At 57.5% G+C, this 57,671-nt stretch carries 48 protein-coding genes (1 of these 48 running past the window's edge); 9 read left to right on the plus strand and 39 right to left on the minus strand.

The window, feature by feature from the left end; translation table 11 throughout:
• The first annotated feature begins 208 nt into the window (after positions 1–208).
• Complete coding sequence (locus D3871_RS10150; RefSeq protein WP_119770007.1) at positions 209–880, plus strand: TetR/AcrR family transcriptional regulator; 672 nt, start codon at positions 209–211, stop codon at positions 878–880.
• Positions 881–1,236: 356 nt separating this feature from the next.
• Positions 1,237–1,830: an LOG family protein gene (locus tag D3871_RS10155; RefSeq protein ID WP_119770008.1), complete on the plus strand. Its 594-nt coding sequence runs from the start codon at positions 1,237–1,239 to the stop codon at positions 1,828–1,830.
• Between the two features lie 38 nt (positions 1,831–1,868).
• Here D3871_RS10155 and D3871_RS10160 read toward each other — a convergent pair whose 3' ends face one another.
• The 18 genes from D3871_RS10160 to D3871_RS10245 all read right to left on the minus strand — a co-directional run bounded on the left by D3871_RS10160 (position 1,869) and on the right by D3871_RS10245 (position 20,828).
• The gene (locus D3871_RS10160) at positions 1,869–3,134 is read right to left on the minus strand and encodes a tetratricopeptide repeat protein (RefSeq protein ID WP_158597903.1); all 1,266 of its coding nucleotides are present in this window, start codon (positions 3,132–3,134) and stop codon (positions 1,869–1,871) included.
• A complete protein-coding gene (locus D3871_RS10165) occupies positions 3,116–4,009 on the minus strand; it encodes an ExeA family protein (protein ID WP_119768783.1) in 894 nt (297 codons plus the stop codon). Before D3871_RS10165 ends, D3871_RS10160 begins: the two co-directional genes overlap by 19 nt.
• 5 nt (positions 4,010–4,014) lie before the next feature.
• Positions 4,015–5,778, minus strand: coding sequence for a pilus (MSHA type) biogenesis protein MshL (gene mshL / locus D3871_RS10170; protein WP_420799637.1), 1,764 nt, complete (start codon positions 5,776–5,778; stop codon positions 4,015–4,017).
• Entirely contained in the window at positions 5,775–6,173 is a 399-nt protein-coding gene (locus D3871_RS10175; protein ID WP_199724751.1) for an MSHA biogenesis protein MshK, read from the minus strand. Before D3871_RS10175 ends, mshL begins: the two co-directional genes overlap by 4 nt.
• Positions 6,158–6,871: a type II secretion system protein M gene (locus D3871_RS10180; protein WP_119768784.1), complete on the minus strand. Its 714-nt coding sequence runs from the start codon at positions 6,869–6,871 to the stop codon at positions 6,158–6,160. The genes D3871_RS10175 and D3871_RS10180 overlap by 16 nt, the downstream gene beginning before the upstream one ends.
• The gene (locus D3871_RS10185) at positions 6,868–7,590 is read right to left on the minus strand and encodes an MSHA biogenesis protein MshI (RefSeq protein ID WP_119768785.1); all 723 of its coding nucleotides are present in this window, start codon (positions 7,588–7,590) and stop codon (positions 6,868–6,870) included. The genes D3871_RS10180 and D3871_RS10185 overlap by 4 nt, the downstream gene beginning before the upstream one ends.
• A complete protein-coding gene (pilM, locus tag D3871_RS10190) occupies positions 7,587–8,453 on the minus strand; it encodes a type IV pilus biogenesis protein PilM (RefSeq protein ID WP_338016836.1) in 867 nt (288 codons plus the stop codon). Before pilM ends, D3871_RS10185 begins: the two co-directional genes overlap by 4 nt.
• Before the next feature lie 205 nt (positions 8,454–8,658).
• Positions 8,659–9,156, minus strand: coding sequence for an MSHA biogenesis protein MshP (locus tag D3871_RS10195; RefSeq protein ID WP_119768787.1), 498 nt, complete (start codon positions 9,154–9,156; stop codon positions 8,659–8,661).
• A complete protein-coding gene (locus D3871_RS10200) occupies positions 9,153–10,091 on the minus strand; it encodes a type II secretion system protein (protein ID WP_119768788.1) in 939 nt (312 codons plus the stop codon). Before D3871_RS10200 ends, D3871_RS10195 begins: the two co-directional genes overlap by 4 nt.
• 2 nt (positions 10,092–10,093) lie before the next feature.
• Positions 10,094–10,600 carry a prepilin-type N-terminal cleavage/methylation domain-containing protein gene (locus tag D3871_RS10205; protein ID WP_119768789.1) on the minus strand — a complete coding sequence of 169 codons (507 nt, stop codon included), beginning with the start codon at positions 10,598–10,600 and terminating at the stop codon, positions 10,094–10,096.
• Positions 10,590–11,105 carry a pilus assembly FimT family protein gene (locus D3871_RS10210; protein WP_233575569.1) on the minus strand — a complete coding sequence of 172 codons (516 nt, stop codon included), beginning with the start codon at positions 11,103–11,105 and terminating at the stop codon, positions 10,590–10,592. Before D3871_RS10210 ends, D3871_RS10205 begins: the two co-directional genes overlap by 11 nt.
• Positions 11,105–14,503, minus strand: coding sequence for a DUF11 domain-containing protein (locus tag D3871_RS10215; protein WP_119768790.1), 3,399 nt, complete (start codon positions 14,501–14,503; stop codon positions 11,105–11,107). Before D3871_RS10215 ends, D3871_RS10210 begins: the two co-directional genes overlap by 1 nt.
• 218 nt (positions 14,504–14,721) lie before the next feature.
• Positions 14,722–15,129 carry a type II secretion system protein gene (locus tag D3871_RS31305; protein WP_119768791.1) on the minus strand — a complete coding sequence of 136 codons (408 nt, stop codon included), beginning with the start codon at positions 15,127–15,129 and terminating at the stop codon, positions 14,722–14,724.
• Positions 15,130–15,275: 146 nt separating this feature from the next.
• Complete coding sequence (locus D3871_RS10225) at positions 15,276–15,893, minus strand: hypothetical protein (RefSeq protein ID WP_119768792.1); 618 nt, start codon at positions 15,891–15,893, stop codon at positions 15,276–15,278.
• 16 nt (positions 15,894–15,909) lie between these two features.
• The gene (locus tag D3871_RS10230; protein WP_119768793.1) at positions 15,910–16,467 is read right to left on the minus strand and encodes a pilus assembly FimT family protein; all 558 of its coding nucleotides are present in this window, start codon (positions 16,465–16,467) and stop codon (positions 15,910–15,912) included.
• Between the two features lie 69 nt (positions 16,468–16,536).
• Positions 16,537–17,766: a type II secretion system F family protein gene (locus D3871_RS10235; RefSeq protein ID WP_119768794.1), complete on the minus strand. Its 1,230-nt coding sequence runs from the start codon at positions 17,764–17,766 to the stop codon at positions 16,537–16,539.
• Position 17,767: 1 nt separating this feature from the next.
• Positions 17,768–19,474: a GspE/PulE family protein gene (locus D3871_RS10240; RefSeq protein WP_119768795.1), complete on the minus strand. Its 1,707-nt coding sequence runs from the start codon at positions 19,472–19,474 to the stop codon at positions 17,768–17,770.
• 112 nt (positions 19,475–19,586) lie between these two features.
• Positions 19,587–20,828 (minus strand): cystathionine gamma-synthase family protein, encoded by a 1,242-nt coding sequence (locus tag D3871_RS10245; RefSeq protein ID WP_119768796.1) that lies wholly within the window; start codon positions 20,826–20,828, stop codon positions 19,587–19,589.
• 480 nt (positions 20,829–21,308) lie between these two features.
• Here D3871_RS10245 and D3871_RS10250 point away from each other — a divergent pair, with 480 nt between their 5' ends.
• Complete coding sequence (locus D3871_RS10250) at positions 21,309–23,054, plus strand: EAL domain-containing protein (RefSeq protein WP_119768797.1); 1,746 nt, start codon at positions 21,309–21,311, stop codon at positions 23,052–23,054.
• An 18-nt stretch (positions 23,055–23,072) separates the two neighbouring features.
• The gene (locus D3871_RS10255) at positions 23,073–24,245 is read left to right on the plus strand and encodes a hypothetical protein (RefSeq protein ID WP_147376771.1); all 1,173 of its coding nucleotides are present in this window, start codon (positions 23,073–23,075) and stop codon (positions 24,243–24,245) included.
• A 266-nt stretch (positions 24,246–24,511) separates the two neighbouring features.
• On the opposite strand, the gene purF is transcribed toward D3871_RS10255, so the two are convergent.
• From purF to aroC, 18 genes are all read right to left on the minus strand, one after another.
• Positions 24,512–26,029 (minus strand): amidophosphoribosyltransferase, encoded by a 1,518-nt coding sequence (purF, locus tag D3871_RS10260; RefSeq protein ID WP_119768799.1) that lies wholly within the window; start codon positions 26,027–26,029, stop codon positions 24,512–24,514.
• A 24-nt stretch (positions 26,030–26,053) separates the two neighbouring features.
• Positions 26,054–26,542: a CvpA family protein gene (locus D3871_RS10265; RefSeq protein WP_119768800.1), complete on the minus strand. Its 489-nt coding sequence runs from the start codon at positions 26,540–26,542 to the stop codon at positions 26,054–26,056.
• Positions 26,543–26,554: 12 nt separating this feature from the next.
• Positions 26,555–27,505 (minus strand): SPOR domain-containing protein, encoded by a 951-nt coding sequence (locus tag D3871_RS10270; RefSeq protein ID WP_119768801.1) that lies wholly within the window; start codon positions 27,503–27,505, stop codon positions 26,555–26,557.
• 59 nt (positions 27,506–27,564) lie between these two features.
• On the minus strand, positions 27,565–28,869 hold the full coding sequence (gene folC / locus D3871_RS10275; RefSeq protein WP_199724752.1) for a bifunctional tetrahydrofolate synthase/dihydrofolate synthase: 1,305 nt from the start codon (positions 28,867–28,869) through the stop codon (positions 27,565–27,567).
• A 77-nt stretch (positions 28,870–28,946) separates the two neighbouring features.
• Complete coding sequence (gene accD / locus D3871_RS10280) at positions 28,947–29,819, minus strand: acetyl-CoA carboxylase, carboxyltransferase subunit beta (protein ID WP_119768803.1); 873 nt, start codon at positions 29,817–29,819, stop codon at positions 28,947–28,949.
• A 100-nt stretch (positions 29,820–29,919) separates the two neighbouring features.
• The gene (gene trpA, locus D3871_RS10285; RefSeq protein ID WP_119768804.1) at positions 29,920–30,723 is read right to left on the minus strand and encodes a tryptophan synthase subunit alpha; all 804 of its coding nucleotides are present in this window, start codon (positions 30,721–30,723) and stop codon (positions 29,920–29,922) included.
• Positions 30,724–30,850: 127 nt separating this feature from the next.
• Positions 30,851–32,119 carry a tryptophan synthase subunit beta gene (gene trpB / locus D3871_RS10290; protein ID WP_119768805.1) on the minus strand — a complete coding sequence of 423 codons (1,269 nt, stop codon included), beginning with the start codon at positions 32,117–32,119 and terminating at the stop codon, positions 30,851–30,853.
• Positions 32,120–32,281: 162 nt separating this feature from the next.
• Positions 32,282–32,998 (minus strand): phosphoribosylanthranilate isomerase, encoded by a 717-nt coding sequence (locus tag D3871_RS10295; RefSeq protein WP_274381720.1) that lies wholly within the window; start codon positions 32,996–32,998, stop codon positions 32,282–32,284.
• 29 nt (positions 32,999–33,027) lie between these two features.
• The gene (gene truA / locus D3871_RS10300; protein WP_119768806.1) at positions 33,028–33,825 is read right to left on the minus strand and encodes a tRNA pseudouridine(38-40) synthase TruA; all 798 of its coding nucleotides are present in this window, start codon (positions 33,823–33,825) and stop codon (positions 33,028–33,030) included.
• Between the two features lie 80 nt (positions 33,826–33,905).
• A complete protein-coding gene (locus D3871_RS10305; protein ID WP_119768807.1) occupies positions 33,906–36,944 on the minus strand; it encodes a motility hub landmark protein FimV in 3,039 nt (1,012 codons plus the stop codon).
• A gap of 466 nt (positions 36,945–37,410) precedes the next feature.
• Positions 37,411–38,547: an aspartate-semialdehyde dehydrogenase gene (gene asd / locus D3871_RS10310; RefSeq protein ID WP_119768808.1), complete on the minus strand. Its 1,137-nt coding sequence runs from the start codon at positions 38,545–38,547 to the stop codon at positions 37,411–37,413.
• Positions 38,548–38,587: 40 nt separating this feature from the next.
• Positions 38,588–39,658, minus strand: coding sequence for a 3-isopropylmalate dehydrogenase (leuB, locus tag D3871_RS10315; RefSeq protein WP_119768809.1), 1,071 nt, complete (start codon positions 39,656–39,658; stop codon positions 38,588–38,590).
• A gap of 32 nt (positions 39,659–39,690) precedes the next feature.
• Positions 39,691–40,338 carry a 3-isopropylmalate dehydratase small subunit gene (gene leuD / locus D3871_RS10320; RefSeq protein WP_119768810.1) on the minus strand — a complete coding sequence of 216 codons (648 nt, stop codon included), beginning with the start codon at positions 40,336–40,338 and terminating at the stop codon, positions 39,691–39,693.
• A gap of 63 nt (positions 40,339–40,401) precedes the next feature.
• Complete coding sequence (locus D3871_RS10325) at positions 40,402–40,533, minus strand: entericidin A/B family lipoprotein (protein ID WP_119768811.1); 132 nt, start codon at positions 40,531–40,533, stop codon at positions 40,402–40,404.
• Positions 40,534–40,582: 49 nt separating this feature from the next.
• The gene (leuC, locus tag D3871_RS10330; RefSeq protein WP_119770012.1) at positions 40,583–41,986 is read right to left on the minus strand and encodes a 3-isopropylmalate dehydratase large subunit; all 1,404 of its coding nucleotides are present in this window, start codon (positions 41,984–41,986) and stop codon (positions 40,583–40,585) included.
• Positions 41,987–42,145: 159 nt separating this feature from the next.
• The gene (locus tag D3871_RS10335) at positions 42,146–42,982 is read right to left on the minus strand and encodes a M48 family metallopeptidase (RefSeq protein WP_119768812.1); all 837 of its coding nucleotides are present in this window, start codon (positions 42,980–42,982) and stop codon (positions 42,146–42,148) included.
• Entirely contained in the window at positions 42,979–44,163 is a 1,185-nt protein-coding gene (locus tag D3871_RS10340; protein ID WP_233575570.1) for an MFS transporter, read from the minus strand. The genes D3871_RS10335 and D3871_RS10340 overlap by 4 nt, the downstream gene beginning before the upstream one ends.
• An 81-nt stretch (positions 44,164–44,244) precedes the next feature.
• Positions 44,245–45,345 (minus strand): chorismate synthase, encoded by a 1,101-nt coding sequence (gene aroC / locus D3871_RS10345; protein WP_119768814.1) that lies wholly within the window; start codon positions 45,343–45,345, stop codon positions 44,245–44,247.
• A 384-nt stretch (positions 45,346–45,729) separates the two neighbouring features.
• On the opposite strand from aroC, the gene D3871_RS10350 reads away from it, so the two are divergent.
• Positions 45,730–47,973 carry a two-component system response regulator gene (locus D3871_RS10350; RefSeq protein ID WP_233575571.1) on the plus strand — a complete coding sequence of 748 codons (2,244 nt, stop codon included), beginning with the start codon at positions 45,730–45,732 and terminating at the stop codon, positions 47,971–47,973.
• 61 nt (positions 47,974–48,034) lie between these two features.
• A complete protein-coding gene (locus D3871_RS10355) occupies positions 48,035–51,322 on the plus strand; it encodes a PAS domain S-box protein (protein WP_158597904.1) in 3,288 nt (1,095 codons plus the stop codon).
• On the opposite strand, the gene D3871_RS10360 is transcribed toward D3871_RS10355, so the two are convergent.
• A complete protein-coding gene (locus D3871_RS10360) occupies positions 51,319–53,205 on the minus strand; it encodes an MFS transporter (protein ID WP_119768816.1) in 1,887 nt (628 codons plus the stop codon). The genes D3871_RS10355 and D3871_RS10360 overlap by 4 nt on opposite strands.
• 133 nt (positions 53,206–53,338) lie before the next feature.
• Positions 53,339–53,785 carry a CBS domain-containing protein gene (locus tag D3871_RS10365; RefSeq protein WP_119770014.1) on the minus strand — a complete coding sequence of 149 codons (447 nt, stop codon included), beginning with the start codon at positions 53,783–53,785 and terminating at the stop codon, positions 53,339–53,341.
• 210 nt (positions 53,786–53,995) lie between these two features.
• Here D3871_RS10365 and D3871_RS10370 point away from each other — a divergent pair, with 210 nt between their 5' ends.
• The 3 genes from D3871_RS10370 to D3871_RS10380 all read left to right on the plus strand — a co-directional run bounded on the left by D3871_RS10370 (position 53,996) and on the right by D3871_RS10380 (position 56,585).
• Positions 53,996–55,306 (plus strand): O-acetylhomoserine aminocarboxypropyltransferase, encoded by a 1,311-nt coding sequence (locus D3871_RS10370; protein ID WP_119768817.1) that lies wholly within the window; start codon positions 53,996–53,998, stop codon positions 55,304–55,306.
• Position 55,307: 1 nt separating this feature from the next.
• Positions 55,308–56,117 (plus strand): alpha/beta fold hydrolase, encoded by an 810-nt coding sequence (locus D3871_RS10375; protein ID WP_119768818.1) that lies wholly within the window; start codon positions 55,308–55,310, stop codon positions 56,115–56,117.
• A 150-nt stretch (positions 56,118–56,267) separates the two neighbouring features.
• Complete coding sequence (locus D3871_RS10380) at positions 56,268–56,585, plus strand: Mpo1-like protein (protein ID WP_119768819.1); 318 nt, start codon at positions 56,268–56,270, stop codon at positions 56,583–56,585.
• Here D3871_RS10380 and D3871_RS10385 read toward each other — a convergent pair.
• Positions 56,582–57,671, minus strand: the 3' portion of a protein-coding gene (locus D3871_RS10385) for a YihY family inner membrane protein (protein WP_119768820.1). Its footprint extends 218 nt past the window's final position; the window shows 1,090 of its 1,308 coding nt (coding positions 219–1,308); the start codon falls outside the window, past its right edge; the stop codon is at positions 56,582–56,584. The two genes, D3871_RS10380 and D3871_RS10385, sit on opposite strands and share 4 nt — an antisense overlap.

The raw sequence follows: 57,671 nt of genomic DNA on the forward strand, positions 1-57,671 counted from the left end.
AGCGATACTCAGCTATTGCCGACACAACCGTGAATCTGCGCCCCGTGACAATCTACGGGGCGTCGTTCCGCTCTGTAAAGCATAAATCCCAAAAAGCTCGCTTGATACCCCAAAAATTGCGTTGCGCTGAGGCGCCGGCACGTATCTGTATCGATTTATCGATGATATGCTTGCCGAAAAACGACAACACCTCTGGGAGGCAGCCAGCATGCAACAAAAAGCCCCTCGGCGCACACGCGAGCGAATACTTGAACTGTCGCTTCGACTGTTTAACGAGTTTGGCGAACCGAACATCACCACGACCGTCATTGCCGAAGAGATGAATATCTCGCCAGGCAATCTGTACTACCATTTTCGCAACAAGGACGATATCGTCAATTCGCTCTTCGCACAGTTCGAAGCGGAGATCGGCCGCATGCTCGCGGTACCGGCCGACCGCCGTCCGAACATCGAAGACGTCTGGCTCTACCTGCACCTGATGTTTGAACTGGTATGGCGTTACCGGTTCTTTTACCGCGACCTGAGCGATCTGCTGTCGCGCAACCGCAAGCTGGAACTCCACTTCAAGCAGATTCTGGCCCACAAGATCAAGGTCGCGCAGCAGTTATGCCAAGGCTTGCGTGCCGACGAGGCGCTGGAGGCGACCGACCTGGAGATCGATGCGCTGGCGACAAACCTGGTAGTCGTGGCCACATATTGGCTGTCGTATGAATACGTGCGCAATCCGCGCAAGTACAGCGAGCAGGAAGCCATGGCTGAAGCGCTGGCGCGCGGCTGTTACCAGGTACTGTCGCAGATCGGCCCCTATCTGCGCGGCGAAACCCGTCTGCGGTTCAACAAGCTGGCCGAAGACTATCTCAAGAAGCTGAAGGCGCCTTAGTACTACTGCGTCACAAAACATCACTGTCCAGTTCCCTCCCCCTTGCAGGGGGAGGGCTAGGGGCGCCCGGCGTAGGGCGGGGGTAGAGTGGTTGCGCTAACGATTGCGCCGATTCGACCTCTCTACCCCTACGCGGGCCGCCCCATCCCAACCGTCCCACCTCGCCGCTGGTAAGCGGCTTGGATTCGTGCGGCGCAAAGCATGCTTTGCGAAACCCCGCACTTATCCCCCTGCAAGGGGGAGCACGTCGTGACGCAGTAGGACTAGAGAGTTTCGGCCTGCCTGCTTACCGCTATACTGGTGGCAATTGTCGCCGTATCGTACGGCGGCCTTTCCAAAGCTTATTCATGTCTGAAATGAAATCACTCTGTGTCTATTGCGGTTCGTCCGCCGGAGCTTCCCCGGTCTATGCCGATGCCGCACGCATGCTGGCAAAAACCATGGTGGATGAAAATATCTCCCTGGTATATGGCGGCGGTAACGTCGGCCTGATGGGCATCATCGCCGATGAAGTATTGCGCCTTGGCGGCGAAGCCACCGGCGTTATCCCCAAAGCCTTGATGGATAAGGAGGTCGGCCATGTAGGCCTGACACACCTGCATATTGTCAAGGACATGCATGAGCGCAAGGCCTTGATGGCGGAATTGTCACATGGCTTTGTTGCCATGCCGGGCGGCATAGGAACGCTGGAAGAATTGTTCGAAGTGTTCACCTGGTCGCAGCTCGGTTTTCACGACAAACCGATCGGGCTGCTGAACGTCAATGGCTTCTATGACGGCCTGATCGGCTTCCTGGAACATGTGATCGAGGAGCGCTTCCTGCGGCGCGAACAAGCCTCGCTGCTGGTGCATGCGGCCGAGCCGCTTGATCTCGTCGAGCTGCTGAAGACTTACCGTCCACAGCGGTATGAAAAGACTTTTGATCGGGTGACAGCAAGCAAAATAATTTAAGCCGGTTGGCGATCCATGCCGGCGCAATCATGCCGGCGTCAGCGCTGGAGCTGACTTAATCTGGAATCGACGAAAGCCTGCAGTTCCGGCGACAAGCCATTGCTGGATTTGGCGCGCCTGAACGCTTCCTGGGCATCGGCAATCTTTTGGTCCGCCTGCAGCGAGATGCCCAGACCCATCCACCATACGCCGTTTTGCGGCGACTTCTGGAGAGCCAGCAGATACTGGTCAGCGGCTTTCCTATGCTGACCATCGCGCTGGAGCAGAGCCGCCAGAAAAGCGAGGTAGTCGGCCCGTTCTCCCGCATGTTGGTGTCCGCGCTCCAGGGTCTCGATGGCCGAACGCAGCTCGCCTTTTTCGAGTTGAAGGCGGGCCAGGATCATGGCCAGGCCAGGCTGGGCCGGATCCACGGCCAGGCCTTCACGGGCAATGCGCATTGCGTCATCGGCACGCCTGTTTTCGATCAGGACGCCGACCAGCATCTGCCGGGCAGCGGCATGCCGGGGATCGAGCTGCAGCGCGAGATCCAGGCCAGCGACCGCTTCTGTCGTTCGGCCTTGCTGAAGTGTCTCAATGGATTTGCGATATTCGTTTTCGGCACGTTGCTGCGCTGTGAATTCCTTGACCTGCTTGCCGGCGCTCGCCTGTGAAGGCGATTCTCCAGGTGTGGCCGACGAATTGGATGCGGCTCTTCCGGCCGATGCCGGTTTTACGCGATCAGGCTCGGACACCGTTACGGTTTTTTCGACCGTACTGCGTACGGCCTCCGAACGCTTTACCTCGTCTGTTTTGGCAGCTACAGTATTAGACGGATTGGCATTGGGCTTTGCCTGAGGGGCTGGATTTTCCTTGGCGGCGCCTGCACCGTCGACCGACGCGGCCGCTGGGGCCGGCGTAGCTGGTTTCGAAGAAACCGTCACGCCTTGCGGTACGGCTTGCGCGCGCACCATGTCCGGATCAGGCGCCAAGGTTTGCATCGCAGACACGTTAATGGCTGGAACTGCCGCTGATGGCGGCATTGCTATGGTTGACCGTGCACCTGCATTCATCGCGATGTCCGACTTGACGGGCAATCTTGCTCCAAACATCTGGTCGACAAGCGGCGAACGCAACAGTACCCATGCAAGCAGGCCGGACAACACGGTTGCCAGCGCTCCGGCAACCCACCAGGCCGGATGTATACCCTTGCGACCCGGCACGGCTCGTATCTGCTGGCCGTAAGAGTCGGTTCCGGTCACTTCGGAGCGCCGAGCGTCCAGATCCTTGAGCATTTGGTTGATCAGGCTCATTGGAAGTACACCCATCCCATTCCTGTTCCTGCCACGACCAGCGCAGCCGCACCGAGCCATCGCCACGGCGATGCGCGCTTTCTGGCCGCCCCGGTATCGCTTGCCGCAGCCTTTACGTGGCGGGCATTTACCTGCTGCTTGCCTTCTCCGTAAGCCAGCATCAAGGCCTTGTGCGCAAGAATATTGACCAGCCGCGGAATACCCCCGCTCGCGGCAAACAAGCCCTTGATGGCACCACGGTCGAACAAGCGGCTTCCGGAATATCCGGCGACGCTGAGTCGATGCGAAACGTAGAACTCCATGTCTTCCTGTGACAATGGGCCAAGGTGGTAATGGAAAGAAATGCGCTGATTGAGCTGGCGTATCGCATCCTGGTCCAGTTTCTTGTCAAGCTCGGGCTGGCCAAACATGACGATCTGAAGAAGCTTGCGCTTTTCTGTCTCCAGATTGGTCAGCAAACGTAGCGCTTCAAAGGTTTCCAGCGGCATGGCCTGTGCCTCGTCCAGACAGAGCACGGTACGCTTGCCATCGCGCGCCAGCACCAGCAGACGATGATTAAGCGACTTAATCAGTTGATGCTGGTCCACATCCTTCTCTTGAGGGATTTCAAGTTCATCCGCCAGCGCCAGCATCAGGGTACGCGGCTCGAGATACGGATTGGGAATGTAGGCAGTCACGAAACCCTTGTCGAGAGCCGTCATGAACTTGCGGCAGATCAGCGTCTTGCCAACGCCTACCTCGCCCGTGATCTTGATGAAGCCCTCGCCATTCTTGACGGCGACCAGCAGCGTATTGAGCGCTTCCTGGTAGTTGGTGCAGGCGAAGAAGAAGCTGGTGTCCGGCGTAATGCCGAACGGTAGCTCGCGAAGGCCAAAATGAGACGTGTACATGCTGATTACTGCGAGACCGGACTTCTTGGAGCCATTCCCTGCACTCGTTGTTGGGTATCCATCACGTCCTGGGCCCAGGTTGCACTTCCCTGAACAATGGTGGGCTTGAGGAGAATGACAAGTTCCCGCTTCTGCGTTGACTGGTTGGTATTGCGGAATAGCGCACCGATGCCCGGGGCATTGCCCGCACCCGGCAGCTGCGAACGGTCGGATGCCGTGGACTGCCGCATCAGTCCGCCAATGGCGACGATTTGCCCGTCCTGGCCGCGCACAACGCTATCCGTTTCGGAGATCGTGCTGGATGCGAGCGGCAGGCTGAAGGAGCCGGCTGCTCCGAGGTTCAACGGTTTATCAACGGTCGTCACGTTGCTGACCGAAGGATGGATATGCAGCGTGATGTTTCCGTTCTCGTCGATCTGCGGTGTCACGTCGAGCGCGACGCCCGAGAAGAACGGTTGAACGGTAACGGTGGGACTGGTCGTGCTGCTGGTGCCGACCGCGGTCGTCGTGGTACTGACGTTGGTAACGAAGAACTCGTCGCGTCCTACCTTGAGGACCGCCTTCTGGTTGTTGAGCGTCGCGATGCGCGGACTCGACAACACATGCACATGGCCCTGGGTCTCGAGAAATGAAATCAATGCTGCGAAATTACTGGTCTGGAACGCAAGCCCGAACAGGGATCCGGCCGCGCCGCTGGGTGCCGCCAAGGTAAATCCGGGAATGCCGATCACCGAGTTAGCGTTTCCGCCCGTGAGCGGTGCTGAGGCGCTGCCGTCGCGCGGCCGCGGCGAAAGCGTCGCGCCGGGCGACACCATGCCCAAAGAAGCACGGCTGTTGCTGGAAGCATTGAGAGACGCGAAGGACGCCCAGTTGATACCCGACTGGAATCCGTCGCTCAGCTCGACCTCCAGAATCTTGGCATCGATAATGACCTGACGGTCGACCGCCAGCTGGGTCGCCTTCAGATAAGCCGACACGTTGCGCAACTCATCCCACATCGCCCGAACCAGCACGACTCCGGACTGGGGGCTGATGACGACGCTACGCCCTTCCTTGTTTCCGACGATGGCTTCAAGCGACTGGCGAAGCTCGCTCCAGAAATCGTTTGTCGATGACGTGCTGATCTTGCTCGAATTGAGCGTCGTGGAGATCACTCCCGGCGGTTGTCCCGGGAGAGATGGCGTTCCGGCGTTATTGCCTGTGCCGGCACCGGGACCACTGGATGAGGTGTCGCTGACCGAGCCAGAGGTAACCCGAATATCTGACGTACCCTTGCGGCTGCCGGTCAGGTAGTTGACCTGGAAGACCTTGGTCTGCAGGGTCAAAGGTTTGACATAGATGCGGTTGCCTTCGATCTTATAGTCGTAGCCGTACAACTCGCGGATCGCATCGAGCGCCTCAAGCACCGTCACATCCTTCAGATTGACCGAGATGTTCCCCGAGACGTCCGGATGAACCAGCATGCTGTACTGCGTACCGGACACAATCCCCATGAAAAACTGCGCGGCCGGTACATTGTTGAACGTCACCCCGAAACGCTCTTCCAGAGGCTGCCGGGGTCTGGGCACCTCGATCTGGATAGGAGGAAGCAAGGCAGCTGCGACCGCGTCAGGCTGCGCAACCTGGGTAGTCGGCCTGGCGGATGCCTTGGACAATTCGGCATTGATCAGATTGAAGGTGTCGTGTCGTGGGGGGGCGGATGTACATCCGGCCAATCCCAGAATCACTATGGCTGATGTAATTTTGTGCACGCTGTACCTTACCATCATTGAGGTCTGCTGCCTGTTCTTGTGCTGTTGCTGCGGCCCTGCTCGGCCTTCCTGTCGACCTGAGGTAACAGCTTCAATGTCTGTACATCCTTTCCATTGCGCAGAACGACTTCATTCTCCGTGATTTTTACTACTTGTGCTTCGCCCACCTTGTCGCCAACATGAACAATCTGCCCGCTGATCGTGGCCACGCGTCGCTTGGGTGATATCAATATCGATTGCAGCTGAAGCGCGGCCGGTGCCTCGTCGGTCTCGGGCGTCTGCTTCTGAAGTGCCGCGGGAGGTCGGGTCGGGTCGGGTAATGCCTGCGCTCCTGCCGTCATAGCCGATATTGCCATCAAATAAATTGTGGCTATTGTGGCTCTTTTAATTGTTTTACTCAAATGTTGAGCCATTTTTTATCCAGGCTGAGCGTGAAGAGAGTCAGCGTCAGACTCGAATCAGGATAGGCTTCGACATTGAACTTGGCTTTGGCCCAGAACAGCCGCCATGGCATGCGCTCGAGCTGATCGAGGTAGTTCGCGATATCGGCATAGTTGCCGACAACGACAATCTCGACGCCATGTTTATATACCGCGCTCTTGGGCTCCGCCTGGTCCGCCTGCTCCTTTTGCGCAGGTTTGGCGGCCTGGGGCCCACCGGCAGGGGGGGCTGCTTCCAAGGGTTCGTTCAACGACGATACCGGCAGCGTCTTCAAGGACTTCAACCGGAGCCGGCCGTCACGCTTGAGCAGATCCTCCAACAACAGGGGCATCTTGTCCGGTGACACGAGGCCATGTTGCATCCCGGTGAACTCGCTCTTCATTTTTGCCGATTGCTGCAGCAACTGCTCCAGGCGAAGCCGGGTTGCCGCATCCGGGTCGACGTCGTGCGACATCACGCGCTGCCGGATTTCGGCCTGCATTGCCGCGATCTGCTGCTGGTTCTGATTGACCTGCTGGGCCAGTTTCTTTTGTTGCGAAAACTGCGGGTCGACCAGAAAGCTGTTGACCATCGATACCAGGATGAGCGCGGCAATGCCGAAAGCCATTGCACGTTCGCGCAAGCTCAATGCATCGATTCTGAGAGCCAGTTTTTGCCAGTATTCTTTCATTGCGCCGCTCCCAAACCGCCTGCCGCGCCCTCGACCGCCGGGCCGGCCTGCCTGCTTGCATCCGATGGCACGCCGGAAGACTTTAATACAAACTCGACATAGCGCGCGGGGATCCGCTTCTGCGCGCTGGCGGCCGACGGGTTCGCAGTGGTATCAGGCGGCGTATCGACCTCGGGATTCACCATCGTCAATTGCGAGAACGACTTGCCCTGCATGACCGTCTCCTTCTTGAGGCGGCTGATATACACAGGCACCAATTCCGGCTGCAGGGCGCGGCCGCGCAACTCGAACTCGTTCGCAATACCGTCGATGCCGAAGCTGGTCAGCCAGAGTCCATCGACAATCTGGTGCGAAAACGCGCGCAGGTAGGCGGCGTAGCCGTTGGTATTCCCTACGCCTCCACGCCGCACGAAATCATATGTCTGGGTTTGAGAACGCAATTCCGATTCGACTTGCTGCAGTTGCGCTTCGAGTTCCTTGCTTTTCTGTCGGGGCGCGTAATCGGCGCTGACCTTTGCCAGTTGCGCCTTGGTGGAACCCAGCTGGGTTGCCGTGGATGCTGCCTGGTCCTGGATCGCTCCCAGCTGCATTTGCGCATAGCCGGCGACGACAAAGGAACCGAGCAGGATCACGCCCAGCCCCTGGGCCATGGTCACCGCTGAAAAGTGCTTTTTCTGTTTGAGAAAAATCGGATTGAAGAGATTGATCTGCTGACTCACAGCGTCTTCTCCTCGTGACGCAAGGCCGCGCCCAGCGTCATGAAATAGCGCTGCTGCGACTGGACCGAGCCAAGATCTGGGATCTTTGTGATATCGACGATCGATCCCAGATCGACGGTTTCTACAGGAATGTAGAGATTCGACGAAAGATAGCTGCGCAAGGACTCGCCCGCCTCGCCCAGTGGAGACAGAAACAGCCTGGCTACCGTGACGAACTGATATTGCCTTTCGAAGTGATCCAGGGAGCGCTGCAATTCCAGCGTGATTCTTTCGTGGCAGGCAACGCGGTCATCGCCGTAGGTTTGCTGCAACTGTGACAGCGGCACTTCGATGCGCCGGGTCAGGTAGAGCTCACCCGAATAGGTGACCGTCAACAATCCGCCCTCCGCATCGAAGGACAAGAACGCCACGCCGCGCCCTTCAGGCTCCAGCAAGGCCGAGATATTGCGTTGTGCCATGTCAGGGATATCGATGACCGACAAGGGAATCTTGACGCTTCCCAGAAGTTCCTGCCGCGTCTTGATGACATTATTGCGCGCAGCAACCGCGTACATGCTGTTGGTGCGGCTTGATGCATTCTTGTCGGACGGGACGGCAAGCACGTCCACAGTGGCGTCATCGATATGAAAATCCAACATATCCTTGATACGCCAGCGGATCGCTGCCTTGAGTTCTTCGGGAGGCACGGCAGGAGCCTCGACGGACAGCATCTGGTATTCGCGCGCGCCCAGCAGGGTGGAACACTGGTAACGGGAAAGATTGCGCTCTTTGCCAAGCTTGTCCAATGCATCAGCGACGGGCAGTTTTTCAAGCGGCTGGAAGACGGCGCACTCGACGCTGGGTTTGGCATTTGGCGGTCGCACAACATGGACCGCGCAAATGCCGTCCGTGTGCAAACTAACGGCCATCCATCCCGGATTTTTTTTAGTTTTTGCAAAGGAAAACATGCTGACGACGTATGGGTGAGAAACCACCCGAACTTATGGGAATAAGCCCTTGCTGTCAATCAATTTCCCTATGGCGACCACCAAACCAACAGACTTGTTTTAAACTCTTTCCATATAGAAATCAAGGGGGGCAATCGGTTGCCAGTGTGCCTACTGGACAAAAGGCAATTACCTGCCGCGCGCGTTCGACATAGCCCGCTGTCGTGGCCACATTATCATCGGGACAGATCGCAGAATTACATGCCACTGCTTCAATCCGATAGCCGCGTACCGTCTGTGGCGCTCCGTTCGCGTCTTCCCCTTCAACATAATTGGGCGTTGCCGCACATCGCACGGTAACCCGGAAGCCATTTACCGCAGTCAGGTTCAAGGTTTGCGCAGCGCTATTGCAACCGGCAGCAGTCCGCCAGATTCCCCCTGGCTGAAATATCTGAAACAGTCCCCAATCCGTGCCCGCTTTCGCCGCCTGCCAAGCGCGGGCCGATTCAATGTCCTGCGCCGATCCAAGCTGCTGCGCCGTGCCGAACTTGACAATTGCGCCGGCAAAAACGGCGAGAATGACAAGCACCACGATGGCAGCGATAGCGCCGAAGCCTTTTTGCGTTATCTGTTTTGTCATGGCACGTTGTCCACATGAGCCCCGAACGACAACGATAGGGTTTCATTGCTTTCGCTCAGGTCCAATTGCATCCAGACGAACCCGCGCTGCTGCGTGCTGCCAATACTAGGGCTATAAACAAAATTGCAGCTTCTGACATTCCTGGTCACGACAGCCGCACCCGCTGCCGCTGGACATGACGCGGGATATGCCGGCGCAAATGGCCGACTGAGCTGATACAGGGTGCCCTTTCCGTTGCCCTGGGCATCAACGGTGCCGTCCGCACCGTCGCAGATATAAAACACCGCTGGCGCACCGCCATTATTGGCAACGATGCTGAATCTTCCACCCGCATAGCCAAGCGGGAATTGTTGGGCACCGAATGTGAGCCGCTGCTGTCCGAACGCAGCGTTCGGCGCATTGGCGATCGCTGTAATGGCGGTCCGATTTGTGCCTGCATAAACGTCATTCGGGTTCTGATTGCCAACCACAACCCAGTCGCCGACAGCAGGCAGAGTGGGCATCGGCGACAGTACGTCGAAACCGGTCGATGACTGCGAGGTGTCGAGCGGCGCGCTGCAGGTAGCGGATGTACAGGTAGCAGCGTCGCTCACGACGTCCGATGCCATCCGATAACGTCCTCCGGTAAGCGTAGGCAGCAGTTCAAAGCACTGATTACCGGGACTGCGGATCGAATTCGGCACCGCAATGCGGATATCCCGGGCCATGCGCCGCAGCGCCGTGTCGGCATGGTCGGTCAGTCCTGCCCGGCGCCGCGCATCGAAATAACTGTTCGTCGCCGGAATAAAGAAAACCATCAGTCCGGCGGCGACAACACCGGTAAGAGCGATAACGAGTACCAGTTCGACCAGGGTGAAACCGGGAACGCCGACGCACGAGGCCTTCGCCCCTCTTCCATGCACATCCGCCTTCTTGAATATCGGAACAGTATTCATGCTTAGTTCGGCAACCCTGCCGCATAATTGGTGCGCCAACCCACGAGTTCCAGGGATTCGGCGCCGTGAGTCACCGTCACCGTGATCTGCAACACGTTGCCGCCAGCAATACTTCCGCTGCCCGCGACGGTATTTAAACCGCCGGCCGGATTCACCGCGACCGCGACGTTATAAGCCGCCAGGTCGGGAATCGGCGTGCCGGCCGTATCGCAGAAGCCACTGGCCGTTTGCATGCCGTGATAGTCGCGGATGTCATTGAATGTTCCTCGATCGGGGCATGCTCCCGGCGTAATGGATGGTGCCGGCGCGGTCGCTGCAAAGCTCTGCAAGGTAATTTCTTCCATCATGCCTTCGGCGATCGCCAGCATTTGCTTGCGGATCATCGGGTCGGCGCTGCTCTTTACCACGGTCGTAAAAGCACTCAGGACACCGGCGATGCCAACGCCAAGAATGACGATGGCCATGATCAGCTCGATCATCGTCATGCCGTCCTGTCTTTTAATTGACATAACCGGTTGCCCCCACCACCGTGATAGCTGCAAGGCCTGTGATGCCGATCGTGTAATCCGTAGTGACTCCGCTGTTCGACGTCACCAAGCCGGAAGGCTGGAAATAGATCTGGCCCGTGCCAAACGAAATCAGATTGCCCGAACTCCTGGCATAAGCAGCCTGTCCGTCAGGCGCATTCAGGGTCGTTGCCGTACAACTCGTGGCCGGATTGGTCGATGCAATACGCAAGGTAATGCTGTCGGCCGCAACGTCCGCGCAGACCAGTCTGCGGTGGCTGACTGCGGATTTTTGCGCATAACGCAAGGCCGCTACCGCTTCATCACGAAACGCCGTTGCCTTGAAATCATCGGTGTTCGACAGGCGCGGCAAGGCGACCACCGCGAGAATGCCGATCAACACCATGATCATCACCAGCTCGACGAGGGTGAATCCGGTTGAGCGATAGGCCGGCCTCCGGTAAACCGGACCCGGTTTTGGGCGGCCCGACAGGATGGAGCCGGTCATCAGTACAGTTCCCGGATATGGACGGCTCTTTGCGTCTCTGGCGTATAGACGCCAAAGCTTGCGCTCGCCGCCGGGTCGTTTTGAAAAGTGGTGCCCGGAGCCCATCTGCCTTTGAGATAACCCTGGTTCCCTGGCGTTGCTGCACAAGCAACCCCTGGAGCCGGGTCGTTGCCTAAGTCAACGCAGACATCAACAGTGCCGGCCCTGACCGTGCCGGGCTTGGTCAATGAAAGCTGCCCCAGCCCCCCGGTGATCTGGACAGCCCCTCCCAGCGTGACCGGCCATGCCGCCATGGCATTGCCCCTGCCATCCCGGTAATTTGCCGCGCGCAATGCACCCGCAGCAATGAGTGTGCAATTGTCGTCTTTGTTGAGTATCCAGGACTTTCCGCTCCAATATTGTGCCTGTACCGGCATATTGATGTTTGCCTGTCCTTGTGCGGACGCGCTGAACAGCACCAGCCGACCGAAGCGGAGATTATTGGTGCCCAGCGAGACCCGATTCCCGTTCAGGTTCAGGTCGGCCGGTTTGACCGTGATGCCATCGGTATCACGCGGCACAATACCCATAGTCAGGGTCGCGAACGGGCCATCCTGCGCAGCCGCGGTTCTGGCAAATCTCGCATTTGCGTTGATCGTATTAGCGCCATTGACCCACCCGCTACCCGCCGCCGCGGTCACCGCGATGCGGGAGGAAAGGTCGCTTGGATCCTGATAAGCGCCAAGGCCAAAGCTGCCGTCTGCCCCTGTAGATGTAGACGCCCATTGCGCCGCGAATCTGGCATTCCGGTCAGCCACCGACATGGAAGCCCACTTTGTATCGTTGGGATCAAACAGATTGAGAAAGGCGTAGCTGTTGCGGTAGTTCTGCATCGCGACACCGCTTGCATTGCGTGCAGCGAGCGTAAAGCCCAGGCTGAAAATTTCGTCCATGTAAGTGAATGTCGAGTCGGGCGAACATCCTGGCCGGCGAATGATGTTCGGCGCCGTCACCGTGAAATGATCCGGCGTGATGCGTCCTACCACATCGCTGAGAATCGGCACGTTCAACCCTGCTGCACCCAGATAATTCGTCACCGCATACGTCCCGCCACCTTCCGTGCCGCCAATTTTAAAGTTGCCGACTTCGCTGTAACTGATCGCATTCGTCAGTGTCGCCGTTCCGGTTGCCAAAGTAGCTGTCGTTGGCGAAAGCGTACCCAGTGTGTAGGCAGTCGTATCCGTGGGAGCATTCACCGGAGGGGCGAGCACGGACGCCAGACTGACTACGCCTGCGTTGTTGGTCGTCCCATTAAAACGGGCAGTCAGTCCCGGATTAGCCGTCGTGATAGTGCTGGCGGTGGCATTTGCATCCGGTATGCCGTTGCCGCGTTGCGCGCCTGAACCATCGGTTTCCGTATCGGCGCTTGCGACCCAGCGCCATGCGCTTAGGGTGCCACTGAATGATGCACCGGCTTTGGCAAGGGCGGCGGTTCCTGCAGGGTTGGCTGTCGATCCGGCCATGAATCCGCTTGCCGTAATGACGAAAGGACGCACGGTGAAATTGGAGGATGTCCCCGTGACGGTATTGGTTCCGCTTGGTATTCCGCTCACACTAAGACGTAACGCATATTGTCCGACATCGGTTGAGCATAGATAAAAGGTGGCCCGACCTGCGGAAAAGTTCAGCGTGATCGGCGTGCCGCCGGTCGTCAATGGCGCCACCACGGAACCAGGACAGGAGGCTGAGCTGGTATTGATCGTAGGCCCTGTTGCTCCGGCAGGATGATTCAATCCGGGGATGTAATAAATCGTTCCACTGTATTGCCCTGTCGTCGTCGCGGTGCTGCCGCAGGTAGAGACGTTTGCCCTTACGGCATGCGGCCTGCCCGCGACCGCGCCATAGTTTGGAGTCAATATATCGACATCGGTGAGCGTCAATCCGGTCGAACCGGCTGTAAATGTGATATTGCCCGACGAGCCTTGCATCACATTCGGTGATGCGTACACCGCATCGACTGCCGATACCGTGAACGTCTCGGCCACGGTATCGGCCAGATACAAGGTTATCGAACCGTTTGTCAATGTCACCGTATTGCCGGACAGGCGTACGCCGGCACTGTTGTACCACCTTGGGCTCGGTGTCGACGCAGTCAGGGTAACCGTGCCGTTGTAATTGGTTAAAGGCGTACCGGTGCCGTTGGCGGCACTCATTGCGGTGATCGTGACCTGAGGTCCCAGCAGCGCGGGCGTACAGGTCGTCGACGTCGCTGGACTGACGCTGATGGCAAAACTCGGCGTATTCGGAGACCCGATCGTGACATTGGCAAAATCCGTCTGGCTGTCGGTCAGCCCCGCCGTCGTCTGCGCTGTATTGACATAGGTGTGCCCCTCCGGCGCATCCGCCGGAACCTGCATCTTGATATTCAGCTTGGATATCGTCCCGGCCGCGACAGTGGCGGGAGACCAATTCACCGAGGTGACGCTACTGGTCAAGCCGGTATTGGGATCCGTCGCTGTGTAGGTTCCGGTAGTGACGGGAGGGTCGGACGCATTGGACGACGTCGATGAAATATAGGTCAATATCGGCGGCAGAAAGTCGGTGATCTGGACTCCCGCCATCGAGGTGCTGCTCGTATTGGCAAGATTGAGTGTAAAGGTGACCGTAGTGCCCGGCGTCGGTGTAGCGTTATCCACCGTCTTGGTGAAGTTGGCATTGTTGCTCACACACTGCGTATACGTCGTTCCCGAGCCGGTATTACTGGTCAAGTCCCATGTGGATCCGCCGTCCGGATCGCGCGCCATATCCTTGTTACCGTAATTTTTCAACACCAGCATGTTGAACTGCTTGGGCGTGGAGCCAGATGTTCCCGCCTGCGAAGTCAGTGACGTTGCCAGCGCAGGACAACCCGTCGAGGCATTGGCAAGCCCTGGAAACCAACTGCTTGCCGCCGCACCCGGCCAGGGATCGGGTGGTGAAGAATTATCGAAAACAAAGGCATCGACATAGGCGCCGGCCTCATCTTTAAGAAGCACGAGCGCGTTCTGCTGACGCAATCCGCCCGGAACGTTCGTTGTCAGCCAGGTTTTGTTACTGACAGTGCAGGCAGTGGACGTGGAGCTGGTGAGCGGATAAGTGGTCTTTGTATTGGCGCCGGTATAGACGTCAATGCTCCAGTTTTGCCAGCTTGCCGGGAAGGCGTTACTGGTGGAGTAGACTTCGAGGAAGTTCGGCGGTGCGCTTCCGCCAGAGCCGAAGAAGTATTCGTTGAACCAGGCTTTTTGGGGGGAGCGCCAGCTTGAGCAGGCTGCGTGGGCGGAGCTGCTGATAACTACAGATATTAGCAGTACCAGCAAAATCCATACGCGTAATACGCCGTAGAGAAAGCGCCTGACAAATAGCGTCCAATTGAGATTCATAAGGCTAGATGTCGTACGCTAAGAATTCTCAAATTAACGAAAAAGTTCAAATAGGACTACATTCCAGTGTCGGGAATATTCTGGCCAATTTCGGACGCTTTGGACTGGGCGTCGAATTTACTCCGTGCCACATATGCAAAGCCCGCCGAAGCGGGCTTTGGAGACGCCATTCTAGTTAGACCATATCGTCTACCGTCATTACGTATTGACTATTGCTATTACGATGCCACATGGTGACCAACAAAAGTAGCGCTTCCACCATCAGTACTGGTTACCGTACAAGTAGCAGTACCATCAGTAGCTGGCGGTCCAGCGGTCGGGGCTGCAATTGCTGCAGTAGTAATTGTAAAACCAGTAGGAAGCGCTCCTCCCTCGAGCAGAGCACTGATACCCTGACAGGTACTAATAGGAACTTTTTTGGACGAACCTGCTGAGGCTGCCGCTTTATTGATGGCAGAAGCAGCACCCAATGCTCCAGCGACGCCATTAGCTGCCGCCGTTGATGCTTCGGATTTAAGATCGACGAACTTTGGCAATGCCGTCGCCGCCAAAATACCAAGAATGACAATCACCATCACCAATTCAATGAGGGTGAAGCCGGATTGCTGATTTTGCTTTGTTTTCATTTGCTTTTCCTTCAATCAGTACGAGGCCGCAACCTCATCAAATAGAGCCGCAGCTCAAGACGGGAGAAGTTCCCATCGGAAAGATGGTTGCAGTTTTTTTGAGCACTGTCAATTAAGCTTGTCGCCTCACTGTAGTTTTTATCCGTTTAGAGTCTCAAATCGCTTAACAGCAACACCATTCCCAATCGTATACAGACATACAATCCGCTGCTTATAAGAATTACCGCCGAAATCTTTCTTTGATGAAAGACATACTCATCAATAAATGTATAAAAACCGTCGCGCCACTTAAAGCGCTTAAGGAGATTCTCTAGGGAAATAGATTTATTAACGGCACCTTCTAGTTCACGCAATATACTCGGCTTGAAGGCAATCACTGTTCCGATGAACGCACTCATCACTGCCGTAATCACAAAAAATACCGAGACGGCATCGACAAGACCAAACGCATCGGCGGCGGCCAATTGATCTATCTTCATTCTTCCCGGGCGCAGCAGGAACACGTTCAACACATACAGGGATCCGAAAAGAATCACTGTCCCGGCAATGCGATGATGCCGGTAAATCCATTTCTCAAGCCAGCCCGGCTTACCGATCGATTTTGTCATTCGACTGGTGTCGATCCGGCGACTCCAGTAGCGATTGAATTTTTCCGTTTGAACCGGCGCAAGCAGCAGCCCTATACCAAGCAGCACCGCGACGACGCTGCCGCCCCAAATCAAGAGCAGGGTCGAGCGCCAGACAATATCGTTAAACAGGTCCATATGGGATGGCATCGTTTTACCTGATCTCCCATTTGTAGGGTTGTACTTCGCGAAACGCGACGCCGCCAAGGTCGTTGGACTTATTGTCGGTCTCTCCCGGTAAAGGAGTGTTGTAAACCAATGCCGTTTTAAAGCGGATGCGTTTGCCGTTATCCGAAGAGACGAAATGGCTGCCTCGCTGCACCAGATAGACTGCCTGCCGGGCTCTCAGATCGTAGTACCAGCTTCCGGTCGGTATGTCACCCGTCACATCGTAGAATTCGCCCGCATAGTTCTTCTGCTGTTCGTTCAGCAAGCTGAACGGATTAATGTCGAGCAGTTTGACCGCATCTTCGCTGCGCCCTCTTGCTATCAACGCCGCCATCCGGATATTGAGCGCGCTTCGGATCGAACCGACGGTTTGCTCCATGGCTGCTTTTTCCGCGTGTTCCTGATAGTCCACGAAGCGTTCCGCCATCTTCCCTGCAAACAGGGACACGACGAGGATGGAAAGAACCAGTTCGAAAAGGGTAAAGCCCAGAGCGCGCGCTCTGTAACGGACAGCCACCGTTGCTTTCCCTTTTTCAGTTTGCATCGAATCTCAGCAATAAACGCGTTCGCGAAAAAACATATTATTTTGCCAAAATATTTAGTGCGCACGCACTTATTTATTCAAGGCTGCCTTGCCCAGGTCCCAGATCGGCAGGAAGATGCCCAGCGCCAGAACCAGCATCAGTATGCCGAGGCCGATCAACAGGATAGGCTCGATCTTCGCGCTCAGGGTTTTTACTTCGTAGTCGACCTCGCGTTCGTACATGGCGGCGATTTCTTCCATCAATTCGTCGATTTCGCCGGTCTCTTCGCCGACCGCGATCATTTGAAGAACGATAGGGGTAAAGACGCCGGTCGTCGTTGCCGTTCGAAGCACGCTTTCGCCGCGTTCAACGCCATCGCGCATCTGCTCGATCCGTCCGGCGATGTAGGCATTGTCGACCACCTGCGACACGACGCTCAAGCTCTGCACGATGGGAACGCCACTGCGCGAGGCAAGCGCAAAACTGCGCGCAAATCGCGCCAGTGTGCCCTTATGGATGATGACGCCGGCCAGCGGAATGCGCAGCTTGAGCCTGTCCCATTTGAATCGTCCTCCCGGCGTGCCGATATACAGCTTGAATCCGATTGCCGCTGCCGTTATCAAGGCAAGAAGGAACGGCCATTGATTGACCATGAAATTCGAACTGCCGATCAGGATCTTGGTCATGATCGGCAGCTCCGCCTTGAAGCCGGCATATACGCGTGAAAAAGCCGGTATGACGAATATGTTAACGACCACGATCGCAATGACCAGGGCAATGACGACAAATGTGGGATATCGCGTGGCCGATCGAATCCGTTCGCGCATGTCGCGCTCGAATTCCATGTGATTGAACAGCCGCAGGAAGATTTCGTCGAGCCGCCCCGTCATCTCCCCTACCCTCACCATGCTGACGTAATAAGAGCTGAAGATATCGGTATGTCTTCGCATGGAAGCCGACAGCTCCCGGCCGGAATCGAGGCTTTCCCGCAGGTCCTTGAGCACCTTGGCAAAGGTCTTGTTGATCGCCGATTCCTGCAGCCCGGCCAGCCCGCGGAAGATGGGCACGCCGGATTTCAGCAGGGTGTACATCTGCCGGCTGAACAGTTGTACATCGATAGGACGAATCTTCGGCTCTAAAAGCTTTGCAAGTACATTGTTTTCGGCGTTCGATGCGGGTTTTCTGGTGACGACAATCTCGACCGGCGTAACGCCGGTATTGAGCAGTTGCTCAGCGACGACATTGCTGTCGACGCTTTCGAGCACGCCCTTGAGCAGCTCCCCCCTGGAATTGCGTGCTTTATAGGCGAAATACGGCACGTCAATCCTCGAACTGGTTGCTGACGCGCATCGCTTCCGAGACGGTAGTGCGGCCCGCAACGACCAGTGCGACCGCATGCCGGCGCAGGGTTTCGCCCCCCATGGCGGCCTGCGCCACCTTCATGAACTGTGCGGGATCTTCGTGGCCCGCCGCGTCGGCGACGGCTTCGGTCATTTCGAGCATTTCATAGACCCCGGTACGTCCCCGATATCCGGTGCCGTTGCAATGAGAGCAGCCGCGCCCGTGCAGATATTTTCGTGCGGCGACCGTATCTCCGAGTTCGAATTTCAACCATTCGGCTTCGTTGGGCTTGAGCTCATAGGGCGTCGCACAGCTTTCGCAGACCACGCGCACCAGGCGTTGCGCCAGCACCGCCTGAAGCGAGGTCGACACCATGTAGCGCGGCACACCCATATCCAGCAAGCGCACTGGCGTGCTGACAGCGTCATTGGTATGCAATGTCGACAGCACCAGGTGGCCGGTCAGTGCTGCACGCATGCCGATCTGTGCGGTTTCCTGGTCGCGCATCTCGCCGACGAGAATGACGTCAGGATCCTGCCGCAATGCCGAGCGGAGCACGCGTGCGAAGCTAAGTTCGATTTTTTCGTTGACCTGCACCTGATTGATGCCGGGAAGACGGTATTCGACCGGATCTTCAACGGTGATCAGTTTTCTTTCCGGCGAGTTGAGTTCCGCGAGAGCGCCATATAGCGTCGTGGTCTTGCCGCTGCCGGTGGGCCCTGTTACCAGGACCAGGCCATTGGGCCGCTCCAGGATGGCGCGCAGCTTCTTGACCATGTTGGGCGGCATGCCGATGGAATCGAGCTTGAGCGTTCCGCTTCCCTGGTTGAGCAAACGCATGACGATGGATTCGCCAAATTGCGTCGGCATCGTGGAGATACGCACATCGATCGGATGCTGCCTGACCTTGACCGCAAATCGCCCGTCTTGCGGCAATCGTTTTTCCGAGATGTCGAGATCGGACATCAGCTTCAGGCGCAGGGCCAATGATGCCGCGATCTTGATATCGGCTTCCGTCTGCAGATGCAGGACGCCGTCGATCCGGAAGCGGATCTGCAGTCTTTCCGCCTGCGGCTCGATATGAATGTCGGAAGCGCGTACCTGAGCGGCATCGTCGAACACCGACTGCAGCAGCTTGACGACCGGCGCCTCTTCGGCCCCCGTCGTTGCACCGGCGAGCGCGCCGAAATCCACATAACTGTCACCGAGTTCCTGTTCCAGTTCGCGGGCAAGATCGGTGATTTCGTCCGTACGGCGATAGATGCGGTCGACCACCTGCAGCAGTTCGCCTTCATTGACCACCGCAAGCTCGATATTGCGCTTGACAGAACGCGCGATCTCGTCGTACGCGAACAGATCGGTCGGATCGGCCATACCGATCACGAGCGAACTGCCCCTGTCTTCCAGCGCTATGGCCCGAAAACGGCGCGCCTGTGTCTCTGGCAGCAGGCGTACGATTTCGGAGCGGACGTTGAAGAACTTGAGATTGATGTAAGGGATGTTGAGCTGCTTGGCGAGTGCACCGGAGATCTGTTCTTCGCTGACAAAGCCGTTCTCGATGAAAACACGTCCGAGTTTGCGTCCAGTCCGCTTTTGCTCACCTAGTGAAAACTGCAGCTGCTCTTCAGAGAGCAGCTTTTGCTGCACCAGAATTTCACCAAGGCGGACCTTTTCCGGCCGTGCCATACGCGCTCCTTGCTGTGGACTATCACACGCGTATTTTAGCCAGAATCCAGTTTCTGTAGTGAATTGTTTTTATTGGGAATTTTGCCAATTAAGGCTTTACCATCCCGGTCCGTTACCGATTCAGCGCGGCCTGGAAATCATCGACCAGATCGTCGGTATCCTCGATGCCTACCGAGACGCGGATCAGTGATTCGGCAATGCCCATCTCGGCGCGACGCTCCGCTCCCATTTCGTAAAAGATAGTGTGCGCTACCGGAATAACCAATGTCCGGGTGTCGCCCAGATTGCTTGCCGGTATGGCAAGCTTGAGCCGGTTCAGATAATCGAAGCAGTCTATATCCTCGCGCAACTCGAAACTGACGAGGCTGCCATAAGCCGAAAACAGTTCGGAGGCGATCGCATGCTGCGGATGCGATGCAAGGCCCGGATAGTGGACGGCTGCAACCCGGTCGTCCGCTTCCAGCATGCGCGCAAGCGCCATGGCGGTTGCGCATTCGCGCTCCAGGCGCAGCGCCATGGTTTCGGCGCCGACCGCGATATGGTGCGCGGCTTCCGGTCCAAGGCTGCCGCCGAAGTCGCGCAGGCTCTTCGCGCGAATCTGGGCCATGCCCCATTGCGCGGGAACGAAGCGCTTGTAGTTGTCAAAAATATTCGGAAACCTGGTCCAGTCGTACAGGCCGGTATCGGTCAAGCTGCCCCCGAGCGCATGGCCGTGACCGCCGATGGACTTGGTCAAGGCATTGACCACAAGTCCTGCACCAACCATCTTCGGGCGGAACAGGTAAGGCGAGGTCATCGTGTTATCGACCACATACAGGATGCCACGGTCGCGGCAGAGCTGGCCTATGCGCTTGAGGTCGGCGATCTGGGTACGGGGATTGGCGATCGTTTCAACGAAGACTATGCGGGTCGCCGGGGTAAGCGCGGCTTCGACATTCTTGACATCGGTAGCGTCGACCATCGAGACCTTGATGCCCTGCCCGTTCACCGTCTGCCACAGGCTATTGGTATTACCGAACAGAAAGGATGACGACACCACATGGTCTCCCTCTCTGAGCAAACCTTGCGTCACGGCGCCAATCGCGGCCATTCCGGTGGAAAAACAGATGGTCGCGAGACCCTGTTCCATCTTCGTCACCTTGTCTTCGAGCGCCGACACGGTCGGGTTGCCCTGCCTGCCATAGCGATAACCCGGTTGTTTGCCCTGAAACACTTCGGCCAGCTGACGGGCATCGCGATAGCCGAAAGTCACGGAGGTGTGAATAGGTTTATGCAGTGAACCATGCTCGATCGGCTTCTGCCGGTCGCTGTGGAGAATGGTCGTGGTGAATCCGTATTTTTTTGTATCAGTCATGGCAATAAAAAACCCGTTTGGCCTGCGCTAAACGGGTTGTAGAAATCCTGGACCGGTTTAGCAGAATTTGTTGTGGGACTTGTACCCTGGCGCCCGCAATCAGCAGCAAATCGGCGCAAGCCATCATCCTAGCTTAAAACAGCGTGAACGCAAAATAACAAGTTCGCCTAGCGATCGGTTCGGTAGGCGACACCAAAAGTCGTAAATATTTTTGCATTATTTTGCACCTCCGGAATCCTAATCAGATCAAGTGCTGAACCCCTCAGTCCTGGGTTATACCTGAGTCAAAAGTCCACAAGGCTACTTGAAGGACAATTGAGATTCACAAGCCGGTTCGGAGCGCAAGGATTCTCCTCGCTGAAGGCAATCCGGCAAACCTGAAATCGACGGTCTATCGCTCGAAGGCGTTTGACCACGCAAGGTGGTGTGCTGGCGACAACCGGCATCGTACCGGGATCCGGAAAAACAACAGGAGTCTGGATGGCGACCATACTGATCGTTGACGACCATGTCCTTAATCGACAATTTCTTATGGTTTTGCTTGGGCACGGCGGCCACCGTCTGCTGGAAGCAGCAAATGGCGCAGACGGGCTCGCACTGGCCCGCGAACAGCGCCCCGATCTGGTCATTGCCGACATCCTGATGCCCAACATGGACGGATACGAGTTCGTCACCAGGCTGCGCGGGCTGCCGTCGTTTTCCGCGACCCCTGTGATCTTTTATACCGCTGCCTATCACGAACGCGAAGCCAGCATCATGGCGCTGGCCTGCGGCGTGCGCTGGATACTGCCCAAGCCGTCCGCCCCGGAACTGATCCTGAAGACCGTGCATGAAGCGCTTGGTCAGCCAAACCATGCGATAAGGAAGACGCCAGCACCCGCCGCAATACCCGAATCGGCAACACGCTCCGGGCTGGATGGACAATTAAGCGGATATCTTGATGAACTCGAGAGCAGCAGTCAATTCGTCTCCGAGTATGCGGAAAAACAGGAAAGCATAGGTAACGATGTAGAAGATTTGCAGCAGGTGGTCCAGCGGCTGTCAAATGCGCTATCAAGCCTGCAGGCAGTGAGCCTGCGACTGACCGCTCTGATCGAGCTTGGCATCGAACTGACGGGGGAGCGCGAACCGCAAAAGCTTCTGGCAAGCAGCTGCCGTGTAGTGCAGGATATTTGTGTGGCCCGCTATTCTGCGATCGGCATCCTTTCCGACGACGGGAAGCACATACACCACTATGTAACTCGCGGCATGGATGAGGCAACGGTAGCGCAACTGCTCCGCCCCCGGCTCGATGCCGGTGTACTTGGCGAAGTGCTGATCGCCGCGACCATCTTTCCGGATGACGCGGAGGACATTCAGTCCCTGCTGCGCAACGCCGATGCCGCCATGTACCGCGCCAAGGAAGAACATGGCAACGCTTTCCAGTTCTACTCACGAGAGATGAGCGAGCACGCACTGGAGCGCGCGGAACTGGAAAGCGCTTTGCGCCGTGCGCTTGAGCGCAAGGAGTTCGAGCTGTTTTACCAGCCCAAGGTCGACACCAGGTCGGGCCGCATCATCGGCGCGGAAGCCTTGATCCGCTGGCATCATCCCGAACGCGGCATGGTGTCGCCGACACGCTTCATTCCCATGGCGGAAGAAATCGGCCTGATCGTTCCGATCGGCGAATGGGTAATCAATACCGCATGCGCGCAGAACAAGGCCTGGCAGGACGCAGGGCTGCCACCGATCAGCGTGTCCGTCAATCTGTCGGCGCGTCAGTTCAACCAGGACGATCTGGTCGACTCTATCGCCAGTGCGCTTGAGTCTTGGGGCCTCGATGCAAAACACTTGCAGCTTAAACTGACCGAGAGCATGGTCATGAACAGCGCCGAACTCTTCATTACCAAGCTGCAGGAACTGGAAGACCTGGGTGTTCAACTTTCCCTTGATGATTTTGGCACCGGGTATTCAAGCCTGAGTTATCTGAAGCGTTTTCCACTGCACCAATTGAAGATCGACCAGTCCTTCGTGCGGGATATCGTCACCGATGCGGATGATGCGGCGATTACCAGCACCGTGACCTCGTTAGGCCATAGTCTGAACCTGAAGGTGATTGCCGAAGGCGTAGAGACCGAAGAACAGGTTGCTTTCCTGCGCGAACATCAATGCGATGAAATGCAGGGCTACTTCTTCAGCAAACCCTTGCCAGCGCGGGATTTTGCGTCGCTGTTGAGAAAACATTGAGCTCGGTTCAAGAGCGCGATGGCAAGCGATAACGAAAAAAGCCGCTCACGAAATGCCGGTGGGCTTGCACACCGGAATATGAGAACGAATTTCAACAACCTGCCACGGAACTGCTTTAAGAATTCAAGCCACTCACAAGGTGCAGGCGGGAAGAAATCCTTGCCCCCGACTCAATCTAGAACGCCTTACCATTCTTTAACAGGGATTGCAATTATGACAGGCTCGATACATCCACCAGAGGGAGTTGTCGGAAGCGATGACTGGACCGCCATTGATTCGAAGACCGGAAAGAAACTAACGGACGAGGAAGCCTCGAAACTTACTGACGCAGAGGTCGACTGGCTTAAGAATGATGGCGTCCAATGGACCTATGACTCTAAGAATAAGGAATATATAGAGTTCAAAAACAAAAACCCAGACGGCTCGGGGGGCGTTGACAAGAGCTATAAGACTAAGGTTTATGACCCCGACCATCCAGATTCGGTGGACGGCTGGAGAGACGACGAAACTACAACAAGTGTCGATAATGACAACGACAGCCATGATCCGACGAACACAAATACAGCAACGCCATTTGGAATTTTCAATCCTGATGGCACGACGCAAGGGTGGGACGCCTATGTAGACGGCCAGAAGATAACGCCGGAAGCCGCCTCGAAGCTTGCCCCCGAGACAGTCACGTGGAAGAACGCCAGCGATCCTAATAACACTATAAGTTGGGATCCGGAGAAAAAAGTATGGGTGCAGAATAAAGGATCCGATACTTTATACTACGACCCTCGGCACAAGACTAACTCTGACAATTACAGCGGCGAAAAGTCCGGCTGGAACGATAAAAATTACTACGAGAAGTACCAAGCCGGGACAGCAACACCAATTGGAGTTTACACACTGGATGGCTCGAATACGCAAGGGTGGACTCCGCTTGGGGACCACGGGACACCACTAGACCTTAATGTCGCCAAAACTCGCGATCCGGAAAAAGTCAAGTGGACAGCCACCGGCGCGAACGGGGTTATGACTATAGAATGGAATTTGGAGAAAAAAGTATGGGAGAAGACTGGCGACGGACCAGAGACTCTGTACTATGATCCTCGGGTCGACCCTGGCCATCCAGACCATGAGAGTTACAGTGGTGATGAGTCCGGCTGGAACAATAAAGAGTATTACGAAAAGTACCAAAACAACTAAGAACAAAAGGGCCACGTCCCACCAGCTGCCAAACAATACTGTTTCATATTTCTCAATGCCCGATGGCCTCAAACGTCATTGGGCATTTTTACATGGCGGCACGCCCTTATGGCATGCGGCCTGAGACAACATATGCATTGCAAATGATTGTTGACGCGAGCTATTGTTGCCACTGGCGTCGGGGGCGGGTGCCTGCGGTGATAAAAAAGCCCGCCGGCGAAACACGCCGACGGGCTTGCATGCAGTTTTCCGGACTTAGTACGAGCTTAATCCACCCGCGCCAGATTCAGGTTCAGTTGCGAACGCACCGCATCTTCCAGTTCAGGCTTCGGATTGTTACGCACGAACTCGATACGATCGAGGTAGTCGCGCGAGATATCGCCAGTCACATAGATGCCGTCGAAGCAGGAAGCCTCGAAGTTCTTGAGCGCCGGATTGATGTCCGAGATCGAGCGCTTCAGCGATTCGACATCCTGGTAGACGAGGGCATCGGCGGTAATTTCGCGGCATACCTCTTCTTCGGTGCGGCCATAGGCGATCAGTTCGTTCCGCGTCGGCATGTCGATACCATAGACATTCGGGAACATCACCGGCGGCGCAGCTGAAGCAAAGATCACCCGCTTGGCGCCGGAGTCGCGTGCCATTTGCACGATCTCGCGGCTGGTCGTTCCGCGCACGATGGAATCGTCGACCAGCAGAACGCTCTTGCCCTTGAACTCGCTGCTGATCGCATTGAGCTTCTGGCGCACGGACTTCCTGCGCAATCCCTGCCCCGGCATGATGAAGGTTCGTCCGATGTAGCGGTTCTTGATGAAGCCTTCGCGATAATCCAGATTGAGCTTGAGCGCGAGTTCCATCGCGGCTGGCCGCGACGAATCGGGAATCGGCATCACAACGTCGATATCGCCGGACGAGAACTGGCGCCTGATCTTTTCGGCCAGGTATTCACCCATCTTCAGCCGCGATGCATAGACGGATGCACCGTCAATCACCGAATCAGGACGTGCGAGGTAGACGAATTCAAATGCGCAGGGATTGAGCACCGGATTTTCCGCGCATTGCTGGTTGTACAGCTTGCCGTCGAGGTCGATGAAAATCGCCTCGCCCGGGAGCACATCACGCAGGAAGCGGAAGCCCAGGCCTTCCAGCGCAACCGATTCGCTGGCGACAATATACTCGGGGCCTTTTTCGGTATCGTTGAAGCCGATGCACAGGGGGCGAATGCCGTAAGGATCGCGGAATGCGAGCAAACCGTAGCCGGCGATCTGGGCGACCACCGCATAGGACCCGCGCACGCGGGTATGCAGTACGGATACCGCCTTGAACAAGGCCGAAGGATCGAGCGAGTAACCGCTGGTCGCCTGTTGGATTTCGTGTGCGAGCACATTCAGCAAGACTTCCGAATCGGAATCGGTGTTGACGTGCCGGCGATCGTTCTTGAACATCTCGATCTTGAGCTGTTCCCAGTTCGTCAGGTTGCCGTTGTGCGCAAGGATGATGCCGAAAGGCGCATTGACGTAAAACGGTTGCGCCTCTTCTTCGCTGGACGACCCGGCCGTCGGATAGCGGACCTGACCGATACCCGCATTGCCGGGCAGCGAACGCATGTTGCGAGTGCGGAATACATCGCGTACCAGACCGTTGGCCTTGTACATCGAAAACGTATTGCCGTGATTGGTTGCAATACCCGCGGCATCCTGACCGCGATGCTGCAGCAGCAACAGCGCATCATAGATCAACTGATTAACCGGGCCATGAGATACAACGCCAACAATGCCACACATGGTGGACTCCTCAACTAGAACAATTCAAAAGCTTACATGCCGGGCCATGTCGCCCGGCAGGAAAGGCTTGACGGTACGCGCCGCTGTCTCTGCCAGCGGGCTGAACAAGGCCTCTTTCCAGAACGGCTGCTGCGGTATCGCAGTCATGCCGCACAGCAAAACAAAGGCAAGGACGATCACCACGCCCCGCGCCAAACCGAATAGTCCGCCCAGGCCGCGATCGGCAAGCGTCAACCCACTGGCCTTGATCACCGCATCGATCGCCAAGGTTAACAATGCCATCAACAGCCTCACGCCGATGAACAGCGCAATAAATGCCACAATCAGACGCGTGGTGTTGCCAGGGATCACGTCCGGAAGCAAGACGGCAAGTTCTTCGCCATAGGCATTGGCGATGACAAACGCCACAATCCAGCTCAGCAGGGACAATATTTCCTTGACCAAACCGCGCAGGGTGCTAATCACGATCGAGCACACCAGCACGAATATCACCAGGTAATCAAATACGGTCACAGTCGGCAATAATCAAGCCGGCACCAGCGTGCCATTGAGTCCGAGTTTGACTATTTTTGCGCGGATTCTTTCTGCCTCGTCCTTGTTGGCAAAAGGTCCGACACGGATTCGCGTGCGGTCGCCTGTTTCAGTGGTGACTTTTTGCGTAAATGATGGAATACCGGCATCTTTCAGCTTGGTCTGCAACTCATTGACCTTTTCCTTGGTCGCAAGTGCCGCTACCTGGATGACAAATTTTGCGGGTTTTTTTTCAATCAGCGCCGGATCGGTCTTTCCTTCAAGCAGCGCCTTTGCGCGCGCGGCTTCAGCGGCTTTCTCTGCCGTCTTGTCGGCGGTCTTATCGATGGGTTTTTCCGTAGACTTCAATTCGGGTTTGATTGCAGGTTTTATATCGGCCTTGGTGAGAGCCGAAGTGGGTGTGTCCGGCTTGAGCTGCTCGGGTTTTGCCGCGTCGTCGGACTTTGGGCCTTCTTGTACTTTGACGGTGTGAACGGCATCAGGCTTCGGCGATGCGGCATTTGCCTCTGCCGTCGCGGGCGCGGCAGCGGGAGCTGTGGTCGATTCGATCACTTCTTCCTTCGGATCGAGCGACGCGGAGGCGGTGACCTTGGAATCCGTGGCCGCCGCATCGGGGCGGCGTACCGGCGCAGGAGCCGGTTTATCCTTGGATGGAATCTGGATCGCGATATCGTCGGCGACCGGCTGCGGCTCGGAGTCGAGGACCATTGGCAGGCCGATAATCGCGCCGAGCACAAGTGCCACAGCGCCGATGAGGCGACGACGGGCACGTTTTTTTTCAGGTAAAACCGGATCGACCCGTGCTTCGCCCTGTGCGTCCTGCTTGCCGGTGCGACGCTTGCGGCTGCGGACGGCCTTCGACTCTTCCTCGGCGCGCGAATAAAACGCGGTGTCTTCGGAGGTGGATTCCTGCTTGTCTTTACGAAGGAACGATAACAAGCTCATGCGATAAAAGTGAAGTCGGTCGGTGAGTTCAACGGCAGCATTGAAAAAAGATTATCGTTTCAACGCTGTCCTTCGGCTCTTCTCGCCTCCATGACGCCGGCCACGGTGAGGAAGGATCCGAAAACCGCAATTCTATCATTCTCCCCTGCTCTACTTCGTGCATTCTCAAAAGCGGTCGCAGGAGTGTCGAATGTCTCTACCGTACATTCCTTCCCTGCCTCGGTGCATGGCACGATGCCGGCATCGGCCAGCTTTTTCCTGATGTAGTCGGCACTGGCCGCCCTGGGGAGCGGCAGGTCGGTCAGGCACCAATGATCGACCCGGTCCTTGAGGTGCGCGATGATGCCGTCGATGTCCTTGTCCTGCATCGCGCCAAACACCGCATAGGTATAGGGATGAAAACCCATGTTGTCGAGATTTTGCGCCAGGGTCGCAGCGGCATGCGGGTTATGCGCGACGTCCAGCACGATGGCAGGACGGCCCGGCAGCACCTGGAACCGGCCCGGCAGATCCACCAGGGCCAGACCGGTGCGCACTTCCTGGGCACCAACCGGCAGACGGTCGCGCAAGGCTTCCAGCGCGGCCAGCACGGCGGAGGCGTTCAACAACTGGTTCGCTCCGCGTAGCGCGGGATAGCCCAAGGAGTTGCGGCGCTGCGCACGGCCGCCGTAGTTCCACTGCTGCTTGTCGCCCGAATAATTGAAATCATGGCCAAACAACCACAGGTCCGCGCCGATCGCCTTCGCATGATCGATCAGCGATTGCGGCGGGACCGGGTCGCCGCAGATCGCGGTGCGGCCCGGACGGAAAATACCGGCCTTTTCGAAACCGATTTTTTCGCGCGTGTCGCCGAGGTATTCGGTATGGTCGATGTCCACGCTGGTGACAATGGCAACGTCGGCGTCGATCACATTGACCGCGTCGAGGCGGCCGCCGAGACCCACTTCAAGGATGACCGCATCCAGTCCGGATTGCGCGAACAGGCGCATGATGGCCAGCGTGGTGAATTCGAAATATGTCAGCGATACATCGCCGCGCTTTTCTTCGACCGCCGCGAACTGGTTGACCAGCGCGTCGTCGGTCGCCGGCTCGCCATGAACACGCGCGCGCTCGTTGAAATCGATCAGGTGCGGCGAGGTATACACGCCGACGCGATAGCCGGCCTGCATCAGGATCGCTTCGAGCATCGCACAGGTGGAACCCTTGCCGTTGGTGCCGCCGACGATGATGACCGGGCAGTCGAAATGAATGCCGAGCCGGTCTTTCACCTGCGCGACGCGCTCCAGTCCCATGTCGATTGCCTTGGGATGCATGGTTTCGAGCAGGCTGAGCCAGCCGGACAGTGTGGTGGGATGGCTTTGCATGAGAATGTAATGGCGTATGGCTGAAAGTAAAAAGCCCGGACCTTGCTGCAGTCCGGGCTGTCTGGTTCATGCGGCGATCAGGCCAGCACTTCTGCCGGCTGGTTCTGCAGCAGTGCCAGCAGGCGGGCGATTTCTTCACGCATCTTGCGACGGTCGACAATCATGTCGACGGCCCCCTTTTGCACCAGGAATTCGGCGCGCTGGAAACCTTCCGGCAGTTTTTCACGCACAGTGTTTTCAATCACGCGCGGACCTGCAAAACCGATCAGGGCTTTGGGCTCGGCAATCACGACATCGCCCATGAAAGCGAACGAAGCAGATACGCCACCCATGGTCGGATCGGTCAGCACGGAAATGAAAGGCAGCTTTTTCTCGGACAGCTTGGTCAGCATCGATGTCGTTTTTGCCATTTGCATCAACGACAGCAAGCCTTCCTGCATGCGCGCGCCACCGGTTGCGGTGATGCAGATGAAAGGCACCTTCTGCTCCAGCGCGACCTGTGCGCCGCGTACGAATCTTTCGCCGACGACCGAACCCATCGAGCCGCCCATGAATTCGAATTCGAAGCAGGCGACAACGACCGGCAGGGTCATGATGGCACCGCCCATGACGATCAGCGCATCGGTTTCGCCGGTGGCTTCCATCGCGTCCTTCAGGCGATCGGGATATTTCTTGCTGTCCTTGAACTTGAGCGAATCGACGGGCAAGGCTTCCTGGCCGATTTCATAGCGGCCGCCGGCGTCGAGCAGCGCATCGAGTCGCTCCCGCGCGCGGATGCGCATATGGTGATCGCACTTCGGGCAGACATGGATATTGGATTCCAGGTCGGTGCGGTATAGCACGGCTTCGCAGGACGGGCACTTTACCCACAAGCCTTCAGGCACCGATTTGCGGGTTGCGGAATCGGAACGCTGAATCCGCGGGGGAAGCAATTTTTCAAGCCAGCTCATGTGACCTCATCTCGATTTTGTTGCGGCATTGTACCGCTCACCTTGCCTTCCGCCAATATCGGCCGATGGTCTGGTTCTTTCCGGTTCAGTGGCAAATATGTCACTTGATCTCGTCAAGGGCTTGGCGAATACCGGAAATAAACGTCTGCACTACTTCCACAGCGCGTTCGCGCGGCGTATTTTCCAATTCCTGGATAATGCGACTGCCGATGACCACGGCGTCCGATACCGAGCCGATTGCCTTGGCTGTTGCGCCATCGCGAATGCCAAATCCCACCCCCACCGGCACCTTGACGTGCTTCTTGATCGCCGGGATCTTGTCAGCAACGGCACCCAGATCGAGATGCCCTGACCCGGTCACGCCTTTCAAGGAAACGTAATACACATAGCCACTTGCCACTTTGCCAACCTGCTCGATACGCTCGTCGGTCGAGGTCGGGGCCAGCAGGAAGATAGGATCGAGGCCGTTCGTCTTCATCAGCGTGGAAAAGTCTTCGCACTCTTCCGGCGGATAGTCGACGACGAGTACGCCATCGACTCCAGCGGTTTTGGCGGCTTCGACAAATGCCTGTGCTCCCATGCGTTCGATCGGGTTTGCATATCCCATCAGTACCACCGGCGTGCTCTGATTGGTCGTGCGAAATTCCTGCACGAATTGCAATACGTGCCGCATGCCAACGCCATTTGCCAAGGCGCGCTCCGATGCTCTCTGGATAACCGGACCATCTGCCATTGGATCGGAGAACGGGACGCCGAGTTCGATAATGTCGGCGCCGCCGGCAACCAACGCGTGCATCAGTGGAACGGTCAGGTCGGGTGCGGGATCGCCAGCGGTAATGAAAGGAATGAGACCCTTTTTCTTATTCTCGGCAAGCGCGGTCAAGGTATTCTTGATTCTGGACATGGTAGTGGCTTCTTATCAGGTTGTAGCACCGCATCAACGGTCAGGAATTACTCTTTTTTGATGGCTGACCGTCGCGGCTCTTTTCAGGTTGCATGGACCTGCCGTGCGGAATGTCACGGAGCAGATTTCAGAACTGCTTTTTCATCCGCTCGGCCACCGTATGCATGTCCTTGTCACCACGCCCCGACAGATTAGCGAGCACGATTTTATCCTTGGGCAAGGTAGCGGCAAATTTTGCGGCATAGGCCAGCGCATGACTGGATTCCAGCGCGGGGATGATGCCTTCGATCCGACAGCAGTTATGAAAGGCTTCGATCGCTTCGTCATCGGTGATCGACACGTACTGCGCGCGGCCCGCATCCTTCAACCATGCGTGTTCGGGGCCGACGCCCGGATAATCCAGACCGGCCGATACCGAATGCGTTTCGATGATCTGGCCGTCCTCGTCCTGTAGCAGATAGGTTCGGTTGCCATGCAGCACGCCCGGCGAGCCCGCGATCAGCGACGCGGAATGTTTGCCGGTCGACAGGCCTTCGCCAGCTGCTTCGACGCCAATGAGCTGCACGTCCTTGTGGTCGATATACGGATAAAAAATGCCCATCGCATTCGAACCCCCGCCTATGCAGGCGACCACGTAATCCGGCTGGCGGCCTGTCATTTCCGGCATTTGCACCAGGCACTCCTTCCCGATGACGGACTGGAAATCGCGCACCATCATCGGATACGGGTGCGGGCCTGCAACTGTGCCGATGATGTAGAAGGTATTTTCCACATTGGTCACCCAGTCGCGCATGGCTTCGTTCAGCGCATCCTTGAGCGTTTTCGAGCCGGACTCGACCGGCACTACTTTCGCCCCGAGCAATTCCATCCGGTACACGTTCTGCACTTGGCGCTTGACGTCTTCGCTACCCATGTAAATCACGCATTCCAGGCCGAAGCGCGCGCAGATCGTGGCCGTCGCCACGCCGTGCTGCCCTGCGCCGGTTTCGGCGATCACGCGCGGCTTACCCATGCGCTTGGCAAGCAGCGCCTGGCCGATGACATTGTTGATCTTGTGCGCGCCGGTATGGTTGAGATCTTCGCGCTTGAAGTAGATCTGGGCGCCGCCCATCATTTCGGACCAGCGGCGCGCATGGTAGATCGGGCTGGGACGCCCGACGAAATGCTTCAGTTCCCGTTCGAATTCTTCCAGAAAATCGGGATCGTTCTGGTAATGGGCGTAGCCGTTTTTCAGTTCGGTCAACGCATGCGTCAGCGTTTCCGATACGAAGGTGCCGCCGTAAGGACCGAAATGCCCGCGCGAGTCAGGCAGGTTGTAACGAGCCGCCTGATGCAAGGCGGTCGTGGTCATGGCTTGGCGCTCGGCGTAGTTTTCCAGCGCGTTCAGTTCTTTCATGGTGTTCTCTTTCATTCGCGAAGGAAGCGGCGCATCGTGCGCGCGGGCTTCCAGTCTTCAAAATAGCGTAAAGGTAACAGGCGGGATATGGACCGGAGGACCGGAGGACCGGATCGGAAGCTTTACACAGCCATCGCTTGCCGAATGACCGCACGCCGTGCATCAACCATGCTCAGCAGCGCGTACGGCGCGGATGAACTCGCTGATCTTGACGGGATCCTTGATGCCCTTGGACAGTTCGACGCCACTGCTGACATCGACGGCATGCGGCCGGACCTGAAGCACTGCTTCAGTGGCGTTTTGCACGCTCAAGCCACCACTCAAAACGACCCGAGGCGCGAGCTCTTTTGGAATGAGAGACCAATCGAAAACCTTTCCACCACCGCCATAGCCGTCGACAAAGGCATCGAGCAGAATCCCTGAAAAGAGCCTGCTCGCGGCGCGGTAACTGTGCTCGTATTCTAGCAAATCAGCGCCTGTCATACCGGGTTTCATGCGTATCGCACGCATGAACGGCCGGTTCACGGCTTTGGCCGCATGGCAGCATTGATCTATCGTTTCGTCGCCATGGAATTGCAGCATGGATACCGGCGCCGTGCCGACGATAGCCATTACTTCTTCGCTTGTCGCGTTAACGAACAGGCCAACCGAGGTAACGAACGGGGGAATGGCGGGTAACAGACTGGCGGCCGTCTCTGCCGAAACGAAGCGCGGACTCTTGTCGTAAAAAACCAGGCCGATGGCATCTGCTCCGGCTGCGATCGCCGCCTGCAAGTCTTCGGAACGGGTGATGCCGCAAATTTTTACTCGGGTTCGGTGCGTCATGAACAATTTTGCAAGGTAATTACTGGAATGATGCGTATTATGCGCCTGCGTCATCCGCTGCGCGCCTCATGTCCCCGTGACTCTTATAACCAGGGTATAGCCGCACCCGTTTCCTGGGGCAGCCCCCACTTTTCATCGTAGCTTATCTTCGCAAGATACAAGCCGTCCGGCATGAAGGTCGGCGCGGCACGGCTTCTGTCTTTGCCGGCGAGTATTCCGGCCAGCCATTCCACCGGCTGATTGCCATTTCCAATCATGATCAGGGAACCCACAATATTGCGCACCATGTGATGGAGAAAAGCGCTGGCGGTCAGCGTAAAAATGATCAGGTCGCCGCGCCGAGTGACGCGGATATCGTGCATGGTCTTGACCGGAGATTTCGCCTGACATTCTGCGGCGCGGAATGCGGAAAAGTCATGCGTGCCGATCAGAAGCGTTGCCGCTTCCTGCATGCGGTCCGCATCGAGCGGACGAAATACCCATCCCGCCTTGCCGGCCAGCAACGGCGAGCGCACAGGATGGTTATAGAGCACGTAATGATAGGTACGCGCCGTCGCGCTGAAGCGCGCATGAAATGCATCGAGCCCGTCCGCTGCGACTTCGGTCGCCCAGCGCACCGCTATCGATGGGGGCAGAAATGTATTGACGCCGCGCACCCATGAAAAGGTATCGCGATGGAGTTCGGTATCGAAATGAACGACCTGCTCCAACGCATGCACGCCGGCGTCGGTACGTCCTGCGCAAGTGGTTGCTATATCCACCAGGGCGAAGCGCTTGAGCGCTCTCTCCAGCGTATCCTGCACGGTCCCGCCGGAAGGTTGCGTCTGCCATCCATGCCAGGGAGCGCCATCGTATTGGACGCCGAGCACTATCCGTTTCAATTCCACTCCAGATCGACAATGATCCAAAAAACAAAACGGGCGCCGGCAATGCCGCGCCCGTTCTTTCAAGTTGTTCTAGCTTATGCGAGTTCCAGCAACAGCGACTTGGCCTTTTCGCTTTGCTCGGGCGTACCGCCCTTCAGCACTTCGTCAAGCAGTTCGCGTGCTCCTTCCTTGTCGCCGATCTCCTGATAGGCGATCGCAAGGTCGAGCTTGGTAGCCATTTCCGCGCTGATGAACCCGGATTCGTCACCTGCACCTTCAAGGCTCGGTGCCTCGCCGAGCGACTCCAGCGAGACGTCGAAGTCGGTATCGGTCGTGGCTGCCGGCTCAACCGGATTCAATTCAAGACTGATGTCGGACAGGTCAAAGTCGAGCGGATCGTTTGGCGCAGATTCAGCCTTTGCCTCCGGGATTGCGGGAATATCTTCCAGTTCCGGAATATCGATTTCCAGCGATGGCCGTTCTGCGGCGGCTGTTTCAATATTCTGCACCTGCGGCTCGATCGGCGCGTCGGTCGACGAAATTGCATCGTCGAGCGAGAATTCGAGGTCCTTGATTTCAGGAATATCGACCGGCTCGGGCTGGAGCGGCGCTTCCGTCGTCAGATTGACGCTGAAGTCATCCAGCGACTCAGGCTTTGCTTCTTCCTTGGATTCTGCTGCCGGCGTGTCCAGGAAGTCGAAATCGATCGATGCGAGGGCGGCCGGCGGTTCCATTGCGATCGGACGGGGAATCGTGTTCGGCACCGCCATTTCCGGCATGTTCAAGCCGTCAAGGTCGAAATCGAGTTCGTTCGAGGTCGTCGCTTTCGAAGTCACCTTCTCCAGTTCGGCTTCCCCCATCGGTTCGAAATCGAGATCGTTCGCCGTGGCCGGAGCCACTTCAGCCGCCGGTGCCGGTGTCGCATCAAGTTGCGTATCGCTCGCCAGAGCGGTATTGCTGAAATACGAGGTGTCGGTTTCGAGCGAGTTGATTGTATCGAGCGTGTTGGCGTCGGACTGCGTCGTCGACAGCAAGGTCGCTAGGCCTTGTTCATCCAGAGGCTGCGTCGGCGCAACAAGGCCGCCGGCAGATTGGTCGTCCGAGCCCGCCTTGCCATCCTTGCCGCTCGCATACAGCGGATTGTTCGGATCGATGCCGACACCAAGCGCAACAGCCTGCGCCCACTCGTCGCCTTCGCCCTTGGTCAGGCCATACAATTCGGTGGCGAGCACTTCGAACGCGCGCAAATCCTTGCGATTCGAATAGATTTCCAGCAGCTTCACACGCACTGCGTGGCGCTCGGGCTGGGTGCGCAAGGCCTCTTTCAGGATTTCTTCGGCCTGTGCATCGCGGCCATACGCGATGTACACGTCGGCCTCGGCGACCGGGTCCACCTCGTTGGAATCGAGCTGACTAGCCGACGGCGAGAAGCTGGAATTGAATACGCTGTTGTTGGTATCGACACTTTGACCGCCGGTGGAGCCGAACAGGGAATTCGCCTTCAGGCTGGAATCGGTGATGATGCTGTCTTCGAACTGCTTGTCCTGCTTCTGACGCCGGGCGCGATAAATGCCGAGCGCGCCAAGCGCTACGAGCAGTGCACCAAGACCCGGCAGGGCCATGGGGTTTTCAGTCAGGCTTTCAAGGAAGCTCGGTTCTGGCGGCGGTGGTGGCGGCGCTACGGGTTTCGGTTTTGCGACAACTGGGGCGGTAGGTTTTTCCGCCGTGGGCTCGGCCGGTTTTTCAGCTGCTGGCGCGGGCGGCGTTGCGGATGCGGCGGGTGTTGCTGCGACCACAGCAGTCCCTTCAGTTGAGGGAGCTGCTGTGGCGGACGCCGGTGCGGCTGGCGCGGCTGCTTGAGAAGGAGTTGATGCTGCCGGGGCCGGCGTCGCCGGTTTAGCTTCGACCTTGGTGGCGTCGGCCTGCTTTTGCTGGTCGGCCAGATTCTTGTTCTTTACCTCAAGAATCTTTTGTAATTCACTGACATTCTTTTCCAGTTCCTTGACGCGGGCATTGGCGTCGGCGATGGCCTTTTCCTTCGCAATGCGATCTTCGGCCGAAGCGGTACCGGCTGCCTTGTCGGCATTGGCAGTGGCCGTCGGCGCCGCATTCGACAGCGTCAGCTTGTCTTTGGATTCGGAAGCCGGCGTGGCGCGCTCTTCCACCTTGGCGGTAATCTTGCCACCTGCGCTTTGGCGATTTTCGGTGGATTTTTGCGGCGCGGAGGATGCCACTTGGCCGGCGAGCTTGCTACGGTAATTCTGGAAGTCGGCAGCCTGCGCGACGACGATATTGCGCGCTTCGGCATTGCTGACGCCTCGAGCTACCTCGGCACTTGGAACCGACAGAATCTGGCCGGCTTTCAGGCGATTCATGTTCTGGCCGACGAAGGCATCTGGGTTAGCCTGATGCAAGGCAACCAGCATTTGGTCCAGCGAGACGCCGCCTGACTTCACTTGGGTCGCAATCTTCGCAAGCGTGTCGCCGTTACGTACCTTGTAGTCTCCCGACGCTGTATCCTGGACGGATCCGACCGGAGGCGGTGCAACTGGTCGCTCGGCCCGGGAGGGCGCTTCAGCCTGAGGCACGTTACGCGGGGCCGGACTGGATTGTGTAACAGACTGTGACGAACGTGTGCTTTGTGGTGCGCGTGAGACGCTTGAATCAGGAATGGCAACCCGCGCCGGCGCAACCTGTGCGCTTTGCGTGGTGCGCAGGTCTGCGGGATCAAGCAGGAATGTGTATTCGCGTACCAATCTTCCATTCGGCCCCGACAACTCCAGCAGCATGTCGACGAAAGGTTCGTTCAATGGCTGTGCGGAGGTCAGACGAATGACCTGGCGTTCGCCGCGCTGTTCGACGGCAAAGCGCAAGGAAGCCAATGCCGGGGTGTAATCGATGCCAGCCTGTCGAAATGCTTCAGCCGATGCCAGTTTGGCTGCCAGCGAACCGAGCTCATCGCGCGAAACCGAAGTCAACTCGATCTCGGCACGCAAAGGTTGCCCCAGCGATGACAGGACAGTCAGCTTGCCGAGTCCAGCGGCGTACGCATTGGAAAACAGGAGCGCAGTCGCAACAGCAGCGCTGAGCGTTTTCAAAGTAAACAAGCCCGAGGGGCGTTTATTTGAATGCATGTTTGATGGCATAGGGGGCAATCCGTTTGCGTGTCTGGCAGAGGTAAAATCACCGCGCCAATGTAATATTGATCGAGGGAACTTTCACCATATCATCATGGACTTAGGCACGCAAGTGTAAGCAATTTGCCAACTGACGCAAAACCGGCATATCGCTCTGTATCTCTCTCTGTATCTCTATATATAACTCATCTGCGTTGTTGCCGATTGGCAACACAACTGGGGCTTGACGAACTACCGGCGAACACCGGCATTCATCAAGCCCCAGTCTGCATCCCGATGCTACAGGCTGCTTAAGTTACACCAATCCCGATCTGTAACATGGCAAATGAAATCGATGGATTTTTTCGACTGGCAAGGCGCAGGAGGAGTCAATAGCGGTGCTATTGACGACGAGTGCAACGCAGGCAGACGGAAAAAGACTCGCTTTCATGTCACGTTATGGGTTGGGATTGGTATTACAGCCTTAGTTGTCGAGAACGATGCGCAGCATGCGGCGCAATGGTTCAGCCGCGCCCCACAGCAACTGGTCACCCACGGTGAACGCGGACAGATACTCACCGCCCATCTGCATCTTGCGCAGACGTCCAACCGGAATGGTCAGGCTGCCTGTCACTGCTGCCGGAGTCAGGTCTTTCATCGAGGCTTCACGGTTGTTCGGCACCACTTTAGCCCACTGATTGCTGGCGGCAAGCATGCCTTCGATTTCATCCAGCGGCACATCTTTTTTCAGCTTGATGGTCAGCGCCTGCGAATGGCAGCGCATCGCGCCGATGCGCACGCAGAGGCCGTCGACAGGAATCGCGGCCTTCGCCGACGCACCGAAGCCTTCGCCGCGACCGAGAATCTTGTTGGTCTCTGCGCCGCCCTTCCACTCTTCGCGCGACACGCCGTTGCCAAGATCCTTGTCGATCCAAGGAATCAGGTTGCCGCCGAGCGGAACGCCAAACTGCTTGGTCTCGTCGGCGCTCATAGCATGCTGCTTGGCGAGCACCTTGCGGTCGATTTCAAGAATCGCGGATGCCGGATTGTCGAGCAAGGCCTTGACTTCGGCGTTGATCGAGCCGAACTGGGTCAGCAATTCGCGCATATGCTGCGCACCGCCGCCGGACGCTGCCTGATAAGTCATCGAAGTCATCCATTCGACCAGATCGTGATCGAACAAACCGCCCAGGCCCATCAGCATGCACGAGACCGTGCAATTGCCGCCGATATAGTTCTTCACGCCGCGCTTGAGCGCGTCCTTGATCACGTTCAGATTGACCGGATCGAGGATGATGATCGCATCATCCTTCATGCGCAGGGTCGATGCCGCATCGATCCAGTAACCGTTCCAGCCGGCGCTGCGCAACTGCGGGAAAATCTCGGTCGTGTAGTCACCGCCCTGGCAGGTAATAATGATGTCGCATTTTTTCAGTTCATCAATATTGTTTGCGTCTTTGAGTGTGGTTTCGTTTTTCGCCATTGCCGGGGCTTTGCCGCCAGCGTTGGAAGTCGAAAAGAATACCGGTTCGATATGAGCAAAATCGCCCTCTTCCTGCATGCGCTGCATCAGGACCGAGCCCACCATACCACGCCAACCCACCAGGCCTACTAACTTCACAATTTTCTCCCTCAAGTGCCCATCAATAAAAGATAACTCATTACCCTAATGCCTTTACCACGGCGTCGCCCATCTGTTGAGTGCCGACCTTGGTCGTGCCTTCCTCATAGATGTCCGGTGTGCGCAATCCCTGCGCCAATACTTTCTTGACCGCGTTTTCGACACGGTCGGCCTGTTCCGCCTTGTTCAGCGAGAAGCGCAGCATCATCGCAGCCGACAAAATAGTGGCCAGCGGATTGGCGACGCCCTTGCCGGCGATGTCCGGCGCCGACCCGTGCGACGGCTCGTACAAACCCTTGTTGTTTGCATCCAGCGACGCCGACGGCAACATGCCGATCGAGCCGGTCAGCATTGCTGCCGCATCGGACAGGATGTCGCCGAACATGTTGCCGGTGACAATCACGTCGAATTTCTTCGGCGCACGGACCAATTGCATCGCCGCGTTGTCGACATACATGTGGTCCAGTGTAACGTCCTGGTATTCCTTGTGCACGTCGGTGACGATGTCTTTCCAGAACTGAAAGGTTTCCAGTACGTTGGCCTTGTCGACACTCGTCAGACGCTTGTCGCGCTTGCGCGCCGCCTGAAATGCCACATGCGCAATACGCCGGATTTCCGACTCCGCGTAGCGCATGGTGTCAAACCCTTCACGCTCGCCCTTGAACGCGCCATCCGGCGCAGTGCGTACGCCACGCGGCTGGCCGAAATAGATATCACCCGTCAATTCGCGGATGATGAGGATGTCCAGGCCGGATACGATCTCGGGTTTGAGTGTGGATGCGCCTGCCAGTTCCGGATAAAGAATCGCCGGACGCAGGTTGGCGAACAGGTTCAGATTTTTACGCAAGCCGAGAATGGCCTGCTCGGGCCGCAGTGCACGGTCCAGCTTGTCATATTTCCAATCGCCGACCGAGCCGAACAATACCGCATCGGCTTGTTGGGCGAGCTTCAACGTGGCTTCCGGCAGCGGATGGCCATGCGCCTCGTAACCGGCGCCGCCCACCGGCGCGGTTTCCATCTCGAATTTTTCATCGAGTGTATTCAGGACGCGGACCGCCTGATCAATGATTTCGGGACCGATGCCGTCACCCGGCAGGATTGCAATTTTCATTTGTCTTGTTGGATTGATTGATCGGGGGTCGCTCAGATGGTATTTGCCAGCCAGGGCTTTGCCGCAATATGCCGCTCTTCGAATGCATGGATCTTGTCCGCCTGCCGCAGTGTCAGGCCGATATCGTCAAGGCCGTTGAGCATGCAGTACTTGCGGAAGCCATCCACTTCAAACGCGTAGCTGGCGCTGCCGTTGGTCGTGCGGACCACCTGGTTTTCCAGGTCGACGACCAGGCGGAATCCCGGAAAGGCCTTGACTTCATTGAACAGCTGGTCAACCTGCATCTCGCTCAACACGATGGGCAGTACGCCATTCTTGAAGCAGTTATTGAAGAAGATGTCGGCAAAGCTTGGCGCAATCACGGCGCGGAAGCCGTATTGCTCCAGTGCCCAGGGCGCATGTTCCCGCGACGAGCCACAACCGAAATTCTTGCGTGTCAGCAGGATGGACGCACCCTGGTAGCGCGGCTGGTTGAGCGTGAAATCCGGGTTGAGCGGCCGCTTCGAGTTATCCATGCCAGGCTCGCCATGGTCGAGATAACGCCACTCGTCGAACAGGTTGGGGCCGAAGCCGGAACGCTTGATTGATTTCAGAAACTGCTTCGGAATGATGGCATCGGTATCGACATTTGCGCGATCCAGCGGTGCGACCAAACCATCGTGTACGGTAAATTTATCCATGATCTCTGACTTGTGGCCGCCGCCCTTGTGCAGGCTGGCGGCGCAACTTTCGACTTTTTTCGACTATCGTTTAGCGGCGCTTTCAACGACTTCGCCAACCTTCTTCACATCCTTGCCGACACCTTGCACGGTGTTGCAGCCCATCAGGATGAATGCCGACAAGGCAGCGGCGAACAGCGTGAATTGTTTTTTCATTTTGACTCCCCGTAAGACCCGATATCTCTGGCGCTCATCTCTGACGCAATCAGCGCAGTGCACGGATATCGACAAAGTGTCCGGCGATTCCGGCTGCGGCAGCCATCGCTGGCGACACCAGATGCGTACGTCCGCCCTGCCCCTGACGTCCTTCGAAATTGCGGTTCGACGTAGAGGCGCAGCGCTCGCCGGGCTCCAGCCGGTCAGCGTTCATTGCCAGACACATCGAGCAGCCTGCTTCGCGCCATTCGAAACCGGCATCACGGAAAATCTTGTCCAGGCCTTCGCGTTCAGCCTGCTCTTTCACCAGTCCGGAACCCGGCACCACCATCGCAAGCTTGACGTTGGATGCGCGCTGCTTGCCGCGCACGACTGCAGCGGCCGCACGCAAGTCTTCAATGCGCGAGTTGGTGCACGAACCGATAAAGACCTTGTCGATACGGATATCCGCCATCGCAGTATTCGGCTTGAGGTTCATGTAGACCAGCGCCTTTTCCATCGCGTCGCGCTTGACGGCATCTTTTTCCTTTTCAGGATCCGGTACGCGGTCATCGATAGCCACCACCATTTCAGGCGAAGTGCCCCAGGTGACTTGCGGCTTGATCTCGGCGGCGTTCAGCGTGACGACGAGGTCGAATTTCGCGCCGGGATCCGAATGCAGGGTGCGCCAGTAATCGACGGCGCGATCCCAGTGAGGCCCGACCGGCGACAGCGGCCGGGCCTTGACGTAATTGATGGTGGTGTCATCGACGCCGACCATGCCGGCGCGCGCGCCCGCTTCGATTGCCATGTTGCAGACCGTCATGCGGCCTTCCATCGACAGCGAACGGATGGTAGAGCCGCCGAATTCGATCGCATAACCGGTGCCGCCAGCAGTCCCGATCTTGCCGATCACGGCCAGCACGATATCCTTGGCGGTGACGCCGAAAGGCAGCGCACCATCGACCTGCACCAGCATGGCCTTGGATTTTTTCGCCAGCAACGTCTGGGTCGCCAGCACGTGTTCAACTTCCGATGTGCCGATGCCGTGCGCGAGGCAGCCGAATGCGCCATGCGTGGAGGTGTGCGAATCGCCGCAGACGACGGTCATGCCCGGCAGCGTCGCGCCCTGCTCCGGCCCGATCACATGCACGATTCCCTGGCGCTTGTCGCGCATGCTGAAATAGGTCAGGCCGTATTCCTTGGCATTGGCGTCGAGCGTCTCGACCTGCAGCCGGGACACCGGATCGGCAATGCCGTTGGCGCGATCGGTGGTCGGCACATTGTGGTCGGCGACGACCAGGTTGGCCGACACGCGCCACGGCTGGCGGCCGGCTAGCTTGAGACCTTCGAAAGCCTGCGGGCTGGTCACCTCATGCAGCAGGTGACGGTCGATGTAAAGAATGGCGGTGCCGTCTTCCTCGGTGTGAACGACGTGCGATTCCCAGAGTTTGTCGTAGAGCGTTTGGGCCATGTTGGAAAGCGTGCAGAGCAGCGCAAAACGGTGAAAATAGTCCTCGATTATGCCATAGTTGTGCAACGCAAACCCACGCAGCGACGCCGTGCGCCCAATGAAAAATGCCTGCGACAGCAAGCCGCAGGCGTTCTGTTGACATTGTTGCAAGCGTATTGGTCAGCGCGTTCTTTTTGCCTGTTCGTACAGGGGCATCACGCGCTGCGAATAGGCGGTGAGGTCGCTGAGGCGGTCGGATTGTGAAGGATGGGTGGACAGGAATTTCGGTGGCTGGCCGCCGCCGACCTGCCCCATTTTTTGCCAAAGCGTTATCGCGGCACGCGGATCGTAACCGGCGCGGGCGGCCAGTTCGATGCCGACACGGTCGGCCTCGGTCTCATGCTTGCGGGAGTTGGGCAGGCCGATCAGCCCCATATAGGCGTACTGCGCGCCTTGCTGTCCGATTTCACCAAGACCCAACAATGCCGCGCCGACGGAGATGAAACCTCCGGCAACCATCTGCTCGGAGGCCCGTTCACGCGCATGTTCGCGTAGTGCATGGGCAATTTCATGGCCCATAACCGCTGCAAGTTCGTCATCGGTAACCTGCAGTTTTTCGAGCAGGCCGGTGTAGACCGCCATTTTTCCACCAGGCATGCACCAGGCATTCACTTCGGGAGAGGTCAGTACATTGACTTCCCAAGCCCAGTTGCGCGCATCCGGCCGGAAAGCAGCCACCTGCGAAATGATGCGTCCGGCCACCGCGCGCACGCGCGATACCTGCGCCGCGTTCCGGTTCAGCGTGCCCTTCTGCCCTTCCTGCGCGATCAACTGCCCGTATTGTTCCCGCGCCGCGTGCTCGATCGCTTCCGGCGCAACCGCCATTTTTTGTTCGCGATTGACACCCACGACGCCGCCCTGGGTTGTCTGCACGGTTTCGCATGCGATCAGCGTCATCAGGCTCGCGCCAAGCAATGCGCTTTTCAGCGCCATTCCCAATCGGGTATCCGGTTTCATTGTCTCTCCTCATTGTTTTGCCAGCGATAGGACAACACGGCGGCTACGGCACCGCCCAGCGAAAATATTGCCGCCACCAAATAGACTGCATGCGAGCCGAATGTATCCCAAAGACCGGTCAAAATCAGGCCTCCCAGGGTTCCGCCCAAACCATAGGAAATACTCGTGTACAAGGCTTGCCCGCTGGCTTGCAGCGGACCGGCGAACCAGCGCTGCATGGTCACCACCGATGCCGAATGGTGCACCCCGAAAGTTGCAGCATGCAGCACCTGCGCGATCAGCAGCAGCACCAGCGACTCGGCACCAAATCCGATCATCAGAAATCTCACCACGGCGATCAACAGGCTGGCGATCATCAGCCGCCGCACACCGAAACGACGGAACAGCGGCGCCTGATAAAAGAAGAAAATAATCTCGACCACCACGCCCAGTGACCACATCAAGCCTATCACCGTATTGCTGTAACCGATTTGCGCCAGATACAGGGAATAGAAGACGTAAAGCGACGCATGGGCCGCAATCATCAAAAAAGTCGAAACAAAAAAGGCCAGCACTTCCCGCTTGCGCAGCAAGGCCATGACCGAAGGTGTTTCTTTTGCGTCGTCGGGATGCGCGGTTTCTTCCATCTTGAGGCTGGCCGCGAGCACCATCAGCAGCAATCCCAGCGCAAGCCATGGCAGCAAGCCAATGCCGTAGCGATCAAGAAAAGGACCGGCGATAGTCACGCTCAGGATGAAACCGACCGACCCCCACAGGCGCAGCCGGCCATAATGCGTCAGGTCGCCGCGCATTTCGGACAGCATCAAGGCTTCGGACAATGGCCCTTGCGCGCTGGTGAACAGATTGACCGCAACCATGGCCAGAAACAGCTGGGCAAAGGTCTGGCCGATGAAGATGCCGATGAAAGCCGTGGCAGCCGCAATGGCCGTGATACGTAGCACCGTAACCCGTTGCTGGTGGCGGTCGGCCACCCAGCCCCACAGATTGGGCCCGAAAATGCGCATGACCTGCATCAGCGACATGAGAATACCGATCTGGGCGGCGCTCAGTCCCTTTTCCGAAAAGTACAGGCTTGCATAGGGCGAAAATACGCCGACATAGCCGTAGTACGCAAAAAAGAAAAAAGCAAAGCCGAAGGACTGCCTTGGCCAGGAGGTAGGCTGCACGTGACGATTTTTCAAGCTGATAGCGTAGCTGCACGAAGGAATCGCGCATATGGAGACTGGGCAGCGCCCCGTGCCGGGGACGCTCCCTCAACCGCCCTAACCGATGTGCGATGCAATCTTCGGCGTATCGACATGCACGTCGCCGCACTGCGCGCGGTGACGCAATGCGTGATCCATCAGCACCAGCGCAAGCATGGCTTCCGCAATCGGGGTCGCGCGGATACCGACGCAGGGATCGTGCCGCCCGAAGGTTTCGACATTGATGGGATTGCCGGCCTTGTCGATTGAATGGCGCGGCGTACGTATGCTGGACGTCGGTTTGATCGCAATCGATACCGTGATGTCCTGCCCGGTCGAAATCCCGCCAAGAACACCGCCGGCGTTATTTGTCGCAAATCCTGCCGGCGTCAGTTCGTCACCATGCTCGGTGCCTTTTTGTGCGATGGAGCGGAAGCCCGCGCCGATTTCCACGCCCTTTACCGCGTTGATACCCATCATCGCAAACGCAATATCGGCATCGAGCTTGTCATAAATCGGTTCGCCCAGCCCCACCGGGACATTGCGCGCCACCACGTCGATGCGCGCACCGCAGGAATCGCCGTCCTTGCGCAGCTGGTCCATGTATTCCTCGAGCTGCGGTATGACCGCGCCATTGGCGGCAAAGAACGGGTTGTTGGGCACGTGATCCCAGGACTCGAAAGGAATCTCGATGCCGCCGAGCTGGCTCATGCAACCCAGGAATTCCGTGCCGTACTGCTGCTTCAACCATTTGCGCGCAATCGCTGCGGCGCCGACCACCGGTGCGGTCAGCCGTGCCGAAGATCGCCCCCCACCACGCGGATCGCGAATGCCGTACTTATGCCAGTACGTATAGTCGGCATGGCCGGGCCGGAAGGTATCGAGGATGTTTCCGTAATCCTTGCTGCGCTGGTCCTCGTTGCGGATCAGCAGAGCGATCGGCGTGCCGGTTGTTTTGCCCTGATAGACACCCGACAGGATTTCAACCGTGTCGGATTCCTGGCGTTGGGTCACATGACGTGAAGTCCCGGGTTTGCGACGGTCGAGTTCCGGCTGGATATCCGCCTCGGACAGTTCCATGCCCGGCGGGCATCCATCCACCACACAGCCAATCGCCGGGCCGTGCGATTCGCCAAAAGTGGTGACGGTGAAGAGAGTGCCAAATGTATTGCCGGACATGATGGGAAAGAGATAGATGCGAAAGTATGGATTTTAGCTTATCGCTCTGACGATTCGTTGAAAAAGCAATACGTCGCGGCAATGCTGCCATGAAGTTGAAGCTTTGACATGCTATGGCAACCCCTCTGCCGTCGATTTGCGACATATAAGGGAATAGCTTGGTGTAATGCTATTAAACAATCATCTTGCGATTGCGCATCACTCAAATATCATGCAACATTCCTCAGAAGTTGAGTTCTGGTAAGTCTGACCGGCAAAAGCCGCTCGGCGTTTTTCGCAAACCGGCGACATCGGCAACAGTGGCCTTTTGAATATCGTATCTTTGTCCATGGATTTATCGACATACTGTTTCCAGGCAAGACATCCTGGATGCTGGAGAGAACGATGAGCAGATCGGGTACGTCGACCGACGACGATCTCGTATTTCTGGAAGAAACGCCGGTCTTGCCTTTCGCGTCGCAGGTGCCCGACACCCGGAGCGTCTGGCGTGTGATGATCGTCGACGACGATACCGATGTGCACTCCGCCACGACTTTTGCGCTGAGCAACCTGGAAATGCAGCACCGGCCGCTCGAATTCGTCCACGCGTATTCGGCTGGCGAGGCGCGCGAACTGCTTGCGCTGGAACGCGATATCGCGGTCATTCTGCTAGACGTGGTAATGGAGCAGGACGACGCCGGCCTGCAGCTGGTACGCCACATACGCGAAGTCCTGAAACTCAGCGAAGTCCGTATCATCCTGCGCACCGGCCAACCGGGCTATGCGCCCGAGATCGATGCCATCCGCGATTTCGACATCAACGATTACAAAACCAAATCCGAACTGACCCGCATCAAGCTGTACACCACAGTCACCGCCGCCATTCGTTCGTATGAGCAGATCTGTGCGATCAACGCCGGCCGGCGCGGTCTCGACAGGATAGTTCGTGCCACCACTGAACTGATGTCGCTGCACGGACTGGCCAACTTTGCGTCCGGCGTACTCGCGGAAGTCGCAAAACTGCTCGACCTCGACCCCAACGGCTTGCTATGCACACAGGAGCATGACGTCGACCATGATTGCACACTATCTATCGTCGCCGCTTCCGGCAATTTTGCGAGCGTCGCGCAGGGCGATCGCCGGAACCTGTTCAACGCCCATGGCGGCGATCTGTTGCGACGCGCGCTCGCCGAACGCCGCAACATTTATGGCTCGGACTGCATCGCCCTTTATCTCGGAGGCAATGCCAATCGCGATTTTGCCGCGATACTCGACGTGCGGCGTCCGCTCTGCGAAATCGACCAGCGCCTCGCCGAAGTATTTTGCCGCAATATCGCGGTCGGTCTCGACAACGTGCTGCTGGTCACCAGGCTTGAAAATCATGCGTTCTACGATCCGCTGACGAAGCTGCCGAACCGTACACGCCTGCGCGAATTGATCGACGAAGCATTGACTGCGGCGACCCGGTGCGACGCGACCCTGGCGCTTGTCGACATTGATCATTTCTCCGAGACCAACGACGCGCTCGGACACCAGTTCGGCGATCTGCTGCTACTGGGGGTCGCCGCGCGTTTGCAGACCCGGCTAGGCGGCCGGTTGACGGTCAGCCGTGTGGGCGGCGATACCTTTGGCGTCCTCGGCGATGCGGCACTGGTCAGTCCGGCCACGCTGCTGGAATTGTTCGAGAGTCCGTTCAATATCGATGGCCAGGAAATCCAGCTGTCGGCAACCGCCGGCCTGGTCAGGCTCGTGGATTATGACGGCATAGGCGCTGATGCGCTGAAGGATGCCGATATCGCGCTCAAGCGGGCAAAGCTAATGCAGCGCGCCGGTCATCTTTTTTTCACGCGCAGCATGGGCGTCGATATCCGCGAACGGGTACGAATGATGCGTGCCCTGCGCACCGCCCTCGACGAAAAGGAATTGTTCGTCGTCTACCAGCCGCAGATCGATCTGGTCACCCGACGTCCGGTAGGAGCGGAAGCGCTGCTGCGCTGGAAGACCAAGGACGGCACATTCATCCCGCCGGACCGCTTCATTCCGATCGCGGAATTTTCTGGCCTCATCATCGAAATCGGCGAGCAGGTTCTGCGCCTTGCCTGCCAGGAACTGGTTCGACTGCAGAGTCTCGGCTTCAGCGAATTCACCATGTCGGTGAACGTCTCTCAGGTGCAGTTCCGCCATCCGCGCTTCCTTGATATGCTGCGCGAAGTCTTGCGGGAAACGGGCGTGCCAGCCGCACGGATAGAACTTGAAATCACCGAGTCGATCGCCATGGAAGAGCCTGATGTGCTGATCGAACTGCTGCGGCAGATCAAGCAGACCGGCGTCAGTATCGCAATCGACGATTTCGGCACCGGCTTTTCCTCGCTCAGCTACCTGCAGCGGCTGCAGGCCGACCGTCTCAAGATCGATCGCCTGTTCGTGACCGAAATCACCAGCTCGACGCGCGGCAGCAGTATTGCCGAAATGGTGATCCAGCTGGGCCGCAATCTTGGCATGTCCGTCGTTGCCGAAGGCGTCGAGGACGAACGCCAGGCCAGCATACTGCAGGCACTCGGCTGCCCGCTTGCGCAAGGCTATCTGTTCGCGCGCCCCATGACGGTAGATCAACTGACCAGCTGGCTGACGGACAACGGCGCGCGTTAGCCGTACGGCTGTCCCGGCTATCCCTGCCGCGACCAGCGACCACTTTCCTTACTGGATGACGATGATGACAAGCGCACGCACCTTGACTCTCCGGCGTGCGATCGTACTGACCGTGGTACTCGGTCTGCTGGTCCCTGCCCTGCTGATCAGCGGCTATTCATGGTTCAGGCAATATACCGATGACATCAAAAAGCAGACGCAGGAACTGCTGCTGCAGAACGCCGACATTCTCTCCAACGGCATGCAGGAGCCGCTGTGGAACATCAATCAGGAGAGTGGCAATGCGCTGATGGAAGCCATGATGGCGCGCAATGAAGATATTGTGCACATCGAGGTGCGCGACAATGCGCTCGGTATCTTCGTCTCGGGCGAACGGCTGGATCGCCGCGCCGGCTTCACCGCCGCTACCGAAAAGCCGGTGGTATATCGCGACAGCACGATAGGCTCGGTCAAGATCGAAGTCGGCAGCGCGCGTCTGCGCGCCGTCATGGTCAAGGGATTGAAGGAATCTATGGCCGCCGTGCTGGCACAAGCCGTTTTGTCGATCGCATTGATCCTGCTTCTGCTGGACCGGCGACTGGTCCGTCCTTTGCAAAAACTTGGCGTCGGCGCCGAGCGTCTTGCCAATCGAGAACTCAATACTCCCTTCACCTGGCAGCGTCTTGACGAGATCGGCATGCTGGGCCGCCGCATGGAGGATACCCGCATCAGTCTGCGCAAGCTGTTTGAAGAACTCGGACGCAAGAACCGCGAACTGGAAAGCGATATCGACAAGCGCAAGCGCATCGAGCAGGAACTGCACGACCGGGAAAAACGCTATCGCGCCCTGGTCGAGCAAAGTCCGATCGCGATCATCGAGTGGGATCATCAGTTCAAAGTCATCGAATGGAATGCTTCTGCCGAACGCATTTTCGGCTACCCGCGCCACCTTGCGATCGGCCGTAATGCATCGTTCATCGTTTCCGACGGAGCCAGGGAGCCGGTCGACGAAACATTCAAGCGCATTACCAGCAACCGGGGAGATACCCGCAACATCAGTCTCAATCGTCGGGCCGACGGCCGGATCATTACTTGCCAGTGGAGTCATGCGCATATATCCGACGACGACGGGAAGACCCGCAGATTGCTGTCGATCGCTGAAGACATCACCGAAAAGCGTCTCGCCGAGCATGCCCTGACACTGTCCGAAGCAAAATTTGCCGGCGCCTTTCAAGGCAATCCGGATGCTGTTTCAATTGCACGCATGAGCGACGGTGTTCTGATCGACGCGAATCAAAGCTTTTCGGATCTCACCGGCTACACCCGCGATGAATCGGTCGGTAAAACCGCGATTGAACTGAAGATCTGGGTGCATCCGCATCAGCACAAGGCGCTTCTGCAAGAGCTGGCTTCAAACCGGATGGCGCGCAACGTGGAGTGGGATTTGCAAACCAAGTCCGGCGCAACACGGCGCGTTTTGACGAACGCCACCATCTTCAGCGCAGGCGATGAACGCTATACGCTGGCGGTGACCCGGGATATCACCGACCAGCGCCTGCTGGAAGAGCGCAAGGCCGAGGCGGATCGCGCCCTGTTGCGACTGGCACAGGGCACGCGCGATATTGCCGGCGAATCCTTCTTTGAATTGCTGGTCGCCGATCTTGCATCGGCGCTTCGCACCGATTGTGTGTTCATCGGCCTGCGCATGGCGAATGAACAGGCAAAGATCCGCACCGTGGCCGCCCACCTGCGCGGCCATACGATGGAAAATTTTGAATACGTCAGTAGCGGCACGCCTTGCGAACGTACACTCGAAGGCGATATCCATGTGCTGCCGTCGGGTGTGCGCGAGCATTCCTCGGGTGATAGTGAAATAGACGGGCAGCAATGGGAAAGCTATGCGGGAGCTCCATTGCGTGACACCGCCGGCAACACGATCGGCGTGCTGACCGTAATGCATTCCGAAGCGCTCGGCAATCCCGACCTGGTGAAGTCTCTGCTGCAAGTCTTCAGTGAACGCGCGTCGGCCGAATTGGAGCGCAAGCGGGCGGAAGAGGAATTGCGCAACAGTGAGCAGCGATTCTCCGCGATTTTCCAGTCGTCGCCGATTGCAATGTTTGTTACCCAGGTGCGCGGCAACTACATCATCAGGGATGTCAACCACGCGTTCGAAGAACTGTTCCTGCGCCAGCGCCAGGATGTCCTTGGCCACAACAGCGTGGAACTGAATCTGTACTGTGACCTGAAAGACCGCAGCGCACTGATCGGTGAGCTCAAGGAAAAAGGCGCTACCGAGTCGCATCGCGAAATCTGGATGCGGCGCGGCGACGGCAGCAAGGTGCTGGTGCAATTCTCAGGCCATACCTTCACACTAGCGGGTGAGCGTTTCGGCATCATTGCCTGCGCCGACGTGACCGACAAACGCAGGATCGAAAATGAAATCCGCGAACTGAATGCAACACTGGAACAGCGTGTCGTTGAACGGACGGAAGAACTGCAGCAGGCGAACCGGGAGCTTGCCTATACGCTTGAAACCCTGAACAAGGCACAGGAAGAGCTGGTGCGCAGTGAAAAGCTCGCCGCCCTCGGCTCCCTAGTTGCCGGCATCGCGCACGAACTCAATACGCCGATCGGCAACAGCCTTATGGTGGCAAGCACGCTGGCCGACCAGACCCGAGCCCTGTCCAGCAGCTATCAACAGAACGGATTGAAGCGATCGATGCTGGAAAACTATATCGGCGATGTCGATACCGCAGGCGACATCCTGGTACGCAACCTTCAACGCGCGGCCAATCTGGTCACTGGTTTCAAACAGGTTGCAGTCGACCAGACCAGTTCGCAGAGGCGACGGTTTTCGGTTGCCGAAGTCGTGTCGGAAATCATGCTGACCTTATGGCCGACGCTGAAAAAGACTACTTTCCTCGTCAAGCAGAATATTCCCGATTCGCTCGTCATGGATAGCTATCCGGGACCGCTCGGGCAAGTGATTACCAATCTGGTCAACAACGCGCTGCTGCATGGCTTCGAAGGCCGCCAGTCCGGCAATGTGGCTATCGCCGCCAAGCTGTCCGGAGAAGGCTGGATGGAATTGTCGGTGCAGGATGACGGCGTGGGCATTCCATCCGCCAACCTCAATCGTATCTTCGATCCCTTCTTCACCACAAAACTCGGCGCCGGCGGCTCAGGGCTGGGCCTGAACATCACGCACAACATTGTCACCGGTGTGCTCGGCGGCCGTATTCGCGTGCAAAGCGAAGTTGGGGCCGGCAGCACCTTTATTCTGTTGCTGCCGCTGCTCGCGCCGCAGCGGCACAACGTCGAGGAAGCGATGCGCCAGCAAACACCGGTTTTACAGAGCGGACAAAGCTAGAGCCAATCGCCGCGCAAATCACTCACATGCTGATACAAGGTTTCCGGTGTCGCCACTGCCGGCTCGACCGGCTCGCCGACGACCAGCGACAGGCGCGAAAACGGACCGCGGCGGAATGAACGCTCAAAGGGATTGCCGGGGCTGCGCGTGAGCAGGCTGCCCCAAAGGCCGCGCAAAGCCATGGGAATCACCGGCACCGGCGTGCGATCCAGTATCTTGCGAATCCCGCCCCTGAACTCGTTCATTTCTCCTGTCGACGTAAGTTTGCCTTCGGAGAAAATGCATACCAGCTCGCCTTCATGCAAAGCTTGGGCAATATCGACATATGCCTTGTCCATCAGCCATGGATCTTCCTTCACCGAAGCAATGGGAATCGCCTTCGCGGTGCGGAAAATCCATGACAGCACCGGGATCCTGAAAATACGATGGTCCATGACAAAACGGATCGGGCGCGGGCTGGCCGCCATGATCACGACGGCATCCACATAGCTGACGTGATTGCATATCAGTACCGCAGCCCCCTCGTCCGGAATGCGCTCCGGGTCGACGGTATGTACTCGATGGATGGTATGAATCAGCAACCATGCGAGGAATCGCACCAGGAATTCGGGCACCAACGAGAAGATATAGATGGCGACCACGGCATTGAGCAATGCCGTCGCCATGAATAGCTGAGGAATGCTCAATCCCGCCTTGAGCAGCGCCATCGCAAACAATGCGGCCACGACCATGAACAGGGCATTCACGATGTTCATGCCGGCGATGGTGCGCGACACATGCTTGCGGTCGCAGCGGGTCTGGATCAGCGCGAACAGCGGCACGATATAGAAGCCGCCGAACACGCCGATCATGATGCAGTCGAACAGGATGCGTACGCTGCCCTGCTGCGACAGGAAACCTGCGATGTCGACCAGCGCCGTATTGGTGTAGGAAAGACTGGCCAGGTAAAGATCGAAACCGAATACCGACAAGCCGATCGAGCCGAAGGGCACCAGACCGATCTCGACCTTGTGGCCGGAGAGCCGCTCGCAGAGCAGCGATCCGGCGCCGATACCAAGCGAGAAAACGGTCAGCAGCAGCACAAATACGCTATGGTCGCCGTGCAGGTAATCCTTTGCATAGACAGGGAACTGCGCCAGGATCACCGCGCCGTAAAACCAGAACCATGAATTGCCCAGTACCGACAGAAACACCGGCCGGTTCTGGCGGGTGAACGCGATGTTGCGCATGGTTTCGGTGAGCGGATTCCAGTTGACCTTCAGTCCCGGCTCCGGCGCCGGCGAATGCGGAATGCCGCGGCTGCATAGCCAGCCCAGGACAGCGATCGCAATCGTTCCGAAGGCAACCAGTTCCAGGCCCCAGGGCTTAGTCACCACCAGCACTGCGCCGATCACTTCTCCCAGCAAAATGCCGACAAAGGTTCCCATCTCGACCACGCCGTTGCCGCCGACCAGTTCTTCCTGCTTCAGGTGCTGCGGAAGGTAGGCATACTTGACCGGTCCGAACAGCGTCGAATGCAAGCCCATCCCAACTACGGCGGCCACCAGCAGCCACAGGCTATGCATCATCCAGCCGAAGGCGGCGATGGCCATGATCGCGATCTCGAGCACCTTCACGTAACGTGCCAGCCTCGACTTCTCAAACTTGTCGGCCAGTTGACCCGCGGTTGCGGAGAACAGCACGAACGGCAGGATGAACAGTCCGGGAATCAGGTTGTTGAGCAATCCGGGATCGAGCGTGGTCCAGCTCAGCGCGTCATAGGTCAGGATGGTCAGCAGCGCCGTCTTGAACACGTTGTCGTTGAATGCGCCGAGAAACTGTGTCCAGAAAAACGGACTGAAACGGCGCTGGCGAAGCAGCGAAAACTGGCTGGATTGGCTCATATCAAGGTAGTGGCAGAAACGCTCGAAACAGCGATGTGTAATCGGTTAGCAACAAGAAAAAAGCTGCTGCGGGAACAGTATCCCGAAGCAGCTATTGGAAGCAATGTGCCGCCTGGCGACACGCTGGTTAGGCTTACTCGTCGCCCTCGGCCGGCCAGTCACGAATATAAGCCTTGAGCATCTTGTTTTCAAAGCTTTGCGCCTCGAATACCGCTTTTGCGACGTCATAGAAAGAGATCACGCCGAACAGGGTTTTTGCGCTGACAACCGGCACATAACGCGCGTGCCGCTCCAGCATCAGCCGCCGCACTTCATTGACCTCGGTATCGGGGGTAATCGTAATCGGGTGATCGTCCATATGCTTGCGCACGGTTTCATTGCCGACCTGTCCCTTGTTCAGATGAAGCGTCTTCATTACCTCACGGAAGGTCAGCATGCCGACCAGTTCGCCAAACTCCATGACGACCAGCGAACCGATATCGCGTTCGGCCATGGTGTCTACGGCGTCGCTCATCGCCGTGTCGGGAGTGACGGTGTAAAGAATGTCGCCTTTTACCTTCAGGATTTCGGATACTTTCATGAGGCTATCCTCGATGTAAATGTTGTTGTCGCTATTGAAATGTAGCTTAACACGGATCGGAAATCCAGAGAGCGGAAGCAAGTCCGTTTCCGCTTTTGCCAATGCTGTCGCCGGGGCGACAACTGCCGGGCCTGAACGATGCTAGGATGTCCGCCATGCGGCGATCGCTTGATCCGTCGCCCAGAAAAAGTACCGGAGACCACACGCATCATGAGCAATCCCAAATACCCGGGGTTCGATACCCTTTCGCTGCATGCCGGCGCCACGCCCGATCCGGTGACCGGCGCGCGTGCGACGCCGATCTACCTGACCACATCCTTTGTGTTCAAGGATTCGGACCATGCGGCTTCGCTGTTCAATATGGAACGCGCCGGCCATGTGTACTCGCGCATTTCCAATCCCACCAATGCAGTGCTGGAAGAACGCATCGCCGCACTGGAAGGCGGCGTGGCCGGCATCGCGGTTGCCAGCGGCCAAGCGGCCATGCACCTGGGCCTGGCGACGATTGCCGGCGCCGGTTCGCATGTAGTTGCATCACGCGCGCTCTACGGCGGCTCGCAGAACCTGCTGGCCTACACCATGAAACGCTTCGGCATCGACACCACCTTTGTCGATCCGCGCGATCTCGACGCCTGGCGCAATGCGATCCAGCCCAATACCAAGGTGCTGTTCGGCGAAACCCTCGGCAACCCGGGCCTGGACGTGCTCAACATCCCCGAAGTCGCGGCGATTGCGCATGAACGTTATCTGCCTTTGATGGTGGACGCGACCTTTACCACACCCTATCTGCTGCGTCCGTTCGACCATGGCGCCGACCTGATTTTTCATTCGGCGACCAAATTCCTCAGCGGGCATGGGACGGCGATGGGCGGGCTGCTGGTCGACGGCGGCACCTTTGACTGGCAACAGGCATATGAAAAAACCGGCCATTTCGGCGAATTGTGCGAGCCCTATGACGGCTTCCATGGGATGATCTTCAGCGAGGAATCCACGGTTGCCGCCTTTTCGTTGCGCGCGCGCCGCGAAGGCTTGCGCGATTTTGGCGCCGTGATGAGTCCGCACAATGCTTTTGCCATCCTGCAAGGGATCGAGACGCTGGGCTTGCGCATGGACCGGCATGTCGCCAATACGCGCAAGGTTGTCGAATTTCTGGCCGCACACCCCGCCGTCGCATCGGTGGCGTATCCGGAACTGGAATCGCATCCGGACCGGGCGCTGGCGGAAAAGCTGTTGCCCAAAGGCTGCGGCGCGGTATTCTCGTTCAGCATACGCGGCGATCGCGCAGCCGGCCGCCGCTTTGTCGAAGCGCTGAAAATTTTCTCTCATCTCGCCAATGTCGGCGATGCCAAATCACTGGTGATTCATCCTGCATCGACCACGCATTTCCGCGTGCCGACCGAACAGCTTGCCGCTTCCGGCATCACCGAAGGAACGATGCGTCTGTCGATCGGCTTGGAGGACGTGGATGACCTGATTGAAGATCTTGCACGCGGGCTCAAGGCTGCGCAGAAAGGAGCCTGACATGCTGATCAAGGTACATGGGCAGGATGCCTATTGTTATACCGGCGGAAAACCCTTCGATCCGGCCCTGCCGACCGCGGTATTCATACACGGCGCGCAGCACGACCACTCGGTGTGGATACTGCAGACGCGCTATTTCGCGCATCACGGTTTCGGGGTTCTGGCCGTAGACCTGCCCGCGCACGGACGCAGCAGCGGCGAACCGCTGACCAGCGTCGAAGCAATGGCTGACTGGCTGCTCGCTCTGCTCGATGCGGCGGGCGTGCAAAAGGCCGTGTTGATCGGTCACAGCATGGGCTCGCTGATTGCGCTTGAAGCTGCGGGGCGAGCGCCGGAACGCGCAGACAAGCTGGCTTTGGTGGGGACAGCTTATCCGATGCGGGTTTCCGATGCCTTGCTGAATGCCGCGAAAAACGACGAACAAACGGCAATCGATATGGTGAATATCTGGTCGCATGCTTCGTTTGCGCAGAAGCCCTCGTGTCCGGGACCCGGTTTTTATGTATTGGGAGGCAATCAGCGTTTGATGCAGAGGATTTCGAATCAGCATGCAGCACCGGTGTTTTATACGGATTTTGTGGCTTGCAATGCTTATGCGAATGGCGAGGCCGCGGCACGGACCGTCAGCTGTCCGACGCTGATGCTGCTGGGAAAACGGGACATGATGACGCCGCCCAAAGCGACGGCAACCTTGGCCAAGGCCATACCGCATTGCAAGGTGACGCAGCTTGAGGATTGCGGGCATGCGCTGATGGCGGAACAGCCGGATGCGGTGCTGGAGAGTTTGTTTGGCTTTGCGTCGAAAGCGTAGTGATTTTTCTTCGGTGGGCTCTCGGCGATAGCAAAGAATCACCGAAGAAAAACAATCAAAGCACGCAAAATCCTTAACCGCAGGAATTTCGGTTGCACTCCACCTAAAGCGGGACTAATCTGAAGTAGACCCACTGCAAGGAGAAGCATCATGGCAAGCGTCATGCAACGTGAATATGCGTCCTTTGCCGAATTCTACCCAGTCTACCTCGGAGAACATTCGAACCGGACCTGCCGTGAACTTCACTTCGTCGGCTCCACCATTGCCCTGTTTTGCCTCGGCGCCTTGCTGTTGACTGCTAACTTCTGGTGGCTGCTCGCCGCCCTGGGTTCCGGCTACGGATTTGCCTGGATCGGTCACTTTTTCTTTGAAAAAAACCAGCCGGCCACCTTCAGGCATCCGATCTATTCCTTCATGGGCGATTGGGTGATGTATTGGCAAATGCTCAACGGACAGGCGTCGTTCTAGCCTGGATATTTCACCTTGCCGGCTGCAAAGTGGTCGGCAAGACTCGCATGCAAGCCTTGTTCAACGGCCGCCTCGACCTGTTTTGCGAGTACTGCGTTTCCACCGGCATTGAACACAAACAGCCGATATACGTCGGCCACACGCAACTGTTCTGGATTGGCAAGCAACACCCAAGTGTCGAGCCCTTCGGCCACCCGCTTGCCGATGCGTACCCGTCGCGGCGGCTCGGCCTTGATACGGCCGACCCAGCCTGCATCCAGCATTTTTTCCAGCAAGGCTTCGGATTCGTCAAATCCTAGCCGCGTCAATGCGCGCAAGGTGCGGGCATCGACGGCGGAAGACTGCCCTTTCAGCCGAGCATCATGCAGTACGGTCAGAATCGCCATCGCATCGATGAAGGCACTGCCTGGTGTGGCGACATGCCACCAGCGCTCGTACTTCACAATCGGCAGCGCTGCGGCCAGGACGCCTCCCATCAACGTAATCAGCCATGAGACATAAATCCAGAGCAAAAAAATCGGGATGGCTGCCAGCGCGCCGTACAGTACGGTATAGGCCGGGAAATTGGTGATGAAGATAACGAAAACCCGCTTGGCAATTTCAAACGCGGTAGCGGCAAGCAAGCCGCCGCAGGCCGCATCGCGCCAGTCGACCGATCGGTTCGGCACCGCGATGTAGAGCAATGTGAATGCACCCATCGTCAGCAGCACCGAAAGCGCGGTATAGAAAGTGGCGCCGATCAGCGGAAAACTGATCCCGAAATCATTGGTCGCCCTGAATAACCCGGATGTGAAGGATATCGACACGCCAATCAGCAAGGGACCGAGCGTGACGATTGCCCAATAAATCACCAGCCGCTGGGACATCGTCCGCGGCGTCTTGACGCGCCAGATGTGATTGAATGCACGATCGATGGTAAGCATCATGACGATGGCCGTCAGGATCAGGCCCACCGCGCCGATCGCGGACAGACGTGTTGCCTTGCTCGCGAACTGGTTCAGGTAGCCGAGAATGGTATTGGCGATAGCCTTGGGCATCAGGCTTTTGATGAAATATGCCTCCAGCGCGGCCCGAAAAGTATTGAAC

Source organism: Noviherbaspirillum saxi, from assembly GCF_003591035.1.
Taxonomy (GTDB): Bacteria; Pseudomonadota; Gammaproteobacteria; order Burkholderiales; family Burkholderiaceae_D; genus Noviherbaspirillum; species Noviherbaspirillum saxi.

Coding starts and splice junctions, on each gene's coding strand:
- D3871_RS10150 (WP_119770007.1), top strand. CDS start 209: ATGCAACAAAAAGCCCCTCGGCGCACACGCGAGCGAATACTTGAACTG.
- D3871_RS10155 (WP_119770008.1), top strand. CDS start 1,237: ATGAAATCACTCTGTGTCTATTGCGGTTCGTCCGCCGGAGCTTCCCCG.
- D3871_RS10160 (WP_158597903.1), bottom strand. CDS start 3,134: ATGGGTGTACTTCCAATGAGCCTGATCAACCAAATGCTCAAGGATCTG.
- D3871_RS10165 (WP_119768783.1), bottom strand. CDS start 4,009: ATGTACACGTCTCATTTTGGCCTTCGCGAGCTACCGTTCGGCATTACG.
- mshL (WP_420799637.1), bottom strand. CDS start 5,778: ATGATGGTAAGGTACAGCGTGCACAAAATTACATCAGCCATAGTGATT.
- D3871_RS10175 (WP_199724751.1), bottom strand. CDS start 6,173: ATGGCTCAACATTTGAGTAAAACAATTAAAAGAGCCACAATAGCCACA.
- D3871_RS10180 (WP_119768784.1), bottom strand. CDS start 6,871: ATGAAAGAATACTGGCAAAAACTGGCTCTCAGAATCGATGCATTGAGC.
- D3871_RS10195 (WP_119768787.1), bottom strand. CDS start 9,156: ATGACAAAACAGATAACGCAAAAAGGCTTCGGCGCTATCGCTGCCATC.
- D3871_RS10200 (WP_119768788.1), bottom strand. CDS start 10,091: ATGAATACTGTTCCGATATTCAAGAAGGCGGATGTGCATGGAAGAGGG.
- D3871_RS10205 (WP_119768789.1), bottom strand. CDS start 10,600: ATGTCAATTAAAAGACAGGACGGCATGACGATGATCGAGCTGATCATG.
- D3871_RS10210 (WP_233575569.1), bottom strand. CDS start 11,105: ATGACCGGCTCCATCCTGTCGGGCCGCCCAAAACCGGGTCCGGTTTAC.
- D3871_RS10215 (WP_119768790.1), bottom strand. CDS start 14,503: ATGAATCTCAATTGGACGCTATTTGTCAGGCGCTTTCTCTACGGCGTA.
- D3871_RS31305 (WP_119768791.1), bottom strand. CDS start 15,129: ATGAAAACAAAGCAAAATCAGCAATCCGGCTTCACCCTCATTGAATTG.
- D3871_RS10225 (WP_119768792.1), bottom strand. CDS start 15,893: ATGGACCTGTTTAACGATATTGTCTGGCGCTCGACCCTGCTCTTGATT.
- D3871_RS10230 (WP_119768793.1), bottom strand. CDS start 16,467: ATGCAAACTGAAAAAGGGAAAGCAACGGTGGCTGTCCGTTACAGAGCG.
- D3871_RS10240 (WP_119768795.1), bottom strand. CDS start 19,474: ATGGCACGGCCGGAAAAGGTCCGCCTTGGTGAAATTCTGGTGCAGCAA.
- D3871_RS10245 (WP_119768796.1), bottom strand. CDS start 20,828: ATGACTGATACAAAAAAATACGGATTCACCACGACCATTCTCCACAGC.
- D3871_RS10250 (WP_119768797.1), top strand. CDS start 21,309: ATGGCGACCATACTGATCGTTGACGACCATGTCCTTAATCGACAATTT.
- D3871_RS10255 (WP_147376771.1), top strand. CDS start 23,073: ATGGCAAGCGATAACGAAAAAAGCCGCTCACGAAATGCCGGTGGGCTT.
- purF (WP_119768799.1), bottom strand. CDS start 26,029: ATGTGTGGCATTGTTGGCGTTGTATCTCATGGCCCGGTTAATCAGTTG.
- D3871_RS10270 (WP_119768801.1), bottom strand. CDS start 27,505: ATGAGCTTGTTATCGTTCCTTCGTAAAGACAAGCAGGAATCCACCTCC.
- folC (WP_199724752.1), bottom strand. CDS start 28,869: ATGCAAAGCCATCCCACCACACTGTCCGGCTGGCTCAGCCTGCTCGAA.
- accD (WP_119768803.1), bottom strand. CDS start 29,819: ATGAGCTGGCTTGAAAAATTGCTTCCCCCGCGGATTCAGCGTTCCGAT.
- trpA (WP_119768804.1), bottom strand. CDS start 30,723: ATGTCCAGAATCAAGAATACCTTGACCGCGCTTGCCGAGAATAAGAAA.
- trpB (WP_119768805.1), bottom strand. CDS start 32,119: ATGAAAGAACTGAACGCGCTGGAAAACTACGCCGAGCGCCAAGCCATG.
- D3871_RS10295 (WP_274381720.1), bottom strand. CDS start 32,998: ATGACGCAGGCGCATAATACGCATCATTCCAGTAATTACCTTGCAAAA.
- D3871_RS10305 (WP_119768807.1), bottom strand. CDS start 36,944: ATGCATTCAAATAAACGCCCCTCGGGCTTGTTTACTTTGAAAACGCTC.
- leuB (WP_119768809.1), bottom strand. CDS start 39,658: ATGAAAATTGCAATCCTGCCGGGTGACGGCATCGGTCCCGAAATCATT.
- leuD (WP_119768810.1), bottom strand. CDS start 40,338: ATGGATAAATTTACCGTACACGATGGTTTGGTCGCACCGCTGGATCGC.
- D3871_RS10325 (WP_119768811.1), bottom strand. CDS start 40,533: ATGAAAAAACAATTCACGCTGTTCGCCGCTGCCTTGTCGGCATTCATC.
- leuC (WP_119770012.1), bottom strand. CDS start 41,986: ATGGCCCAAACGCTCTACGACAAACTCTGGGAATCGCACGTCGTTCAC.
- D3871_RS10335 (WP_119768812.1), bottom strand. CDS start 42,982: ATGAAACCGGATACCCGATTGGGAATGGCGCTGAAAAGCGCATTGCTT.
- aroC (WP_119768814.1), bottom strand. CDS start 45,345: ATGTCCGGCAATACATTTGGCACTCTCTTCACCGTCACCACTTTTGGC.
- D3871_RS10350 (WP_233575571.1), top strand. CDS start 45,730: ATGAGCAGATCGGGTACGTCGACCGACGACGATCTCGTATTTCTGGAA.
- D3871_RS10355 (WP_158597904.1), top strand. CDS start 48,035: ATGATGACAAGCGCACGCACCTTGACTCTCCGGCGTGCGATCGTACTG.
- D3871_RS10360 (WP_119768816.1), bottom strand. CDS start 53,205: ATGAGCCAATCCAGCCAGTTTTCGCTGCTTCGCCAGCGCCGTTTCAGT.
- D3871_RS10365 (WP_119770014.1), bottom strand. CDS start 53,785: ATGAAAGTATCCGAAATCCTGAAGGTAAAAGGCGACATTCTTTACACC.
- D3871_RS10370 (WP_119768817.1), top strand. CDS start 53,996: ATGAGCAATCCCAAATACCCGGGGTTCGATACCCTTTCGCTGCATGCC.
- D3871_RS10375 (WP_119768818.1), top strand. CDS start 55,308: ATGCTGATCAAGGTACATGGGCAGGATGCCTATTGTTATACCGGCGGA.
- D3871_RS10380 (WP_119768819.1), top strand. CDS start 56,268: ATGGCAAGCGTCATGCAACGTGAATATGCGTCCTTTGCCGAATTCTAC.